At 64.2% G+C, this 46,115-nt stretch carries 42 protein-coding genes (2 of these 42 only partly in view); 14 read left to right on the top strand and 28 right to left on the bottom strand.

The features are described from left to right. Together B015_RS0125970 and B015_RS0125965 are read right to left on the bottom strand one after the other, a co-directional pair. On the bottom strand, nt 1-2,287 hold the 5' portion of the coding sequence (locus B015_RS0125970) for a hydantoinase B/oxoprolinase family protein (protein ID WP_018430689.1). 1,502 nt of this gene lie to the left of the window's left edge; the window shows 2,287 of its 3,789 coding nt (coding positions 1-2,287); it begins with the start codon at nt 2,285-2,287; the stop codon falls past the left edge of the window. 104 nt (nt 2,288-2,391) lie between these two features. After that, nucleotides 2,392-2,973, bottom strand: a complete 582-nt coding sequence (locus B015_RS0125965; protein WP_018430688.1) for an XRE family transcriptional regulator — start codon at nt 2,971-2,973, stop codon at nt 2,392-2,394. Between the two features lie 150 nt (nt 2,974-3,123). On the opposite strand from B015_RS0125965, the gene B015_RS0125960 reads away from it, so the two are divergent. Both B015_RS0125960 and tdh read left to right on the top strand, forming a co-directional pair. Beyond that, a complete protein-coding gene (locus B015_RS0125960) occupies nt 3,124-4,326 on the top strand; it encodes a glycine C-acetyltransferase (protein WP_018430687.1) in 1,203 nt (400 codons plus the stop codon). Nucleotides 4,327-4,343: 17 nt separating this feature from the next. Next, a complete protein-coding gene (gene tdh, locus B015_RS0125955; RefSeq protein ID WP_018430686.1) occupies nt 4,344-5,366 on the top strand; it encodes an L-threonine 3-dehydrogenase in 1,023 nt (340 codons plus the stop codon). A 201-nt stretch (nt 5,367-5,567) separates the two neighbouring features. On the opposite strand, the gene B015_RS0125950 is transcribed toward tdh, so the two are convergent. From B015_RS0125950 to B015_RS31605, 6 genes are read right to left on the bottom strand one after another with little or no spacing between them, the layout of a single operon-like run. After that, nucleotides 5,568-6,656 (bottom strand): sugar phosphate isomerase/epimerase family protein, encoded by a 1,089-nt coding sequence (locus B015_RS0125950; protein ID WP_018430685.1) that lies wholly within the window; start codon nt 6,654-6,656, stop codon nt 5,568-5,570. Nucleotides 6,657-6,676: 20 nt separating this feature from the next. Beyond that, nucleotides 6,677-7,495 (bottom strand): ATP-binding cassette domain-containing protein, encoded by an 819-nt coding sequence (locus B015_RS0125945; protein ID WP_018430684.1) that lies wholly within the window; start codon nt 7,493-7,495, stop codon nt 6,677-6,679. Nucleotides 7,496-7,497: 2 nt separating this feature from the next. Next, complete coding sequence (locus B015_RS0125940) at nt 7,498-8,526, bottom strand: ABC transporter ATP-binding protein (protein ID WP_018430683.1); 1,029 nt, start codon at nt 8,524-8,526, stop codon at nt 7,498-7,500. Nucleotides 8,527-8,545: 19 nt separating this feature from the next. Next, entirely contained in the window at nt 8,546-9,409 is an 864-nt protein-coding gene (locus B015_RS0125935; protein ID WP_018430682.1) for an ABC transporter permease, read from the bottom strand. Further along, the gene (locus B015_RS0125930; RefSeq protein WP_018430681.1) at nt 9,406-10,449 is read right to left on the bottom strand and encodes an ABC transporter permease; all 1,044 of its coding nucleotides are present in this window, start codon (nt 10,447-10,449) and stop codon (nt 9,406-9,408) included. Before B015_RS0125930 ends, B015_RS0125935 begins: the two co-directional genes overlap by 4 nt. A 12-nt stretch (nt 10,450-10,461) precedes the next feature. After that, the gene (locus B015_RS31605) at nt 10,462-12,039 is read right to left on the bottom strand and encodes an ABC transporter substrate-binding protein (protein ID WP_157632830.1); all 1,578 of its coding nucleotides are present in this window, start codon (nt 12,037-12,039) and stop codon (nt 10,462-10,464) included. A gap of 446 nt (nt 12,040-12,485) precedes the next feature. Between B015_RS31605 and B015_RS31600 the strand changes: the two genes are divergently transcribed. Both B015_RS31600 and B015_RS0125915 read left to right on the top strand, forming a co-directional pair. Then, complete coding sequence (locus B015_RS31600; RefSeq protein WP_018430679.1) at nt 12,486-13,226, top strand: aspartate/glutamate racemase family protein; 741 nt, start codon at nt 12,486-12,488, stop codon at nt 13,224-13,226. Between the two features lie 345 nt (nt 13,227-13,571). Further along, the gene (locus B015_RS0125915; RefSeq protein ID WP_018430678.1) at nt 13,572-14,282 is read left to right on the top strand and encodes a GntR family transcriptional regulator; all 711 of its coding nucleotides are present in this window, start codon (nt 13,572-13,574) and stop codon (nt 14,280-14,282) included. A gap of 51 nt (nt 14,283-14,333) precedes the next feature. Here the strand turns inward: B015_RS0125915 and puuE are convergent, their stop codons facing one another. Next, on the bottom strand, nt 14,334-15,740 hold the full coding sequence (gene puuE / locus B015_RS0125910) for an allantoinase PuuE (RefSeq protein ID WP_018430677.1): 1,407 nt from the start codon (nt 15,738-15,740) through the stop codon (nt 14,334-14,336). Nucleotides 15,741-15,879: 139 nt separating this feature from the next. Further along, the gene (locus B015_RS31595; RefSeq protein WP_018430676.1) at nt 15,880-16,812 is read right to left on the bottom strand and encodes a TIM barrel protein; all 933 of its coding nucleotides are present in this window, start codon (nt 16,810-16,812) and stop codon (nt 15,880-15,882) included. A 183-nt stretch (nt 16,813-16,995) separates the two neighbouring features. On the opposite strand from B015_RS31595, the gene B015_RS0125900 reads away from it, so the two are divergent. Both B015_RS0125900 and B015_RS0125895 read left to right on the top strand, forming a co-directional pair. Next, a complete protein-coding gene (locus tag B015_RS0125900; RefSeq protein WP_026227739.1) occupies nt 16,996-19,179 on the top strand; it encodes a malate synthase G in 2,184 nt (727 codons plus the stop codon). 130 nt (nt 19,180-19,309) lie between these two features. Then, entirely contained in the window at nt 19,310-20,866 is a 1,557-nt protein-coding gene (locus B015_RS0125895) for a VOC family protein (RefSeq protein ID WP_018430674.1), read from the top strand. A gap of 18 nt (nt 20,867-20,884) precedes the next feature. Here B015_RS0125895 and B015_RS0125890 read toward each other — a convergent pair whose 3' ends face one another. From B015_RS0125890 to B015_RS0125880, 3 genes are read right to left on the bottom strand one after another with little or no spacing between them, the layout of a single operon-like run. After that, a complete protein-coding gene (locus B015_RS0125890) occupies nt 20,885-21,838 on the bottom strand; it encodes a ring-cleaving dioxygenase (protein ID WP_018430673.1) in 954 nt (317 codons plus the stop codon). Between the two features lie 60 nt (nt 21,839-21,898). Continuing rightward, a complete protein-coding gene (locus B015_RS0125885; protein ID WP_018430672.1) occupies nt 21,899-22,219 on the bottom strand; it encodes a 2Fe-2S iron-sulfur cluster-binding protein in 321 nt (106 codons plus the stop codon). 15 nt (nt 22,220-22,234) lie between these two features. Beyond that, entirely contained in the window at nt 22,235-23,491 is a 1,257-nt protein-coding gene (locus tag B015_RS0125880) for a cytochrome P450 (RefSeq protein ID WP_018430671.1), read from the bottom strand. 174 nt (nt 23,492-23,665) lie between these two features. Between B015_RS0125880 and B015_RS0125875 the strand changes: the two genes are divergently transcribed. The 3 genes from B015_RS0125875 to msrA all read left to right on the top strand — a co-directional run bounded on the left by B015_RS0125875 (nt 23,666) and on the right by msrA (nt 26,313). Continuing rightward, on the top strand, nt 23,666-24,496 hold the full coding sequence (locus tag B015_RS0125875; RefSeq protein WP_018430670.1) for an AraC family transcriptional regulator: 831 nt from the start codon (nt 23,666-23,668) through the stop codon (nt 24,494-24,496). Between the two features lie 113 nt (nt 24,497-24,609). Then, nucleotides 24,610-25,413, top strand: a complete 804-nt coding sequence (locus B015_RS0125870) for an arginine deiminase family protein (protein ID WP_018430669.1) — start codon at nt 24,610-24,612, stop codon at nt 25,411-25,413. A gap of 234 nt (nt 25,414-25,647) precedes the next feature. Continuing rightward, entirely contained in the window at nt 25,648-26,313 is a 666-nt protein-coding gene (msrA, locus tag B015_RS0125865) for a peptide-methionine (S)-S-oxide reductase MsrA (RefSeq protein ID WP_245262364.1), read from the top strand. A gap of 64 nt (nt 26,314-26,377) precedes the next feature. Here msrA and B015_RS0125860 read toward each other — a convergent pair whose 3' ends face one another. The 6 genes from B015_RS0125860 to B015_RS0125835 form a co-directional block, all read right to left on the bottom strand. Continuing rightward, a complete protein-coding gene (locus B015_RS0125860; RefSeq protein WP_245262277.1) occupies nt 26,378-27,307 on the bottom strand; it encodes a nucleoside hydrolase in 930 nt (309 codons plus the stop codon). Between the two features lie 11 nt (nt 27,308-27,318). Next, nucleotides 27,319-28,335: a nucleoside hydrolase gene (locus tag B015_RS0125855; protein ID WP_018430666.1), complete on the bottom strand. Its 1,017-nt coding sequence runs from the start codon at nt 28,333-28,335 to the stop codon at nt 27,319-27,321. Between the two features lie 23 nt (nt 28,336-28,358). After that, a complete protein-coding gene (locus B015_RS0125850; RefSeq protein WP_018430665.1) occupies nt 28,359-29,339 on the bottom strand; it encodes an ABC transporter permease in 981 nt (326 codons plus the stop codon). Then, nucleotides 29,327-30,367, bottom strand: coding sequence for an ABC transporter permease (locus B015_RS0125845; protein ID WP_018430664.1), 1,041 nt, complete (start codon nt 30,365-30,367; stop codon nt 29,327-29,329). The genes B015_RS0125850 and B015_RS0125845 overlap by 13 nt, the downstream gene beginning before the upstream one ends. Next, nucleotides 30,364-31,944 (bottom strand): ABC transporter ATP-binding protein, encoded by a 1,581-nt coding sequence (locus B015_RS0125840; RefSeq protein ID WP_018430663.1) that lies wholly within the window; start codon nt 31,942-31,944, stop codon nt 30,364-30,366. Before B015_RS0125840 ends, B015_RS0125845 begins: the two co-directional genes overlap by 4 nt. Nucleotides 31,945-32,069: 125 nt before the next feature. Then, on the bottom strand, nt 32,070-33,071 hold the full coding sequence (locus tag B015_RS0125835) for a BMP family ABC transporter substrate-binding protein (protein ID WP_018430662.1): 1,002 nt from the start codon (nt 33,069-33,071) through the stop codon (nt 32,070-32,072). Nucleotides 33,072-33,311: 240 nt separating this feature from the next. Between B015_RS0125835 and B015_RS0125830 the strand changes: the two genes are divergently transcribed. After that, nucleotides 33,312-33,896 carry an amino acid synthesis family protein gene (locus B015_RS0125830; RefSeq protein ID WP_026227736.1) on the top strand — a complete coding sequence of 195 codons (585 nt, stop codon included), beginning with the start codon at nt 33,312-33,314 and terminating at the stop codon, nt 33,894-33,896. Next, nucleotides 33,893-34,477: an amino acid synthesis family protein gene (locus B015_RS0125825; RefSeq protein ID WP_018430660.1), complete on the top strand. Its 585-nt coding sequence runs from the start codon at nt 33,893-33,895 to the stop codon at nt 34,475-34,477. Before B015_RS0125830 ends, B015_RS0125825 begins: the two co-directional genes overlap by 4 nt. Before the next feature lie 79 nt (nt 34,478-34,556). Here the strand turns inward: B015_RS0125825 and B015_RS0125820 are convergent, their stop codons facing one another. The 4 genes from B015_RS0125820 to B015_RS0125805 form a co-directional block, all read right to left on the bottom strand. Next, nucleotides 34,557-34,934 carry a glyoxalase superfamily protein gene (locus B015_RS0125820; protein WP_018430659.1) on the bottom strand — a complete coding sequence of 126 codons (378 nt, stop codon included), beginning with the start codon at nt 34,932-34,934 and terminating at the stop codon, nt 34,557-34,559. 206 nt (nt 34,935-35,140) lie between these two features. Further along, a complete protein-coding gene (locus tag B015_RS0125815; RefSeq protein ID WP_018430658.1) occupies nt 35,141-36,340 on the bottom strand; it encodes an amidohydrolase family protein in 1,200 nt (399 codons plus the stop codon). Nucleotides 36,341-36,441: 101 nt separating this feature from the next. After that, nucleotides 36,442-36,975, bottom strand: coding sequence for a MarR family transcriptional regulator (locus tag B015_RS0125810; protein WP_018430657.1), 534 nt, complete (start codon nt 36,973-36,975; stop codon nt 36,442-36,444). A 52-nt stretch (nt 36,976-37,027) separates the two neighbouring features. Next, complete coding sequence (locus B015_RS0125805; RefSeq protein WP_018430656.1) at nt 37,028-37,672, bottom strand: isochorismatase family cysteine hydrolase; 645 nt, start codon at nt 37,670-37,672, stop codon at nt 37,028-37,030. Between the two features lie 385 nt (nt 37,673-38,057). Between B015_RS0125805 and B015_RS0125795 the strand changes: the two genes are divergently transcribed. The 3 genes from B015_RS0125795 (at nt 38,058) to B015_RS0125785 (ending at nt 40,992) form a co-directional block, all read left to right on the top strand. After that, complete coding sequence (locus B015_RS0125795) at nt 38,058-38,897, top strand: NAD(P)-dependent oxidoreductase (protein ID WP_018430655.1); 840 nt, start codon at nt 38,058-38,060, stop codon at nt 38,895-38,897. A 12-nt stretch (nt 38,898-38,909) separates the two neighbouring features. After that, a complete protein-coding gene (locus tag B015_RS0125790) occupies nt 38,910-39,725 on the top strand; it encodes an SDR family NAD(P)-dependent oxidoreductase (protein WP_018430654.1) in 816 nt (271 codons plus the stop codon). 358 nt (nt 39,726-40,083) lie between these two features. Continuing rightward, nucleotides 40,084-40,992, top strand: a complete 909-nt coding sequence (locus B015_RS0125785) for a hypothetical protein (RefSeq protein WP_198292880.1) — start codon at nt 40,084-40,086, stop codon at nt 40,990-40,992. A gap of 78 nt (nt 40,993-41,070) precedes the next feature. Here B015_RS0125785 and B015_RS0125780 read toward each other — a convergent pair whose 3' ends face one another. The 5 genes from B015_RS0125780 to B015_RS0125760 form a co-directional block, all read right to left on the bottom strand. Then, nucleotides 41,071-42,147, bottom strand: a complete 1,077-nt coding sequence (locus B015_RS0125780) for a tartrate dehydrogenase (RefSeq protein WP_018430652.1) — start codon at nt 42,145-42,147, stop codon at nt 41,071-41,073. Between the two features lie 12 nt (nt 42,148-42,159). Beyond that, nucleotides 42,160-42,963, bottom strand: coding sequence for an amino acid ABC transporter ATP-binding protein (locus B015_RS0125775; protein WP_018430651.1), 804 nt, complete (start codon nt 42,961-42,963; stop codon nt 42,160-42,162). 88 nt (nt 42,964-43,051) lie between these two features. After that, nucleotides 43,052-44,434 (bottom strand): aspartate aminotransferase family protein, encoded by a 1,383-nt coding sequence (locus B015_RS0125770; RefSeq protein ID WP_018430650.1) that lies wholly within the window; start codon nt 44,432-44,434, stop codon nt 43,052-43,054. A 140-nt stretch (nt 44,435-44,574) separates the two neighbouring features. Continuing rightward, nucleotides 44,575-45,249 (bottom strand): GntR family transcriptional regulator, encoded by a 675-nt coding sequence (locus B015_RS31590; RefSeq protein ID WP_018430649.1) that lies wholly within the window; start codon nt 45,247-45,249, stop codon nt 44,575-44,577. Between the two features lie 29 nt (nt 45,250-45,278). Beyond that, nucleotides 45,279-46,115, bottom strand: partial view of an amino acid ABC transporter permease gene (locus B015_RS0125760; protein ID WP_018430648.1) — the 3' portion only. It continues 243 nt past the right edge of the window; only the last 837 of its 1,080 coding nucleotides appear in the window; the start codon falls outside the window, past its right edge; its stop codon occupies nt 45,279-45,281.

Genomic DNA, 46,115 nt, shown 5'->3' with positions numbered 1-46,115 from the left:
GCTCCTTGATGTTGACCGAATAGGCGGTGTTCTGCAGCGTCACGCCCATCTGCTCGGCGATCGACATGAACAGGTTGTTGAACACCTCGAGCATGACCGGATCAGCGGCGGTGCCGATGGCGGCGCGGCGCATCTTTTTTTCCGTGCGTCGCATCAGCACGTGGTTGCGGGCAGTGATCTCGGCGGCCCAGCCCGGCTCGACCACTGTCGTCTGGTGGCTCTCTATAATAAGAGCAGGACCCGAGACCTTGTGGCCCGGCTTCATTTGGGTGCGGCGGAAAACGCCGGCCTCGTGCCAGGCGCCCTCGGTAAAGACTTTTCTCACCTCGGACGCGTTGGCCGGTTTTTCCTCAAGCGAGGCTTCCTGTTCAGAGAGCCCACGGGCGCTGCCGTCACGACCTTCGAGCACCACCGCTTCGACCACCGTCGGCTTGTCTTTATATATGAAACCGAACTGCGCCTTGTGGGCGGCCTCGAAGGCGGCCTTCGCCCCAGCAATCGATCCGTGCTCGAAACCGACCGGCAGGGCGGTGTCGGTGCCGTCGTAGCGGACGTGCAGGATCGGCCGCATGGCGACATCATCTTCGGCTATGGCCTGACCGGCAAGCTCGGCCAACACCTCGGCACCCAGGCTGGCGATCAGAGCCTCTATCTGATCGAGCGAGTCCTCGGCCAGCGGCTTGAGCAGTGCCTGCTGTCGCGAGGCGAAGACCGAGGACAGGCCGATGCCATAGGCCGACAGCAGGCCGGAAAAGGGATGGATCAGCACCGCCTCCATGCCGAGCGCGTCAGCCACCAGGCATGCATGCTGGCCGCCGGCGCCGCCGAAACAGTTGAGCAAATATTCGGTCACGTCGTAGCCGCGCTGGACCGAAATCTTCTTGATGGCGTTGGCCATGTTCTCGACGGCGATGGTGACGAAGCCTTCGGCGACGGCTTCGGGGCTGCGGCCGTCGCCGATCTCGCTGGCCATCGCAGCAAACGTCTCGCGCACGACGCCGTCATCGAGCGGCTGATCCTGGCCGGGGCCGAAGATGACAGGGAAGAAATCGGGCTGCAGCTTGCCCAACATGACGTTGGCGTCGGTAACCGTGAGCGGGCCGCCGCGGCGGTAGCAGGCAGGGCCAGGATTGGCGCCGGCGGAATCGGGCCCGGCGCGGAAGCGGCCGGCCTCGAAATGCAGCACCGAACCGCCGCCGGCAGCAACAGTGTGGATGCGCATCATCGGCGCGCGCACCCGCACGCCGGCAACCTCGGTGTCGAAGCTGCGCTCGTATTCGCCGTCATAATGGGCGACGTCGGTCGAAGTGCCGCCCATGTCGAAGCCGATGACCTTGTCGAAGCCGGCGAGTTTTGCCGTCTCGACCATGCCGACCACGCCGCCTGCTGGACCGGACAACAGCGCGTCCTTGCCCTGGAACAGGTCGGCCGCCGTGAGGCCGCCGGACGACATCATGAACATGAGGCGGGGGTTTTCACCCTTGTGGGGAGGGTCGGTACGCAGTGCCGGGGTGGGGATAGACCCTGTCGGACCGTCACCCCCACCCCGTCCGGCCTCGCCGTCCGACCCTCCCCACAAGGGGGAGGGTAAAGCCCCCAGTTCCCCCGCCACCTGCCGGACATATCGCGACAGAATCGGCGAGAGATAGGCATCGACCACAGTCGTATCCCCCCGCCCGACGAGCTTGATCAGTGGCGAGACTTCGTGGCTGACAGAGACCTGCGAAAACCCGCAGTTCCGGCAGACCGCGGCGACGGCGCGTTCGTGCTCGGGGAATTTCCAGGCGTGCATGAAGACAATGGCGACCGCATCGATGCCGTCGGCCTTTGCCTGCATCAGGGTCGGCTTGATGTCGGATATGTCGAGCAGGCGTTCGACGCAGCCGTCCACCCGCACCCGCTCGTCGACCTCGACGACGCGCTCATAGAGCTGCTCAGGCAGGATGATTTCCTTGGCGAAGATGTCGGGGCGGGCCTGGTAGGCGATGCGCAAAGCATCGCGGAAACCCTTGGTGATGAGCAGGAGGACGCGGTCGCCCTTGCGCTCGAGCAGCGCGTTGGTGGCAACCGTCGTGCCCATCCTGACATCGCCGATGCGACCGGCCGGAATGGCGGCATCCGGCGCGAGGCCAAGCAGGTGACGGATGCCCTGGATGGCGGCATCGCGATATGCCTCGGGATTTTCCGACAAAAGCTTGTGCGGATGGAGACCACCGTCAGGATCGCGACCGATGACGTCGGTGAAGGTGCCGCCACGGTCGATCCAGAAATCCCACTTGCCCGACATGACGCTCTCCCGATCTGCTGCGGCGCACCCGTTCGACCACGATACGCCCGGTGGCGAGGAAGCGGGAGAGATGCAACCGCGTCAAGCCGGAATGGCGCCCGGCTTCAGCTGTCCTGGTCGTAGAGCACGACCATCAGCGCCCGCGCCGTCTCGGTCGAGGTGTTGGCGATCTCGTGGGCGATGTCGGCGCGATAGCGGGCGGTCTCGCCGGTCGCGAGGCCCTGCCGGCCAAGCTCGGTCTCGACCAGCAGGCCATCTGTATAGGCAGTGAGATGCTCGAAGGTGCCGGGCGTGTGCGGGGCGCTCTGCAGCTTGCAGCCGGGCGCGATCTCGACCTCGTACCATTCGACGCGGCCGGCCAGTGCCGGCGAGCTGAGGATGCGCAGCCGCCAGGCACCGTCGGGGCTCTTGATTTCAGGCGTCAGCGCCAGCGTCACCAACTCGATGGCGTCGATCTTGCGCTGGTGGGTGATGCCACCCGCGATAAGCTGCGAAAAATCGATGCCGAGCGCCTGGGTCAATGACCACAATACGGCGAAGGTCGGATTGGCTTCGCCGCGCTCGATCTGCGACAGCATTGAACGCGATACGCCCGACACCGCCGCTAAGCGGTCGAGCGTCAGATGGCGTTCCTTGCGCTCCTTCTGGATCACCGGGCCGATCTTCGGCGCGTCATTCAATTCCATGTCGCCTCCCCCAAAGCAGGCTCACTGATAGCACCGTGCCTGCCGTACTGCGAGGCATTTGCGGCTGAGCACGCTGGCACAGCGGATTCCACTAGACTTAACATAGCATCCATTATATCGGAATTTCCATCTTAACGGATGACGAGATCGATGAGCCAAGATTTCCTTTCCCACATCTCGAATGTTCTCCAGGGCATCGAGGCCGACGGCCTCTACAAGCGCGAGCGGCAGATTTCCGGCATGCAGTCCGGCCGCATCAAGGTGAAGGGTCAGGCCGGCGAACGCCAGATGGTCAATCTCTGCGCCAACAATTATCTCGGCCTCGCCGACAATGCCGACATCCGCAAGGCTGCGGCGAGCGCTCTCGACGAGTTCGGCTTCGGTATGGCCTCGGTGCGCTTCATCTGCGGCACCCAGACGCTGCACCGCGAGTTGGAGCACGCCATCGCCGACTATCTCGGCAAGGATGACGCGATCCTGTTTGCCGCCTGCTTCGATGCCAATGGCGCGCTGTTCGAGCCGCTGCTCGGGGCCGAAGACGCGATCATATCCGACAGCCTGAACCACGCCTCGATCATCGACGGCGTGCGCCTCTCCAAGGCCAAGCGTTTCCGCTACGCCCAGGGCGACATGGACGATCTGGAGACCCAGCTCAAGCAGGCCGACGCCGACGGCGCCCGCTTCAAGCTTGTCGTCACCGACGGCGTGTTCTCGATGGACGGCCACATCGCCAAGCTGAAGCAGATCTGCGACCTCGCCGAGCGCTACGGCGCCATCGTCGCCGTCGACGATTGCCATGCCACCGGCCATATCGGCGAAGAGGGCCGCGGCACGCCGGCACTTGCTGGCGTCGGCAACCGTGTCGACATCGTCACCGGCACGCTGGGCAAGACGCTCGGTGGCGCCATGGGCGGCTTTATCGCGGCTTCGCAACCGATCATCGATCTTTTGCGCCAGCGTGCCCGCCCTTATCTCTTCTCCAACAGCCTGGCACCGGCAGTCGCCGCAGGCTCACTGAAGGCGATCGAGATTGCGCGGGGCGCCGACGATCTCCGTGCAAAACTCGGCCGCCACACGACGCGTTTCCGTGACGGCCTGACCCAGGCCGGCTTCACGCTGCTTCCGGGCGAAACGCCGATCATCCCAGTCATGCTGGGCGACGCTGTGCTGGCGCAGCGAATGGCCAAGGCGCTCGACGAACGCGGCGTCTATGTCGCCGGCTTCTTCTATCCCGTGGTGCCGCAAGGCAAGGCGCGCATTCGCACCCAGATGTCGGCCGCGCTCGACGACGCCGACATTACCTTTGCCATCGACGCCTTTGCCGACGCCGGCAAGTCGCTCGGCATCATCTAAATTTCAGGAGTTTTCCCATGCGCGCACTGGTCAAGGCCAAGGCTGAACCCGGCATCTGGATGGAAGACCGGCCCGTTCCGGAGGTCGGCCCCGACGACGTGCTGATCAAGGTCAACAAGACCGGCATCTGTGGCACCGACATCCACATCTACAAGTGGGACGAATGGGCGGCCAGGACCGTGCCGGTGTCGATGATCACGGGCCACGAATATGCCGGCGAGATCGTCGAGCTCGGCGCTCATGTGCGCGGCTTCAAGGTCGGCCAGCGCGTGTCGGGCGAAGGTCATGTCATCGGCATGCGCAGCCGCGCCAGCCGTGCCGGCCGCTACCACCTCGATCCTGAAACGCAGGGCATCGGCGTCAACCTGCCGGGCGCCTTCGCTGAATATGTGCGCATCCCGGCCTTCAACGTGGTGCCGCTGCCCGACACCATCGACGACGAGCTCGGCGCCATCCTCGACCCGCTCGGCAACGCCGTACACACGGCGCTGTCCTTCGACGTCGCCGGCGAGGACGTGCTGATCACCGGCGCCGGCCCCATCGGCATCATGGGTGCGGCGGTCGCCCGCCACTGCGGCGCGCGCCATGTCGTCATCACCGACGTCAACCCGAAGCGCCTCGAACTCGCGACCCAGGTGGCCGACGTCACCCCGGTCAACGTCGCCGAGGAAGATCTGCGCGACGCCATGGCGCGGCTGCGCATGCGCGAGGGCTTCGACGTCGGCTTCGAGATGAGCGGCTCGCCCGCCGCCTTCGACCAGCTGATCGAGCACACGCTGATGGGCGGCCGCATCGCTCTGCTCGGCGTGCCGGCCAAGCCCTTCCCCATCGATCTGTCCAAGATCGTGTTCAAGATGATCACGCTCAAGGGCATCTACGGCCGCGAGATGTTCGAGACCTGGCACAAGATGCTGGCGATGCTCGAAAGCGGGCTCGACATCCGCAAGGTCATCACCAGCCGCATGAAGGCCGACGACTACCAGGCCGCCTTCCACAATGCCGCCAATGGCGAAGCGGGGAAGATCGTGCTGGAATGGTAGGTTCTTAACCGCCGCAATTGAACAAGAGGCCGCGCCAAAAGCGCGGCCTTTTTGTTGGTGAAAAACCCGAGTGGCCAAGCGAGCCCCCTCACCGTCTCGGGCGAAGCCGTGACGCCGAGGGGGATCTGATGGTTGGCAGAAACAAAAAGCCCGCGGAAGCTGCCTTCCGCGGGACTGTTGTTCACACTCTGCGAAGCTGGCCTATGCCGCCTTCTGCAGCGGCAGGCCAAGCTCTTCGCAGATGCCGCGGACGTGGGCAGCGCTTGTCTTGATGTAGTCGACCGTCTCGGCATAGTGGTAATTCTTCACCGCCCAGGCAGCGAAGCTCTCGCGGTCCAAAACCTCGCCGCTGGCGATGCGGACAGCATAGTCCTGCACCATCTTCATGTAGTCGGCATATTCCTCGACGCCGAGATCGGGATGGCCAGCCAGCCATTTCGGATCAGCGATCTCGATGATCATCTTCGGCGGGTTGCGCGGCCGGTCTGAGAAGGATTCGTAGTTCTCGATCGACAGGTTGAGATCGGGATTTGCGGCAGCCAGGATCGGCATGATGGCGCGGAAATCGACGACGCCGCCACCGCAGGGACGCATCTGGAAGTCGAGCACCTCGCCGTCGTAGGCAATCAGCGCATCCTTGATGTGGGACTGGCGCACGTAAGGCGCCACGCGCTTTGCCGCCCAGACCGGGTGTTCGGCGCGTTGCAGGACGTTGGCCGTGTCGAAGACGATGCCAGTCGTGTCGGGGCCGACTTCCTCGACCAGCCGCACCAGTTCGAAGGAGGTGATCTCCTCATGGGTCTCAAGGTTGAGGTGGATACCGAGATCGCGCGCGATCGGCGCAAGCTTCTTGAGGAAACGCGCGGTGGCTTCGAGCTGCTCGGACCAGGTCACGTCGGTGCGGAAACGGTCATAGGCGAAACGGCCGGTATAGGCCGGCTTGTAGTTGGCGGTCGCGACCCACAGCTCACGGCAGTCGATGGCCGCACAAGCCTCCATCATGCGGCGGAAGCCGAGCACGATGTCGCCGTCGCCGATCAGGCGCAGTTCGGGCGCCTCCGGCGTGGCATAAGGATTGACCTTGCCGAGTCCGGTTTCGAGATACATGCCGAGTTCGTCGGCGCGCTGCTTGATCTCGCCAAGGTAGCCGGCGTCGAGCGTCGGGCTCATGTCGAGCACAGTGCGGAAGAACAGTCCCTCCATGCCCAGTTCCTTGGCATGATCGAAGCTGGCCACGGGGCCGCGCTTGACGGCTTCGGGAATCTTGCGGCCATCGACACCGATACGCATCGGCAGTCTCCTTGGTAATGTCAGTTTGCGGTTTCGAGGCGGCGCGCAGCACGACGGGCGCGGCCGGCAACGGGATCGGGCACCGGCACTGCCGCCAGCAGCGACTGGGTGTAGGGCATCTCAGGGCTGCCGAAGATCTGCTCGCGCGACCCCTGCTCGACCACCTTGCCCTTGTGCAGCACGACGATCTTTTCGCAGAGATGGCGAACGACGGCGAGGTCGTGCGCCACGAAGACGATGGCGAGGTTGAGCTTCTTCTGCATGTCCTGCAGCAGGTTGATGACCTGCGCCTGCACCGACACGTCAAGTGCCGCCACCGGCTCGTCGCAGACGAGGATGCGGGGGCGAATGACAAGCGCACGGGCAATCGCGATGCGCTGGCGCTGGCCGCCGGAGAAGGAGCGCGTGTAGCGATCCATGTCGTTGGGGTTGAGACCAACCATCTCCATCATCTCGGCTACGCGGGCGCGCCGCGCGGCGGCTGTCGGCTCAAGCTTGTGGATCAAGAGCCCCTCGCCGATCAGCTCCTCGACCGTCATGCGCGGGTTGAGGCTGCCATAGGGGTCCTGGAACACCATCTGCACTTCGCGGCGGAAGCGCCTGAGATCGTCGCCCTTGGCGTGGATGACGTCGATGCCGTCATAGGTGATCGCGCCTTGTTCAGGCTTGATCAGCGCCAGCATGCACTTTGCGATCGTCGATTTGCCAGAGCCGGATTCGCCAACCAGGCCGATGGCCTCGCCGGTGTCGACATTGAGCGAGACGTCGTGCAGCACCTTGGCCGGCGGATTGGGAAAGGCGTTGTACGATTTGCTGATGCTGTCGATGGACATGAGCATGGTCAGGCACCCTTTCCGTCATGCTGGTGGCCGTCATGCTGGTGGCCGTCGAGCAGATGGCAGGCAACGCGCGACAGGCCGACCGGCAGCAGCGCAGGCAGGTCTCGGCCGCAGCGGTCGAAGCGCTGGTCGCAACGCGGGTGGAACGGGCAGCCGCTCGGCCGCGCCAGCGGCGGCGGCGGCGCGCCCGGGATGGCGTAAAGCGTGTTGAGATCCTGGTCGATGCGCGGCACCGCCTTGATCAGCCCTTGCGTGTAGGGATGGCTCGGTTTGGCGAAGACGCTGGCAACCTCGCCGTCCTCGACGATGCGGCCCGAATACATGACCATGACACGCTCGGCGAAGCCGGCGACGACGCCGAGGTCGTGGGTGATGAACAGCACAGCCAAGCCACGCCGCGTCGAGACGTCGTCGAGCAGGTCAAGCACCTGGTCCTGCACACGCACGTCGAGCGCGGTCGTCGGCTCGTCGGCGATCAAAAGGCGCGGCTCGCCCACCAGCGCCATGGCCAGCACCACACGCTGGCGCATGCCGCCGGAGAATTCATGCGGGTAGGAATCGAGGCGTTCAGCGGCGCGGTCGACGCCGAGTTCATCGAGCACGGCAAGCGCCCGCTTGCGCGCCTCGACCTTGCCGACACCACGGATGCGCAGCGTCTCGGCAACCTGGTCGCCGATGGTCATCAGCGGATCGAGGAAGCTCATCGGGTCCTGGAAGACCATGGCGATGGAGCTGCCGCGCAGCTTGCCCATCTCGCGGTCGGAGAGCTTGAGCAGATCGGTGCCGTCGAAGTCGACGCGGCCGGACAGTTTGGCCAGCCGGTCGAGCCGCATCAGCGCGCGGGCAGTCAGCGACTTGCCCGAGCCGGACTCACCAACCAGCGCCACGCGCTCGCCGACACCGATGCTGAAATCGACACCGTCGACGATGCGGACACTCGACCCGCTGCGGCCGAGCGGCATGTCGACGGTCAGCTTGTCTACGGTGACGAGAGGAGGACGAACAGGGGTGACTGTGGATTGGTCGGGCATGGGGTGCACGGTCCTCATCTCAGTTGCCCCTCAAGGACGGGTCGCGGCGGACCTGGATGATGTCGCCGAGCAGGCCGAAGGCGATCGAGGTGATGGCGACCGCAGCACCGGGCGCGACGACGGTCCACCAGGCGGTCGAGACGTAGCCGCGGGCAGCGGCGATGGTCGCACCCCACTCGGCGCTCGGCGGCTGGGCACCGACGCCGATGAAGGACAGGCTCGCCAGCACGAGCACCGTGGTGCCGATGTCGCCGGCCCATTTGACGATCAGCACATCGAGCGAATTGGGCAGCACGTGTTTGGTCATCAGCCGCCATTTCGACACGCCGAGCACCTGGGCGCCGGCGACGAAGGGCTGCTCCATTGTCTGGCGCATGATGCCGCGCAGCATGCGGGCGGTGATTGGCCAGCCGGTGATGGCCATGGCGATGATCGCCGAACGCAGGCTGGCGCCCATCGCGGCAGCAAAGCCGAGTGCCACGATCATGCCGGGTAGGGCAAGGCCGATGTCGGTGATGCGCATCAGCCCCTCGTCGAGCCAGCGCGGGCCGGCGGCGGCCACGGTGGCAAGGGTGACGCCGATCAGCGAATAGAGTGTCACCACCAGGAAGGCGGAAAGCAGCGTCGTCTGGGCCCCGACGATGAGACGCCAGAACACGTCGCGACCCTGATCGTCGGTGCCGAACCAGTTGGCAGCGCTCGGCGGCATCAGCGAGTTGGCGATGTCGGAATTGTAGATGCTGTCGGGCGCAAGGAACGGCCCAAAGACGGCGACAACCAACAGCGCGATGACAAGCGTGAAGACGAAAATCTCGAAGGCGCTGAAGCCTTCCTTGCGGCGGGCCGTTGCCGGCTGGACATGGGCGATGGCAGGGGCGGTCATTGGCCTTGGCTCCCCAGTTGTGCGGCGCGGATGCGCGGGTCGACAAGAAGTTGGAGGATGTCGACGATCAGGTTGACGAGGCAGACGACGGTGCCGATGAACATCACCGAGCCCAGCACGGCAAAGGCGTCTTTCTGGGCAACAGCGTTGAACATGTAGGCGCCGATGCCCTGGCGGGCGAAGACGGTCTCGACCAAGACGGCCGAGCCGATCATCGCGCCGGCCTGGGTGCCCGACAGCGTCAGCACCGGGTTCAGGCTGTTGGGCAGGGCATGACGCACAAGCATATGGCGAGCAGTGGCGCCCTTGGCGCGCACGGCCATGATGAAGTCCGAGCGCAACACGCCGAGAAGAGATGCCCGCAGCGTGCGGAAGATCTGGGTAGCAAACAATGCCGCCAGCACCGCCGCCGGCAGGATGATGTGGTGCAGGGCGTCGAAGAAGCCGGCAAAGTTGCCGGCGATCAGCGCATCGAGCGTCGGCGCGCCCGAGATAACAGGCGAGTTCATGCCGTAGCCCTGCTGGCCCGAGATCGGAACCACGCGCCAGACGCTGCCCAGTACATATTGCAGCACCAGCGCCAGCCAGAAGGCAGGCATGCCGCCAAGCATGACCGCTGTGACGCGGCTGGTCGTGTCGAAGATGCCGCCCTGGCGGTAGGCGGCGACGATGCCGGCCGGGATGGCAACCGCCAGGTTCAGCAGCATGGCGATGAAGACAAGTTCCAGCGTGCTGGGCAGGACCTTTTCGAGGTCGGCCAGCACTGGCTGGAGAGTGACGATGGAAGTACCCAGGTCGCCACGCAGGAGGCGACCCAGGAAGCCGAGATATTGCATGATGACGGGAGCATCGAGCCCCAGCCGTTCACGCACCGCCTCGATCTGGGCGGCGGAGGCGTCCGCGCCGGCGGCCATCTGTGCTTCGTCGCCGGGCATGAGCTTGATCATCAGGAAGACCAGCGAGGCCAGTCCCCAAAGGGTCAACAGGGTCAGGCCCAGGCGTCGGCCCAGGAACCAGGAGTAGGCGCGGAACGCGAGCATGTTCGGCCTCGCTTACGGCTTGGCGAGACGGAAGTCCGCCGGCTCGGCGGGCGTGGCGAGCATGCTGGCCTTGAGGTCGGCGAGCGTGCCGACACGATAGGCGGCCGGCTTGTAGACACCATACATGTCGACCATGACCGAGTCATTGTCGAGGATGGTCTGGACCTGCTTGTAGAGTTCGCAGCGCTTGGCATCGTCGGCGGTGGCGAGAGCCTCGTCGAGCAGCTTGTCGACTTCCGGATTGGCGTAGCCGGTGCGGTTGGTGCCGATGGCGTCCGACTTGTAGCCCTTGACCAGCATGATGCCGGCATCCGGGAACTGAGCGAAATCCTCGAGCAACATCATCTGCGGGATCGAGTTCGGATCCTTGAGGCTGGCGAGGTAGTTCGGATAGGCGATGGGCTCGAGTTCGAGCTCGACGCCGATCTCGCGCAGGTTGGACTGGAACAGCGTCGCCTCCTGCTTCTGCAACTCGAATACCGGCTGGAAGTTCATCTTGAGCTTGAGATTGGCAGCACCGGCCTCGGCCAGCATCGCCCTGGCGGCATCGAGGTCGCGTTTCACTTCAGGCAGGTCTGGACGACAGTCGAGGCGCGCCGGCAGCGGGCCATTGGCGATCTTGCCGTTGCCGCCGCGAATGCCGCGCAGGCCACCGGCATAGTCGTAGACCATGCGCAGTGCCTTGCGCACCTTGGGATCGGCCGTCGGGCCAACCTTGGTGTTGAATACCACTTCGGTCTGATAGCTGGTGTTGATCGGCACGACCTTAAGCGCCGGATCGGTGGCCATAGCGGCGGCATCGCGGTCGGCGAAGCCGAAGGCTACGTCGATGTTTCCGGCTCGCAGTTCGTCGCGGCGCGTCGAGCTTTCGTCGATGCGGCGGAAGACGATGGATTCGGGACGGCCAGCCTCGGCGGCCCAGTAGCCCGGGAACAGGTCGATCACCACTGCCTGCGACTGGTCGCCCAGCACATAAGCGCCCGAGCCGGCATCATGCGCCTGCAGCCAGCCCTGGCCGTCATCGGCGCCCTTGTTGGCTTCGACCAGCGCCGAATTCAGGATGTAGACCTTGCTCAGCGACGGCAGGAACAGCGTGTTCGGCCTGGACAGGTTGATGGTCAGGTGGGTGTCGTCGGTGACGACAGTCGATTCATAACCGCCGATCAGCGAGGCGACGCCGGTGCCGAGGCGCTTCAGGCGGTCGAGCGTGTAGGCGACGTCCTTGGCGGTGAGCGTCGTGCCGTCATGGAACTTGACGTCGGGACGCAGCGTAAACGTGATCGACTTGGCGTCGTCCGAATAGGCGTATTCGGTGGCGAGCGACCCGACCAGCTTGGTCTCATCATAAGTCACCAGCGTGTCGTAGACGGCGCTGATGATGGTGTTGGTCTGGTTGTAGTCGGCACGCAGCGGGTCGAGCGTGTTGATCTGACCACCGAGGCCGACAATGATCGTGTGCTCGCGATCGGCCGCCAAGGCTGCCGTTGCGCCGAGGCCGACTGCTGCGGCAAGCGCTACGCCGCCGACAGCTGCCAGGAATTGCCGCCGGCTGTGCGACAGCGTGGAAATGGCGGACAGGAAAATTTGCATGATCGTCTCTCCCATATGCAAAACCGACTCTGCCATCAGGCAGAACACTCCCTGGTCTTTTTGTATCCGATCTTTGCGTCAGTGGATACATAAATGTTACGCTGCGGATGCATAATTGCGAAAGTCGCCACGCAGCGCCTAAAATACCTTTAAAATCATCATATTATTATCACACTCACGCAGACCATGAATTGCTTGCCGGTCCTTTTTCCTGTCTTTGAACGCAACTTCGACGCTCCTTCAGTGCACTCCTAGGGCACGATCCGGACTGTTTGGCGGGCGGCCTGTCAGATTTTCTGGCGCGACGCCAGCCAATGTCTTGATCCAAGTTTGGATACAAACTTTACAGACAATATGATACGATGTAGGCATTGACGGCAGGCAGGTCGTGCGCCGGGACGCGCATCGGACCGAACGCCCGGCCGTCGCACTTATTGAGGACATCGATGCATCGTCTGCTCGTCATCAACCCGAACACGTCGACCCGCGTCAGCCAGGTGATAGAAGCACTGGTGCGCGAGGAGACGGAGGGCGCAGCCGACATCTGCATGACGACCGCAAGCTTCGGCTTCAGCTACATCTCGACCCGGGTCGCCGTGTCGATCGCAGCCCACGCCGTGCTCGATGCTGCCGCCAAGGCAATGGCCGAGGGTGCTACTCCAAACGCCATCGTGCTCGCCTGCTTCGGCGATCCCGGCCGCGAAGCACTGGAGGAACTGACCGGCCTGCCGGTCATCGGTTTTGCCGAAGCCGGCCTGCTCGCCGCGGCTGCCATGCCAGGCAAATCGCTGGTCTCGACCAACGGCGCCGTCTGGTGCGAAATGCTGGCGGAGCTGGTGCTCAAGCTCGGTATAGGCGACAAGATGTCAGGCGTGCGCTCGATCGAGGGCACCGCCGATGATCCCGCCGCAATCGCCGCCTTCCTGTCCGATGAGGCGAAGGCGACTGGGGCGGAACGCATCGTTCTCGGCGGCGCCGGCCTGATCCCGAGCCTGCCGAGCATCATCGCCGCTTCGCCGGTGCCGATCCTAGATCCCCATCGCGTGGCCATCCGCAAGGCACTGAAGCTTGCCGAAACCCCGCGCCCGACCGCCGTCGGGCCGGTCGACGTTACCGACATCAATGGGCTTTCGCCGTTTCTATCGGCCGCTCTCGGCGCCCTTCCGGACAGCGCCCGCCGCAACTGACAAGCAAATCGGGACGCCAGCGGCCTGTTTCGGCGGGCCGCCACATCGCTTCGTTCGGCGCACTTTCAAATCGTACTCAAAACTGATTACGATTGCGCCCAATAGTTTTCTCTATTGTATTAGAAAACTTGTGCTAGAGTGCGACAAAATCGGCGGGCGATTACGCTGCCCGATCGAGGAGCAAAATGCGGTGGGCAGTTGCATGCCGGCTGCGTCGCAAAAGACCGGCTAATACATAATCAACTTAGAGGCAAGGGCGCTCATTCTTCTTGCCCTCCATCCGGCGCGACGCATTCGAGACGTAGCATACTTGCCCGCTGTCGACGCAACACTGCTGGTGAGAGAATGGCCAAAGCTGCGAATACTGACCTGGACGACAAGGCCGGGTCGAAAATCGACTCGATCTACCAGGCATTGTTCCGCGCAATTCTGGCCCGCGAACTGATGCCCGGCACGAAGCTCAGCGAAGAGTCGATCGGCGCGCTGTTTTCGGTCAGCCGCACCATCGTGCGCGCCGCGCTGAACCGCCTGCACACTGAATCCCTGGTCGAGTTCCGCCAGAACCGTGGCGCCTTCGTCGCCAGCACGACGCCCGACGAGGCGCGGCAGGTGTTCGAGGCGCGCAACGCCATCGAGCGCGAGATCTTCTCCAAGCTCGCCACTGTGGTGACCGACAAGCAGATCGCGGCACTCGAGCAGCATCTCGAAAAGGAACACGAGGTGCGCCATTCGGGCGACCACACGCTGGCGATCCTGCTGTCGGGCGAGTTCCACCTGCTTGCCGCCCATATGGCCGGCAACGAGGTGCTGGCCGGGTTTCTCAAATCGCTGATTTCGCGGACGTCGCTGATCCTCGCCCAGCACAGCACCCATCAGGAGACCGACTGCAGCGTCGACGAGCATCAGGCGATCCTGCAGGCGCTGCGGGCACGCGACCCGCAGGCAAGTGCCGCGGCCATCGTCGAACACCTGCAGCAGGTGTTCGAGCAGGCCAATATCGGCCAGACCAAGCGCACCAAGCGCAATCTCAGCGAGATCCTGGCGCGCTACGCCTGATGTGCCGCACCGGCGCATCCCGCTAGGGACGCACCGGTCGGCCACTCCGCGCTAAGCTGCGAAGCGCGCCTCGACCTGGATCTCGGCCAGGCGCTCGACCTCGCCATAGGTGACAGCCAGCTCGGTTTCGCGGTCTGTGAGAAGGCGGGTTTCTAGCGAGGCCAGAAGCTCCGCGGTGGTGTAGTTGCGCACCACGAAGATGGCGTCGAAGCCGAATTTTTCGACATAGGCGCCCAGCAGTTCCAGCAACCTGGCCTGTTGGCCGGCCGTCATGGCGTCGAGGCTGACCGACTTTCTTTCATCAGAAATGATGCTGGCTGCCTCGATGCGCGGATCGAGCGGCGTGTAGGCCTTCAGCACCTCGAATTTTTCGGCTTCGCTGGCAGCGCGAAATTGCGTGCGCAGGGCAAAAAACAGGCCGTAGGGGCTGTCGTTGACCGGCGCCAGCTCGCCGTCGAAGACGCGTTCGGCCAGAAGCGTGCCATTGCGGAAACAATGGCCGAAGGTTTCCACGAAGCTGGCCTTGTCGAGTTGTGACGGCACCAGCTTCGGCTTCACAAAGGGATGTTCCTTCGCCCAATGACGGGCAATGTCGATGCGTTTGGCGATCCAGACCTTGTCGTGGCTCTGCACGTATTCGATGAAGCGCTTCAGCGCCGCAATCCGGCCGGCGCGGCCGACCAGACGGCAATGCAGGCCGATGGAAAACATCTTCGGCCGGCCGGCGACGCCTTCGGCATAGAGATAGTCGAAGGTGTCCTTGAGATAGGCGAAGAACTGGTCGCCCGAATTGAAGCCATTGGGCGTGCCGAAGCGCATGTCGTTGGCTTCGAGCGTGTAGGGGACGATGAGCTGCTCCTGGCCCTGGTGCTCGCGCCAGTAAGGCAGGTCGTCGTCATAGGTGTCGGACACATAGTCGAAACCGCCCTCCTCCGAAACCAGATCGACGGTATTGACCGAGCAGCGCCCGGTGTACCAGCCGGTCGGGCGCTCGCCTGTCGCCAGTGTGTGCAGACGGATCGCCTCCTTGATCTGGGCTCGCTCCTCCTCGACCGGCATGTCCTTGTGCTCGACCCATTTGTAGCCGTGGCTGGCGATTTCCCAGCCGGCCTGCTGCATGGCGCGCAGTTGCTCGGGCGCGCGCATCAAGGCCGTTGCCACGCCATAGACGGTGACCGGCACATCTAGATCGGTGAACAGGCGATGCAGCCGCCAGAAACCGGCGCGGGCGCCGTATTCGTAGACCGACTCCATGTTCCAATGGCGTTGGCCCGGCCATTGCGCCGCCCCCGGGATTTCCGACAGGAAGGCCTCGCTGGCGGCATCGCCGTGCAGGATGTTGTTTTCGCCCCCCTCCTCGTAATTGAGCACGAACTGCACGGCGACATTGGCGCCGCCAGGCCAGTTGGCGTGCGGCGGGTTCTCGCCGTAGCCGCGCATGTCGCGGGGGTAACGCATGGCATTTCTCCAGAAGTGGGTGCGCGGTCGCGTCCCGCGCAAAAGAGTGGCTGTCAAAGTCTGACACAGCAGGCTGGCCGCAGCGTCTAAAAACCGGCCTCAGGTAAAAATCGTATCCAATAATTCGGCGGGAAAAATGCTATGGGCCGCATTTACCCAACGCCTGTGTCAGCCGCGCGACAGGCGTTGCCTGGTCCCACGGCACCGCACGCGTCCCGAACTTCGCCGCCATGGCCAGGACGCCGGCAAACTCCTCGATCGCCACGGGCGGCTGGCGCTTCAGCCAGTCCTGGTCGAAGACCGGCATGGCGAACTGGCCGGCATGCATCTCAATCCAGACCTTGCATTCGGGCAGGATCGACCTGATCGCCTCCCAGTCGACGAACCCTTCGCCGAGCGGTGCCAGAAAACGGCGGATGCCATGGTCCTGGAACCGCATCACCGCATCGTCGACATAGATCTGGGCGGCATAGGGCGCGACGCGCCGGGCCGCGGCAACAGGGTCCTCGAGGCGGCACAACACATTCACCGGATCGAAGGCGATGCCGAGCACGTCGGGGCCGACCTGTTCGACAAGGGCCACGATCTCCGATGTCGCGATCTCCTCATGGGTCTTGAGCAACAGCTTCGCGCCGTTGCCGCGCAAGGCCGGCCCACAGCGTGACAAAAGCTCGGCAACGCCTTCGAGCTGGGCCTGCCAGCTCACATCCGCGTCGAAGCGATCCTCGATCATGCCGATGATGAAAAACATGTCGTAGATGCCGACGCCGGCGGCAAGCCCGACCAGCCGCTCGATGCCGGCCTGCATGTCGCCGTGACCGGCATCGACAATCGGCTTGCTGCGGGCGGGCAGCGCCGGATTGACGATGCCGAGCATCGCCGAAATCTCCAGCCCCAACCGATCGGCCTCCTGCCTGATGGCGCGCAGTTCATTGGGATCGAGCGTCGGGCTGATATCGAACAGCGAGTTGAACAACAGGCCCTTGAGCCCCAGCCCAGCTGCGGCGTGCAGCGCCTCGACAGCCGTCAGGCTGCGGCCGTTCGGCAGGGAACTCTTGATGATGCCGGTCATACAGCCACCTCGCGGAAGAAACTGGGTCCGCAACCGCCGCCGCCCGAGCGCGTTGAACGCATGGCGATCCTGGCAAGTCGGATCCATCAACACTATCTTGTATCATAAAATTGTTGTCAATGGATACAATCTCTGCCATCAGCACGATGACTGCGCGCGCCTGCGCCAATGAAGGAGCCTCCCATGACCAAGCCGTCAAATTATGAAAGCGTCGCCGGCCTCTCGGTGCATCCGGCCCTGCGCGCCTTTGTCGAAGGCGAGGTGCTGCCCGGCGCCCGTCTCGAGCCGTCGGCCTTCTGGACCGGGCTGTCCGCCATCATCGCGGAACTGGCGCCGCGCCACCGCGAGCTGCTGGCCGTGCGCGACGACCTCCAGGCGAAGATCGATGCCTGGCATATCGAGCGGAAAGGCAAGCCGCACGACGCGGCCGCCTATGAACAATTCCTGCGCGACATCGGCTATCTGGTGCCGGCGCCGGCCGCCGACGCCTATCAGGTGGCGACCAAGAACGTAGATGCCGAGATCGGCACGCTCGCCGGCCCGCAGCTGGTCGTGCCGCTGTCCAACGCACGATATGCGCTGAATGCCGCGAACGCGCGTTGGGGTTCGCTTTACGACGCGCTCTACGGCACCGACGCCATCCCTGAGATCGACGGCGCCGAGAAGGGCAAGGCGTTCAATCCGACCCGCGCCGGCCGCGTCATTGCCCGTGTCCGCGCCTTCCTCGACCAGGCCGTGCCGCTCACCAAGGGCAGCCATGCCGACGCCACGAGCTATGTCGTCGAGCGCGGCAAGCTTGAAGTGACGCTTGCAGACGGCTCGAAGACCGGCCTGCAGTCGGCCGCACAATTTGCCGGATTCACCGGCCCTCGCCACGAGCCTAAGAGCGTGCTTCTGATCAACAACGGCCTGCACATGGAGCTGGTCATCGACCGCGAGCACGCGGTCGGCCAGCTCGACTCGGCAGGTATCGCGGATGTCGTCATCGAGGCGGCGATCTCGATCATCATGGACCTCGAGGACGCGGTTTCGGCGGTCGACGCCGAGGACAAGGTCACCGTCTACCGCAACTGGCAGCGCCTGATGGATGGCAGCCTGAGCTCGGAATTCAGCAAGGGCGGCAAGACTGTCACCCGCAAGCTGGTCGGAGACCGCGTCTTCACCGCGCCCGGCGGCGGCGAACTTGTGCTGCACGGCCGCTCGACCATGCTGGTGCGCAATGTCGGCCACCACATGTTCACCGACGCCGTGCTCGACGAAGCAGGTAACCCGGTGCCCGAGGCGATCCTTGATGCGGCCATCACCGTTGCCAGCGCCGCGCAGGATATCCGCGGCGAAAACGCCGTGCGCAACAGCCGCACCGGCTCGGTTTATGTGGTGAAGCCCAAGATGCATGGCCCCGACGAAGTCGGCCTGTCCGATCTGCTGTTCAAGCGCATCGAGGAGCTCGTCGGCCTGCCCAAATACACCATGAAGATCGGCGTCATGGACGAGGAACGCCGCACCTCAGCCAATCTCGCCGCCTGCATGTCCAAGGTGCGCGACCGCACGGTGTTCATCAACACCGGCTTCCTCGACCGCACCGGTGACGAGATTCACACCTCGATGGAAGCAGGCCCGATGATGCGCAAGGCCGAGATGGCGTCTGCCACCTGGCTCAAGGCCTATGAGGCGAACAATGTCGATGTCGGCATTGCCCGCAACCTGCCCGGCCGCGCCCAGATCGGCAAGGGCATGTGGGCGGCACCCGACCAGATGGCAGCGCTGCTCGACAAGAAGATCGCCCATCCCCGCGCCGGCGCGAGCACCGCCTGGGTGCCGACGCCGACGGCAGCGGTGCTGCATGCCATGCACTATCACCTCGTCGCCGTCGCATCCGTGCAGGACGGACTGCGCGGCAAGGATCAGGCATCGTTGACCAACCTGCTGACCATTCCGCTGGCAACCCGCAGCTACAGCGCCGACGAGATCAAGGCCGAGCTCGAAAACAACCTGCAGGGCCTGCTCGGTTATGTCGTGCGCTGGGTCGGCCAGGGCGTCGGTGTCTCTACCGTGCCCGATCTCGACGACGTCAGGCTGATGGAAGACCGCGCGACACTGCGCATCTCCTCCCAGCATGTCGCCAACTGGCTGCATCACGGCATTGTTGGCGAAGAGCAGGTGCGCGAGACGATGCGGCGCATGGCTGCCGTGGTCGACCGGCAGAATGCCGACACCGAAGGTTACAAGCCGCTGGCCCCTGGCTTCGACAGCCCGGCCTTCAAAGCTGCTGAGGATCTGGTGTTCACCGGCCGCACCCAGCCCAACGGCTACACCGAGCATGCGCTGCATATCAGGCGCCGCGAGGCCAAGGCACTGTCGGCCTGAGCTCGAAGCGGAAATACAAAAGGCCCCGTTTCGACGGGGCCTTTTGCTTTGGTGCGTCGCTGCATCGGGTTGCGTGCTTCGTGCTGCTGATGGAATGTCACGCCAGCAGCAAATCGGCCGGAGGTGCGTCATGGGCGCTGGCATCCATCACATCACGCTCATCACCCGCAAGGTGCAGGCCAATGTCGACTTTTATGTCGGCTTCCTCGGGCTCCGGCTGGTCAAGCAGACCGGCGGCTATGAGGACGCAACCCAGCTGCACCTGTTTTATGGCGACGGTGCCGCCAATCCCGGCACGCTGATCACCTTCCTGGTCTGGGAGGACGGCGCTCAGGGACGCATCGGCCACGGCCAGCCGAGCGAGATTTCGCTCGCCATCGACCCCCAGAGCACCGGCTTCTGGCTGACGCGGGCGCTGTCGCACCACGTCGAGATTTCTGGCCCTACAGAAGAGATGGGCGAGCCGACGCTCAGGCTGAAGGACCCTGACGGGGTGATCGTCAAGCTGGTGGGCGTAACAGGTTTTCCCGTCCCTTCAGGCTGGGACGGCTCGACCGTACCTTCGGAACATGCCATCTGCCGTATCCGTGGTGCCACCATCATGACCGAGGTGCCGGAGCTGACCGAGAGCTTTGTCGCCAGGCATTTTGGCTATCGGCAGGACAAGAGCACCGAGTTCATCCGCCGGCTGATTTCGGATTCCGGCGACATCATCGACATCAGGGACGCCAAGGGCTTTTGGTCAAGCGCACCGGGCACCGGCACCATCGACCACATCGCCTTCCGCGCTCGAGATATCGCAGAGGTAGAGCGGGTGCATGGCGAGCTGGGTTCGTCCAATTCCTCGATCACCAACGTGCACGACCGCAAGTATTTCTACTCGCTCTATGTGCGCGAGCCGGGCGGCACGTTGATCGAGCTGGCAACCGACGCGCCTGGAATGGCTGTGGACGAAGCCCCGGAAGAACTCGGCACGCACCTGTTCGTGCCGCCCGACCGCGCCGACAAGATCGACGAGCTGAAAACGATGCTGCCACAGTTTTCCTGGCCCGGCGAAGAGCGCGTCATCTATCGCGAGCTGCCATTCGTCCACCGCTTCTACACGCCCGAAAACCCCGACGGCACGACCATCGTGCTGCTGCACGGCTCGGGCGGCAACGAAACCAGCCTGTTGCCCTTCGCCGCCAAGGCAGCGCCCAACGCCACCTTGCTGGCACTGCGCGGCCGCGCCACCGACGAGGGCACGCCACGCTGGTTCCGCCGCTTCTCGGCAAACAAATTCGACCAGACCGACATTGCCTCGGAGGCCGAGGCGCTGGCCGCCTTCATCGACGGCGCCATCGAGGCCTACCGGCTCGACCCTGCCAAGCTGGTATTCCTCGGCCATTCCAACGGCGCCAACATGCTGGCCGCCACCATGCTGTTGCACCCACATATCATCCGCCGCGCGGCATTGCTGCGCGCGGCGATGGTGCTGGAACGGCCACCGGCGGCCGACCTGTCGGATGCCAAGGTGCTGCTGATCACGGGCGACGTCGATGTGTTCAGCAATTTTGGCCCCGAACTGGCCGGGTTGCTGCGCCAGGCGGGCGCCCAGATCGACGCTCGCACCATCTCCTCCGGGCATGCCTTCGAGGCTGCCGACATCGAGAGCGTCAGGGCGTGGCTGGCCGCTCGCGGGCTCTAGTGGCGAGACCCTGCCAGACTACGCCAGAGGTTTGAGCCTCGCCTCGATCGCAGCCCGCTTGCCCTCGAGGAACGGCGGCAGCGACAGGCGCTCGCCGAGCGTCTCCATCGGCTCATCGACGGCAAAGCCGGGGCCGTCGGTGGCGATTTCGAACAGCACCCCGGCGGGTTCGCGGAAGTAGAGCGAGCGGAAATAATAGCGCTCGACCTCGCCGCTCGATGGCAGGCGGAACTCCTGCAGCCGCGCCGTCCATTGATGGATCTGCTCGACGTCCGGGGTGCGGAAGGCTACGTGGTGGACGCCGCCAGCACCCTGCATGGCCGGGTTGAGCTTTGGCTGGACGGCGACATGCAGCTCGGCAGCCGGCCCGCCCTCGCCCATCTCGTAGACATGTACCTGACCTTCGCCATCTGGCGAGGCGAAATCCCTGACCTTGCGCAGGTTCATCACTCTGGTCAGCACCAACTCGGTGTTTGCGAGGTCGGGCACGCTGATGGTGATCGGTCCGAGGCCCCTGATCTGGTGCTCTGCTGGAATGGTGCTGGCAGACCATTCATTGGCCGGACCCTTGCCGCCATCGTCGACCAGCCGCAGGCGCTGGCCCTCGGGGTCCTCGAAATCGACTGATTTGTGGCCGCCGATCTCCCTGATATCCGATGTCTCGATGCCCTTGGCCGCAAGATGCTCGCGCCACCACGACAGCGACGCCTCGCCCGAAACGCGCAAGCCGGTGCGGCAGATGCTGTGGGTGCCGCGGCGCTCGCGTCCCACCGGCCAGTCGAAGAAGGTCAGGTCCGAGCCGGGGCTGGCCTTTCCGTCGGCGTAGAACAGGTGATAGGCGCTGGTGTCGTCCTGGTTGACCGTCTTCTTGACCAGCCGCATGCCCAGCATCTGCGTGTAGAAGCGCAAATTGCCGGGTGCGTCGGCGGTGATCGCGGTCAGATGGTGAATGCCCGTCAGTTGCAGCGTCATCGGAGCCTCCTGTTACCGGGAAGGCCTAGAGATAGCGCCTTTATGCCGGGGCGGCCACGCTCAATATTGCTCGCGCGGCAAATGCACGACGAGGCCGTCGAGGGCAGCCGACATCTTGAGCTGGCAGGTGAGCCTGCTGCGCTCGGTCGGGTTCATCAGGCATTCGATCATGCCCTGCTCGGAATCGTCAGGCGCTGCCAATTTTCCGGTCCAGGTTTCGTCAACATAGCAATGGCATGTGCCGCAGGCGCAGGAGCCGCCGCATTCGGCGAGGATCTGGTCGATGCCATTGGCGACAGCCACCGACATGACGCTCTGGCCTTCATTGGCCGTGAGTTCGGTTGCCTGGCCGTCGGCGTCGACGAAGATTACGCGATACATGAAATTTCTCCTTGATCAGGCCGGGGTCAGCGTCAGGTGCAGCGCCTTGGGGCCGCGCACGGACAGGCCGGGCTTGTATTGGGGCTCGGCTTCGGCGAGCGAGATCGACTTCAGCCGCTTGATCAGCGTGGTGAAGATCACCTCCATGTCCAGGCGCGCCAGATGGTTGCCGAGGCAGAAATGGGCACCGCCGCCGAAGGCGAGGTGGCGGTTGGGGTTGCGGCCGACATCGAAGCTGCCGGCGTCGTCGCCAAAAGCAGAGGGGTCGCGATTGGCCGCGCCGTAGAGCAGGCCGAACTTGGTGCCGCGCGGAAACGCCCTGCCGCCGACGACGCAGTCGGTGGTCGAGTAGCGGTGGAAGAAGGGCAGCGGTGACTCAAAGCGGAACATTTCCTGGATCGCGGTGTGGATCAGGCCCGGATCCTGGCGCAGCCGCTCCATCTGGTCGGGAAAGCGCAGCAGCGCGTGCATGCCCGAGCCGAGCACGTCGATGGTCGAACCGTGGCCGGCCATCAGGATCAGCATGCAGGTCGAGACCAGCTCGTCCTCGTTGAGGTGACCCGCGTCCTGAGCCGCGATCAGGCGGGTGATCAGGTCTTCCTGCGGCGCCGCGCGGCGCTCGGCCATCAGCTTCTGGAGGTAGTGGTAGAACTCGGTGGTCGCCTGCTCGGCCAGCGCCTTGCGCTCGTCGGTGCGGTTGATGTCGAAGAACTGCACGACCTTTTCCGACCAACCGCGCAGCTGCGGACAATCCTCATCAGGCACGCCGAGCACGCGGCCAATGATGTGGCCCGGCACCTGGGAGGCGAGATCCTCGACGAAATCGATCTCGCCCTTGTCGATCAGGCTATCGACCAGCTTGTCCACGAAGCTCTGGATCATGCCGCGCTGGCGGGCAATGAAGGCGGGCGTGAACTCGCGGAACACCTGTTTGCGCAGCCGATCGTGTACCTCACCATCGCTGTCGAGCATGGAAAACTGCACGAAGCGCTCATGATGCGGCATGTCGAGCCAGTTCTGCAGCCGCTTCTGCTCATGCACCTCCTCGGCCGACATGAAGAACTCGGGCGAACGCACCATCGAGTTGTCGCGGGCGATGCCGGCAACGTCGTCGAAGTGGGAGACCAGCCACATGTCGAAGTCGGGGAAAAACTGAGGCTCGCCCATGTCGCGCAGCGCCGCATAGGCAGGATAGGGATTCTGGGCGAAGGCGCTGGACAGCGGCTCGAATGCCGCGCCTGATACGCTTGCCTTTGGGGTAGCGGTCGCCATCTGGTCGCTCCAACTTACATGGATAGCCGCCGCAATGCGGCAGCCTGCCTTAGGCTAGCGGCAACGGTGCCGATATGAATGCACCGAAGTCGCGCCTTGATGGATAAAACTCGCATCGTCGTGGGCATGCCGCTACAACGCCAGCAACGGACGAGCTGACCGGCCTGCGCAAAAATGACCGAAGACCATCGTGACGAGATCCTGTTTCACACGCCAGGCCGGCATGCGGAGGCCTATCCTTACAAGATCCTCGTTGCCGGGCGCACGCGCTTCACCGCCGAGGACGGGCTGGTGACGCGCCGCTTCCACCACCACACGCTGATTCTTTCCCTGTCCGGCCGCGGCCTGATCGAGGTTGCCGGACAGCGCTTTGCCGCCCAGGCCGGCAGCGTCGTCTGGCTCGACACGGCGATGCAATATGCCCATGGCTGCAACGCTGACGCCGACCATTGGAACTACCTCTGGATGAGCATCGATGGCCATGGCCTCGACGCGGTGTTCGCCTTCCTGCGTGTCGGACAACAGCCGGTCTTCGCAAGCTCCAGCCCAGCCGAGCCGCTGTTCGAGCAGGCGCTTTCCAAGCTTGCCCATCGCAGCCAAACCACCGACGCGCTGTCGAGCGCCATAGTCAGCCAGTTGGTGGCACTTCTGGTTGCCGAGCGCGGCGAGCAGGAGGAAGACAGCGGCGAGCGCCTCCAGCGGCTGATGCGGGCGCTCCGGGCCGACATCGCCCGCAACTGGCAGATCGAAGACATGGCCGACATCTCCAGTCTCAGCGCCTCGCAGTTGCACAGGCAGTTCCGCCAGAAGACGGGCACCACACCAATGGACTGGATTCGCCACGAGCGCATGAACCTCGCCAAGCGGCTTTTGACCTCCACAGACGCCAAGATATCAGCAGTGGCCTTGAGTTCCGGCTATGCCGATCCCTACCATTTCAGCCGAGACTTCCGGCGCATATCAGGCCAGTCGCCAAGCGAGTTTCGGCGCGCGAGAGGTCAATAGCGCGCGAGGGTGCTGTCGCCATATCTGGACCATGACCTGCCCGTCGACAGGCCCCGCCAATTCGGGCAGGTTGAGGCAAACCTGCCCGCCACTCCGAGTACGAGCCAACCGACATGACATCGAAGCCAGCCGTTTACGAATTCAACGCGGCGATCGTGCGCGAGCCGGCACGCTCGGTGGTCAACGGCCTGCGCGCCGACGACCGCGGCAATCCGACATATGAGGGCGTGAGAGCTGAGCATGCGGCCTATATCGCGGCGATGCGGGCGGCTGGCGTCGAGGTGACTGTGCTGCCGGCGCTGGAAGCGTTTCCAGATTCGATCTTCGTCGAAGACCCGGCGCTCGTTTTCCCGGAGGGTGCTGTCCTGCTCCGGCCCGGCGCCGAGACGCGGGTCAAGGAAACCGCAGAGATCACGCCGACGCTGAAGGCGATGTTCGACACTGTGCTCGACCTGCCCTCACCGGGCTACGCCGACGGCGGCGACGTGCTGACGACGCCCAAAGGCGTGATGATCGGCCTGTCGGCCCGCACCGACCGCGCCGGCGCAGAAGGGCTGATCTCGAGGCTCGAGCGTCTTGGACGCAAGGGCGAGATCGTGCAGACGCCCGAAGGCGTGCTGCATTTCAAGACCGATTGCTCGCTGCTCGACGACGAGACGATGCTGACCACCGAAAGGCTGGGCCGCTCGGGCGTATTCAATGGTTTCCGGCAGGTGACCATCCCGGCAGGCGAAGAACCGGCAGCGAATGCGCTGCGCGTCAACGGCGTGGTGATGGTCGGCTCGGACTATCCGCGCACCATCGAGATGCTCGACCGGCTCGGCTACACCGTCATGCCGCTGAAGACGACCGAGATCGGCAAGATCGACGCCGGCCTGTCCTGTATGTCGCTGCGCTGGCATCGCGGCGCGGCCTGAGAGCGCTGGCGACGCCAATGGGCTGACACGGCGCGTTCACTTGCCCGTGAGGCGCAGCATGCCGGCGCAACAATTGCCGGCCACGTTGCGTATTCTCTGCTGTACCCACCGAAGCCAGGGGTTCGCCAGCGTGCCGATCCGACCCGGCATCGGCTGAAGATCAGGGAGTGTCCAATGCTCAAGCTGCTTTCAACCGCATGGAGTAACAACGCCAGCCGCATTGTCCTGCTGGGTATGGCGGGAGGCCTCGCGCTCCTGCTTGCCCCCGCCAAGGCGGAGGAGGGCATCGCCATTCCGGCGCCTGCCTTGGACGAGCCGGCAAATGGCAGTTCGGAAACGGCAGTACTGGCCGGCGGCTGCTTCTGGGGGGTGCAGGGCGTGTTCCAGCACGTGACTGGCGTCCGCAATGCGGTTTCAGGCTATGCCGGCGGCGACAAGCAGACGGCGCAATATGAGACTGTCGGCACCGGATCGACCGGTCATGCCGAATCGGTCAAGATCACCTTCGACCCGCGCAAGATCAGCTACGGGCAGATCCTGCAGATCTATTTCTCGGTTGCGCACGATCCGACCCAGCTCAACCGCCAGGGACCTGACAGCGGCACGCAGTACCGCTCGGCGATTTTCCCCGTGACTGCCGAGCAGGCGATGGTCGCGAAAGCCTATATTGCCCAGTTGGATGGGGCCAAGACCTTCGACCGGGCCATTGCCACGAAGGTGGAGCCGGGACATGCATTCTATCCCGCGGAGGGATACCATCAGGACTTCCTCGCCCTGAACCCGACCTATCCTTACATCGTCTACAACGACCTGCCGAAGATCGAGAATCTCAAGCGGCTTTTCCCCGGCAGCTACCGCAGTGACCCGGTCCTGGTTTCGGAAGCCAAGGCTTCGAATTGACGAAACGGGCGGCGGCTGGCGCCAAGTAAGCGCCGCCGCCCTCCTTCAACGTTCGACGCTGCGTTCAATCCCTCAGAAGATCGAACATGAGCTTGAAGAAACGGTCGGCATCGACTTCGTAGGCAATGCGGGCGTTGTCCTTCTCGCCACGTTCGCCCCAATAGTCGGCAACCGTCGCGCCGAAGGTATGGGTGCCCGTCAGGTCCACGGCAATATGTGCCGGCCGGGTCTTGACCAGCGTCGGATCAATCGCCAGCGCAAGGGCCAGCGGATCGTGCATGGCGCCGCCGACGCCCATCGAGTTGCGGTGCAGCTTCTCGTAGAACAGTAGCCAGTCGTTGACCAGCTTGCCCAGCGGCGTGTCGATGGTGGCGAGCTCGGCATACTGCTCTTCCTCGACCAGCACCTGCATGGTGACGTCAAGGCCGACCATTAGGATGGGTACGCCGGAATCGAGCACGATCTTCAGTGCCTCCGGGTCGCAGAAGGCGTTGAATTCGGTCGGCGTGATGATCTCGCTCTTGCGGTAGAACACGCCGCCCATCCAGATCAGCTCCTTGATCTTGGGCAGCACCTCGGGGTGCTTGAGAATCAGGAGGCCGATGTTGCAGAGCGGGCCGGTGGCGACGACGAGCAGCGGCTCGGGCGATGCCAGCAGCTTCTCGGCAAGGAAGTCGACCGCATGCTGGTCGACAGGCTTGATGGTCGCCTGCGGCAGATAAGGGGAGCCTTCGAGGCCGCTCGGGCCGTCAGCGGTGCCGAGCACCAGCGGCCGTGCCAGCGGGCGATGGCAGCCGGCCGCGACCGGCACGTCGCCGGCGCCTATGTATTCGAGGATGCGCAGGGCGTTGGTGGTGGTCTTCTCCAGCTCGGCATTGCCGCAGGTGGTGGTGACGCCGAGCAGATCGATGGCAGGCGAACGATGCGCCATGACGAGTGCGATGGCGTCGTCGTGGCCGGGATCGCAGTCGAAGAGAATGGGTGTAGCTGTCATGATGTCACTCTTCACTCCGCCGCCAGGTCGAAGCGCGCGATGGTTTCTTTGAACATGTCGAGGAAGCGGCGACCGTCGAGGTCGATGCCGATGCGCGTGGTCTTGGGGCCGCCGCCGGGCAGGATCTGGAAGCCGCGGTAAGCGACCGTCTGGCCGCGCGAGACGGTGCCATCGATCAGCACGTCGACGAACAGCGGCTCGGTCAGCGTCGCGAGTTCGGGGTCGAAGGCCAGCGCGACAGTGATGACGTCGTCGAGCGGGAAACCGACGAGACCGAAGAATTCGCGCCAGATGTCGATGTAGATCGGGAACACGTCGGCGATCATGTCGAGAACCGGATTGTTCTCGGCCCTTGCCTGCATGTCGGCAATGTCGTCACGCGTCAGCATGGAGGTGGCGACGCGGTTGTCCTCGCAGATGTCGAGCGGCACCAGGATCTTGTCGACCTCGGCGTTGAGCACGATGCGCGACGCCTCGGGATCGGCCCAGACGTTGTATTCGGTCACAGGCGTGATGTTGCCCGGAGTGGTGAAGGTACCGCCGAGCACGATCAGGCGCTTCAGCGCACCGGCGATCTTCGGCTCCTGCAGCAGCGCCATCGCCGCATTGGTCAGCGGGCCGGTGGTGACGAGCGTGATCTCGCCCGGACTGGCCATCACGGTCTTGATGATGAAATCGACGGCGTGGCCGGGGTTCGCCTGGCGCCTTGGCGTCGGAGCCGGCGGGTTGAATTTCTTCAGGCGGTCGCCGAAGCGGGCGGTGAGCGTCTTTTCGAAGTGAACAGGCGCTTCCATCGCCGCCTTGGAATGGCCGACGATCGGCCGCCAAGCGCCGGCATAGACAGGAATGTCGTCGCGATTGGCAAGCGACAGCGTGTTGAGCACGACATTGGTGACCTGCTCGATGGGACCGGCAGCACCGGTGCAGGTGGTCACTGCCTCCAGCTTCACGTTCGGATTGGCCGCGGCAAACAGCACGGCGAGAATGTCGTCGCCAGCCGAATCCACGTCGAGGATAATGCGTTCCATGGTCTTGATGCGATCCTTCAGCGTCAGTTGGTGCCGGTCCCAGCCGGCTTGTTCTCGACGGAGAGCAGCTTCTTCATGCTCTCCAGTGTTTCGCGGATGATCTTCGGCCGGCTGCGGTAGGACAACGCAAACAGCGCCACCAGCGCCACCAGATAGGGCACCGCCAGGATCAGGTAGGAGGGGAAACCGAAGGTCTGGAGGCGCAGCGAGAAGGCGTCGGCAAAACCGAACAGCAGGCAACCCGCCAGCACCTTGAGCGGATCGCCGGCCGAGAAGATCAGGATGGCAACGGCCATGAAGCCGCGTCCCGACGACATGTTCTCGGTGAACATGGTGATGTAGCCGAGCGACAGATGCGCACCGGCAAGGCCGGCCAGCAGGCCGCACAGCAGCGAGGCGGTGTAGCGCACCCGGGTGATGGAGATGCCCAACGCTTCGGCTGCCTCGGGCTTTTCGCCGACGACGCGGATATAGAGGCCGAGACGGGTGCGCTTATAGAGCACCACCAGCAGCGGCACCGCGATGAAGGCGAGATAGACCATCGGCGTGAAGCCGTTGATCAGCGGTGCCCAGGAGCCGAGCAGGTCGCGGGCGCCGGGGATCTGTACCTTGGGCAGCCCGACGATACCCTGACCGACGATCGAGCCGCGCGTGCCGAAGATCGCCTTCATCAGCGAAATGGTCATGCCCCCGGCGAGGATGTTAAGCGCCAGTCCGACGACCACCTCATTGGCGCGGAAGCTGACTACCAGCACAGCAAATGCGAGGGCAAAGACGAGCGCCGCCGCCACGCCGCAGGCGACGCCGACCAGCGCCGAGCCCGACCAGATCGAGCCGAGCACGGCAAAGAAAGCGCCGACCAGCATCTGGCCCTCGAGTCCGATGTTGAAGATGCCGGCCTTTGTGGTGAACGATCCACCGAGCGCGACGAGCAGGATGGGTGCCGTCATCCGCAGCGTCGCGACCAACAGCGCGACGTTGAACAGGCTGCCTAGAACTTCCATCGACGCTCTCCTGCGGTGCTGTCGCCGCGGCGCTTCATCAAGACCTGCGCCGAGACACTGAGGATAATCAGGGCCTGGATGACGGTGATGATTTCACGCGATGCGTTGGTGTCGGTCTCAAGCAGCAGCGAACCGCTGCGCAAGGCGCCGAAGAACAGCGCGGTCACGATGGTGCCGATGGGTGAGCCGTTGGCGAGCAGCGCCGCAATGAGGCCATCGAAGCCGAAGCCTGGCGCGAAACCCTCCATGAAGCGGTGGTGGACGCCGAGCGTCTCAATGCCGCCGGCAAGGCCGCCGACAGCGCCCGAGGCCAGCAGCACGAGGAAGCCCTGGCGCTTGACGTCGATGCCGCCATATTCGGCGAATTTCGGCGCCGAGCCGACCATCGAGATCGAGTAACCCTTGGCGGTGTAGCGGAAGAACCAGGCGACGAAGAGCGCCAGCGCCAGGCCGATGACAAGGCCCCAGTTGAGGCGCGAGAAGGAAAACAGCTCGGGCAGGTAGGCCGTGGGCAGGATCGGCGGGGTCTCCGACCAGCCGCCGGGACGTTTGAACAGGAAGATGGTGAAATAGGAGGTCAGCAGCACAGCGACGTAGTTCGACAGGATGGTCGAGACCACCTCGTTGGTGTTATAGCGGGCGCGAAAATAGGCCGGGATCGCGACCCAGGCGGCACCTGCGAGCACAGCCACGGCCATGCCGACCACGACATGCAGGCCGGCCGGCAGCGGCAGGGCGAAGCCGACCCAGGCAGCGGCGAAACCGCCGAGGAAAAGCTGGCCCTCGATGCCGACATTGAACATGCCGCCGCGCAGGCCGATGCAGGCGGCAATGCCGCAGATCAGGATCGGCGTCGTCTGCAACAGCGTGCCGGCGATCTTGGACTGGTCGCCGAACGCACCCTTGAGCAACGTCATGAGCACCTTGACCGGGCTTTCGTCGATCAGCACGATGATCACCGCGCCGAGCGCAAGCGCAATCGCCACGGCAATGATCTGGCCATAGAATGCGCGCAGTCTGTCGCTCATGCCGCCACCTCGCCGGTCGCGGCGTCAACTTCCAGGCCTGCCATCATCATGCCGATCCTTTCGCTGTCGGCGCTGTCGCCGTCGACCTCGCCCATGATGCGACCGTTGAACATCACCAGGATGCGGTCGGCCAGAGTGAGCAGTTCGTCGAGCTGCACCGAAATGACGAGCACGGCGCGGCCGGCGGCACGCTGGCGCATGATCTCGTCGTGAATGGATTCCTGCGCGCCGATGTCGACGCCGCGCGTCGGCTGGTCGATGAGCAGGAAGTCCGCCTCATTGGTGAATTCGCGCGCCAGCACCACCTTCTGGATGTTGCCGCCCGACAGCCGCTTGACCGTGTCCTCGGGACCGCGGGCACGGATGTCGAAGCGCTTGATCATCTCGACCGCCCGGCTGGCGGCGGCGCGCCAGTCGAGCACGCCGTTGCGGCTCCACGGCGCCTTGGACTGGCGGCCCATCAGAAGATTGGACGAAATCGAGGCGCTGCCGTCGACGCCGCGCACCAACCGGTCGCCGGGCACATGAGCGAAGCCCGCATCGCGGATTTCGGCCGGCGACAAATCGGTGAGCTCGCTGCCTTTGAGCCTGGCCGAGCCATGGCTTGCCGGGCGCAGGCCGGACAGCACTTCCGCCAGCTCGGTCTGGCCGTTGCCGGCGACACCGGCGATGCCGACAATCTCGCCGGCGCGAACCGTGAAGCTCGCATCGCGCAGCGCCGGCAGGCGGCGGTCATCGCGAGCCCAGAGGTTGTTGACGTCGAGAACGATCTCGCCTGAAACCTTCTCGCGCGGACGGCGATCGAAGCTGACGTCGCGGCCCACCATCATGCGGACCATGTCGCCCTTGGTCAGCTCTGTCGTCGGGCGGGTTGCGACATGCTTGCCATGGCGCAGCACGGTCACCGTGTCAGACACTTCCATCACCTCCTCGAGGTGATGCGAGATGAAGATGACCGTCATGCCGCCGGCGACGAAGCCGCGCAGCGTCTGGAACAGCTCGCGGCTCTCCTGCGGGGTCAGCACCGCTGTCGGCTCGTCGAGGATAATGGTGCGGGCACCCCGCGCCAGCACCTTCAGGATTTCGATGCGCTGCTCGATGCCGACCGACAGCAGCGACACGCGCTCTTCCGGGTCGACCTTGAGGCCGAAGCGCTCGGACAGCTCGCGCGTCTTCTCGATCTGGGCGGTGTGGTCGATCAGGCCGTTGCGGCGGATTTCCATGCCAAGGAACACGTTCTCGGCGACCGATAGAGACGGCACCAGCTTGAAGTGCTGGTGCACCATGCCGAGCCCGGCATCGATCGCGGTGGCCGGGTCGGCAACGACCGTTTCCTTGCCGTTGAGAACGATCTTGCCTTCGTCGGGCTGCAACAGGCCGAAGAGGATGTTCATCAGCGTCGTCTTGCCGGCGCCGTTCTCGCCGATGATGGCGTGGATCTCGCCGCGCCTGACGGAAAGATTGACGTCTTCATTGGCGACGAAGGCGCCGAAACGCTTGGTGATGCCGATCAATTCGACGGCAGTTTCGGCAGTTGCTGCCTTATCTTCCGTCCTGGCTGGCGACGTGTCCGACACGATTGCCTCGCAGCTTGAGTCCGATCCGCCCCGCACTGGCGGGAGCCGACCCATCTCTACCTGATTTTTGGGAAAAGATTAGCTCCGGAAGCCGGGGGGCCGGCTTCCGGAATCAAGGCTGCGCCTTACTTGTGGCGCTCGACCTTGATCGAGCCGTCGGTGATGCCCTTCTTGATCTCGTCAAGCTTGGCGGTCACCTCGTCCGGGATGGCGATGTCGTCGCAGACCTTCACCTCGACGCCGCCAGAGGCGAGGTCGAAGGTGTGGGTGCTGCCTGCCTCGACCTTCTTGCCTTCGACTTCGCTCTTGATCAGGCTGTAGACGGCGACGTCGCCGCGCTTCAGCATCGAGGCGAGCACGTTGCCAGGGGCAGAGCTGCACATGTCGATGTCGACGCCGATCGAGTACTTGTCGGCGGCGGCGCTCGCCTGCATCACGCCTTCGCCCGTCGGGCCGGCGACGTTGTAGACGATATCTGTGCCCTGGCCATAGAGCGCCAACGCCAGCTCGCTGCCCTTCGCCGGATCGTCGAAGGTACCGGCGAAGACCGAGTTCACCTTGACTTCAGGCGCGGCATATTTCGAGCCCTGCTCGTAGCCGCCGAGGAAGTTGCGGATGACGGGGATGTCGCGGCCGCCGACGAAGCCGATGGCCTTGCCGTCGCCGATCTTGTCGAAGGCGCTGCCCTGGTTCTCGACCATGCCGGCGAGCGCGCCGGCAACGAAGGAACCCTGCTCCTCAGCGAAGTTGGCGTAGACGATCTTCTTCGAATCGAGCACGCCATCGATGAAGACGAAGCGCTGGTTCGGATAGGCTTCGCTGGCCTTGGTCAGCGCATCGACCAGTTCCCAGCCCATGACGAAGATCAGGTCGTACTGGCCGCCCTTGGCGAGGTTGGCGAACTGCTCTTCATAATCGAGCGCGCGGTTGCCGGTGTCGACGAGCTTGAGATCGATGCCGAACTCGTCCTTGGCCTTGTTGAGGCCGTTGACGATCGAAATGCCGAAGCCCTGCGCGAAGTAGCCGGAGATCGCCGCCACGGACACCTTGTCCTGGGCTGCGGCCGAGCCGAGCGAAGCAGCAAGGGCCGCGCCGGCGATAATGCATTTACGGAATACGCTCTTCATCTCAACTCCCCGATGTGAAGCATCACCAGCAAAGGGCCTCTCTCCTCGACGCCCAAAACTTGTTGGTGGTCATATGACTTTATGGGCGGTCCAACGAACTGTCAATCGGCCAGCGAACGTCCGAAATCGCTGTGAACAATCGCCGCGGCGGCGGTTTCACGCATCCTGCTTGACAAAAACGGCGGATGGATAATTGTTGATACTCTAACAAGTTTTCAGCCCACCGGAATGGAGCAGTCGATGCCGGACGTTGTCGTCAGGAAGTTGGTCGTACAGGTCGAGGAAATTTTTCATGAGGGCGGGCCGGTGCGGGCCGAACCGGTGAAGCGCGGCACGGTGATGGCGGTGGTCGCCAACCCCTATGCCGGCCGCTATGTCGAGGACATCCAGCCCTTCATGGAAGATCTGAAGCCGCTCGGCGTCGAGATGGCCACCAAGCTGCTTGCCGCGCTCGGCGGCGATGCCTCTGCCATCGAAGGCTATGGCAAGGGCTCGATCGTCGGCGGCGGCGGCGAGCTCGAACACGGCGCGCTGTGGCACAATCCCGGCGGCTACGCTATGCGCGAAGCCCTCGGCGGCGCCAAGGCCATCGTACCGTCGAGCAAGAAGGTCGGCGGTCCCGGCGCCCGCATCGACATCCCGGTCACCCACGTCAACGCCTCCTATGTCCGCAGCCATTTCGACGCCATCGAAGTCGGCATCAACGACGCGCCGCGCGCCAACGAGCTGGTGCTGGTGCTGGCCATGACGACAGGCGCGCGCGTGCATGCCCGCGCCGGCGGCCTCGACGCCAAGGACATCAAAGGCGAGGACGGACTGCGATGAGCGCCCTGATCCGCCGAATCATCACCGTCGTTGAGGAGGTCCGCGACGAAGGCGGCAAGCCGGTCGATCCGCCGACCAGGCGGGCCGCAGCCGTTGCCGTCATCACCAACCCCTATGCCGGCAAATATGCCGACGATCTCGCGGAACTCATGGCGATCGGCGAGGAGCTGGGCGACATCCTGCCGCGCCGCGCCGTCGCAGCACTCGGCATTCCGGGCGACCAGGTCGAGAGCTTCGGCAAGGCGGCGGCCGTCGGCGCCGAGGGCGAGCTGGAGCATGCGGCAGCGATCTTACATCCGAAGCTCGGCGCGCCGTTCCGCACCATCCTCGGCAAGGGTGCGGCGCTTATTCCGTCATCCAAGAAGCGCGGCGGCATGGGCATAGCGCTCGACATTCCATTGGGCCACAAGGACGCCGCCAAGGTCCGCAGCCACTTCGACGGTATGGAAGTGCGCATCCCCGACGCTCCGCGCGACAACGAGATCGTGGTGGCGATCGCCGTCACCGATTCGGGTCGCCCCCATCCACGCGTCGGCGGCCTGACCAAGGACAAGGTCGTCGGCATCGACGGCGTGAACTGAGGCCCCCTGTTCCAATAGGCAGAGTTCCAATGGGCAAAAAGCCGGACGGACACAGTCCGCCCGGCTTCCGAGGCAGGCTCTAGATCGCCTGGCCTACGTCGATACGGTTTCCATCCGGGTCCTCGAATACGAACGCTCGCAGGCCATAGTCCTTGTCCTGAAGGCCCTTGATGATCCTCAGCCCATGTTCCTTGCAAACCGCATGCAGGGCATCGACATCGTCCACCATCAGGTGGGCAACATTGAAATGCGCGGCCTTGTGGCCGGGCTGCAGCGTCAGATGCAACTCACCCTGGTCGCGCTTCAGGATCATGAAGCCGACGGGACTTCCGTTTTCGAAGATTTTCGTGAAGCCGAGAACCTTGGTGTAAAAGTCATGGGCCTTGCCCATGTCCTTTACGGGCAGCATGGCGGCAATTCGTCCGAACCGGACACCGTGATCGGCGATATCGTTCATCGCAGAGCCTCTGATTGCAAAGTCGCGATCACTCTCCGGACGGTGCCGGCAGATTTGATGCGCTTTGTTGTTTGAATCAGCAGGACGGTGCCCACGCGGCAAAGTCTATCCTGTGCCGGTCTCCAGCGAAACAGGCAGTATGTACGCCGTCGCGAATATCGCGATCGGCGCTTGCAGCCGGGTTTTGCGGCGTCGCCGCGGCCAAATCAGGACGCGACGATCTCGGGCACGCGAATCGCCGGCGGAGTGTTGCGGCTGCGGGCGGTGCGGACGATGCCGTCGACCATGATCATGCCGATGCCGGGCAGGTTGCCGAGCGCAAGGCTCTCGAGGAAATCCTTGCCGATGCCGCCGGCCGCCTGGTCCATGAACACCAGGTCGGCTGCACGGCCGGCCTCGATGAGGCCGCGATCGTCGAGATTGCGCACACGTGCCGTGTTGCCGGTGGCGAAGCAGAAGGCGACTTCGGTCGGCACGTCGCCGAGCGAAGCGAGATGACAGATGGTCCTGAGGATGCCGAGCGGCTGCACGCCCGAGCCGGCCGGGCCGTCGGTACCGAGGATGACGCGGTCGAGGATGTCGCGCTGCTTGGCGATGCCGAGCACGAATAGGCCGGTGCGCAGGTTGCCGTTGTGAACGATTTCGAGGCCGCGCGGACTTTCCTCGCAGATGCGGCGAATCTCATCGTCGGGCAACGCCGTCGGGCCGCCATTGATGTGCGCCACCACGTCGGCATCTACCTCGAGCACGACGTCGGCGCCGATGCGGCCTGAACCCGGGATCGACGGGCCGCCGGTATGGGTCATCGAGGTCATTCCATATTTGCGCGCCCAGGCGATCATCCGGCGACCGGTGGGGCCGTCCTTGACCCCACCGAGCCCGACTTCGCCGATCAGCGTAACGCCGGCCTCGGCGAGTTCGCGGAAATCGTCCTCGGTCATTTCAGGCTCGAGCACCGGCGCGCCGGCGATGATCTTCATGCCGCTGGGGCGGAAATTGGCGAAGCTGCGCTGGGCCGCGATGGCGAGCGCCTTGATGCCCACAATATCCTTGGGACGGCCGGGGTAATGCGCCTCGCCGGCGGAGATGATGGTGGTGACGCCGCCATGCAGCGTCGAATCGATCCAGCCGATCTGGTTCTGGCGCGGCGTCCAGTCGCCGGCGACCGTGTGGACATGGTTGTCGATGAGACCAGGTGTGACGACACAGCCCTGCGCGTCGATGACACTGTCGGCATTGGCGAGGTCGAGATCTACAGCCTTGCCGACGGCTGCGATGCGGCCATCCAGAACCACGATCGCATCGGCATCGAGGATCGGCCGGGCGATATCGCCACTCAGCAGCAGGCCGATATTGCGGATGACCAGTTTTCCCTTGGCATCCTTGGTTTGCGGGTCATGCGCCATCGCGTGCGTTCCTTGCGTAGTCTCGGGCATGAAGCAGGCGCTCCGGCCGCCGGCCGGCAAAAACGCGCGCTTCGGAGGGGGTGTTTCGGTGTGCTAGCCGGTCATTTGCCTTCGGCGCCGGGTTCGTCGCCGCTGATGCGCTGGAGCAGCCTGAGCAGGGTCACCTGTTCGGCCGCCGACAGCGGCGACAGAAGGCGCTGGCCGACCTCGACGCTGCGCTCGAGTCGCTCCAGCGTGTAGCGCACGCCCTCGTCGGTCAGGGCGATGATCGCCAGCCGCTGGTCAGTCTGCGAGGGGCTGCGCTTGATCAGCCCCTGCTTCAGCAGCTTGCGCACCACCAGGCTGATGGTCGAGGGATCCATCGCCGTCATGCGGCCGAGATGGTTCTGCGACACCTCGCCATGGCGCAGCACGGTGGCCAGTGCGGCGAACTGCGTCGGCGACAGGTCCTCGCCGGCCATCACCTGCTGGAAGCACAAGGTGGCGCGCTGGTGGGCGCGGCGCACGACGTGAGCGGGGTGGACGTCAAGGTCGTAGCCGGTATCGGCATAGAGCGCCATCGCTTCCTCGCGGCTCAGCGGCTCGTCGCCGCTCGACTTGATCTTGGACTTCTGGGCTTCGTCGAGGGTTGTCACGGCGTGCTTTCAACTCCAGGCTTGAAACCCCGGACCCTGGCTTGCGGCCCGGTCACGCGGCGATGCTTGTGTTCTCGACATAGGCGCCTTCGCGGAACGCCTTCACCACAGCGGCAGCATCGCTGACCACGCCGAAATGGGTCGAGATGTCGTAAAGCGTGCTTTCCTGCTCGCGCGGGCCGGTGGCGGCACAGCAGTCAGCCGGCACCACGACCTCGTAGCCGTTGAAGAAGGCGTCATGCACGGTGGAGCGCACGCAGATGTTGGTGACCACGCCGAAGACGATCAACTGGTCGACCATCATGTCCTTCAGCGTCATGTCGAGGTCGGTCTGGAAGAAGGACGAGTAGCGCCGCTTGATGACGTGAATCTCGTCGTCGCGGGCGCCGAGGTCATCAATGATCTCGACACCCCAGGTGCCTTCGACGCAATGCGGCGTGCGCTTCACCCATTCGCGGTCGCGGCGCATGTTGCGGCGGTGCGCATCGTGCACCCAGATGACCGGTGCGCCAGCAGCGCGGGCAGCCTCGATGACGGCGAGCTGCGGTGCGACCAGCGTCTCGTATCCGGGCAGCACCATTGCCCCGCCGGGCTTGCAAAAGTCGTTGACCATGTCGACGACGATGACGGCCGCCCGCTTGGGGTCGAGCGCGATGCCGCCGTCCTGCCTGTGCGACGAGAAGCTGTCCAATGTCATGATCCTACCTCCCCGGCAGATTGCCGATTGTTGGTGGTCATACAAAAAACCGTGGCGACGTCCAAGTCAATCCTCTGGCAGCAACTTGTCACAGTAGAGCACGATTCTCGGGCGCTGGAACCGCTATTTTCGGAGAAGATCATTCGCGAACAAGACGTTAGAGCCTGATAGCGGATCGGACCAGCGACTATCGCGCCAAACGACAGGCTCGGCAGATGGCGCGACGTCCGATGATCCCACCCAGCGGCGGTTGCGGCGGCAGGCCAAAGCGCATCAAGCTGACGGGCCTCGACGGCGCCAACAACACCTTGACAAGCGGGCCGGATTGCGGTGTCCGATTGTTTGACTACAAACAATATTCACGGCCAGACGAGAGGAGCCCCTGATGAAAATCGTCGTCACCGGATCGAGCGGACTGCTCGGCAGCCATGTCGCCGGGGCCATGGTGGACGCCGGCCACGAGGTGCTCGGAATCGACGCCATACCGCCGGCATCGGGCAGTTGGGCACATGTCAGCGCCGACCTCACCGATCTCGGGCTGACCCTGCAGTTGATCCGCGACTGCGATGCGGTGGTCCATATCGCCGCCATTCCGCGTCCGCTGGGCAAGGCGCCGGCCGAGGTGTTCCGCACCAACATGGCGATTGCCTACAACGTCATCGAGGCAGCGGCGCTGTCGCGCGCCACCCGCCTTGTCTACGCCTCGTCCTTCAGCGTGCTCGGCTATCCCTTCGCCGAGAATTTCGTCGCTCCCACCTACTTGCCAGTCGACCAGGATCATCCCATCGGCGCGCAGGACGCCTACGGCCTGTCGAAATGGCTGGGTGAGGAGATCGTGGAAGCTGCCGTGCGGCGCGGCGCGTTTTCGGCCATCAGCCTGCGCATGCCGTGGATCCAGACACCGCAAAGCTTCTTTGGCAGCATCGGACCCCGCCGCGAGCTTGCCGATTCGGCTCGCGACCTCTGGGCCTATCTCGACGCCCGCGACGCCGCCGAGGCCTTCATCAAAGCACTCACCTGGACCGGCGAAGGCCATTTGCGCACCTTCCTCAGCGCAGCCGACACCTATTCGGAAGAGCCGACCGCCGATCTGGTCCTCCACGCCTTCCCGAACACGCCGCTCAAGCGGCCGCTCACCGGCCATGACGCGGTTATCGACAATGTCCACGCCCGCGAAACGCTCGGTTTCAAGCCGCGCCACAGCTGGCGCTCATACGGCAAATAGCAGGAGACGACGATGAAGCGCTTCGACAACAAGGTTGTTCTGGTCACCGGCGGCGGCGGCGCCATCGGCAGTGCAGCGGTGCGCCGTTTTGCGGAGGAAGGCGCAAAGGTTGCGGTCGTCGATCTCGACGCTGCCCGGGCCATGGAGGTCGCTTCCGCCCTTGACGACCGCGCGCTTGCCATCACCGCCGACGTCGCCGACGAAACACAGGCCAATGACGCAGTGGCAAAGACCGTCGCCGCCTTCGGCAGCCTTGATGCGGTGTTCAACAACGCCGGCATCTCCGGCAAGGTCGCACCCGTCCACGAACTGCCTGTCGAGGACTGGGACCGGATCGTGCGCATCAACCTGCGCAGCATGTTCCTGGTGCTCAAGGCCTCCGTGAAGGCAATGATCGACCAGGGCATCGAAGGCTCGATCGTCAACATGGGCTCGTCGATGGCCGGCTGGGACGTGCTTGCGGGTGGGGCCGGCTATGCCTCGACCAAGCACGGCGTTGTCGGCCTCACCCGGGTCGCCGCCCTCGACGCCGCGCCTTGGGGCATCCGCGTCAACGCCATCTGCCCCGGCGTCATCGAAACGACGCTGGGCGTGCCTGCCGCCGATCGTGCCGGCTACCTCCAGGGCATCCAGCGCTTTGCCGACCGCATCCCGCTGCGCCGCATCGGCCAGCCCGAGGACGTGGCCGCAGCAGTCGCCTTCCTCGCCTCGAACGAAGCGCGCCACATCACCGGCGTAGACTGGCTGATCGACGGCGGCCAGACGCTGCAAAGCTGGGCCAACGCCCCCGAAGCCCAGGCTTTCCCGCGCCATGTGAAGCCGGAGTAACATAGGGTTGCGGACTATCGGCCGGTTGCCCGCCAATCCGCAGCCTTTTCCGTCCTATGAATGGCATGCAGGTTACTCTAAAATAGCAGGCGACCTCATCGAAGAAAATCGTGCTGTTCGAGCTTCGCCATATGAAACCTGCAAGTCTGCCGCCGCTGAGCTTCAGCCGATCTGAAAGGCCTGATGTCGATTTGTTTCCGGTCATGCTGTGTAAGACAGGCTTGAAGACAACTCGAAGGCTGCAAGTTCAATCGAAATTGTCGGTCTGGCGATGAAGAAGCCCATATTCAATGCGGGAAAGCGCGGCATCCTGCTTGCCGCCGGGGCCTTGGTCGCTGCCGTGGCCCTTGGAGTTCGCGTGGCTCTTCCATCCCTGAAACAGGGCACGAGCGCACCCGACCCCGATCTCCTGGCGCTCTACGCCAAGCCGGTCCAGCCTCCCTCCGGAGGGGAGCGGGTTTTCCATCTCGGACACAGTCTCGTCGGCCGCGACATGCCAGCCATGCTGGCGCAGCTTGCCGGCCCGGGCCATCGTTATGAACTGCAGCTCGGATGGGGTACCTCCCTGCGCGACCACTGGGAGCTGCAAACAAGAATCGCCGGCTTTGCCAAGGAGAACGCAACCCCGCGCTACCGGGATGCGCGGGCCGCATTGGCCAGCGGCGAATACGACGCGTTCGTCATGACCGAGATGGTCGATCTGCGCGATGCCATCCGCTACCACGACAGCGTTCGCTATGCACCGAAATGGGCCGAGGCGGCTTTTGCCGGCAATCCCGACATCAAGGTCTATCTCTACGAGACCTGGCATGCGCTCGATGCACCCAAGGACTGGCTGAAGCGTTTTCCGACTGACTTGAAAGACCTGTGGGAAGCCGCACTGCTCTGGCCTTCGGTGCGCGCCACCGGACGCCCCATCTATCTCATCCCGGCAGGCCAGGTGATGGCCCGGCTCGTCGCGGAAGTGGAAGCGAGCCCGGAGGGCATTGGCGGCCTGCGGAATCGGCAAGGGCTCTTCGCGATCGCCGCCGATGGCACGCAGGACCAGATCCATGCCAGCGACCTCGGTCTCTATCTGGTCGCGCTTACCCATTATGCGGTGCTCTATGCTAGGAGCCCTGTGGGCCTGCCGCACGAACTTCTGCGCGCCGACGGCACGCCGGCACAGGCGCCGTCGGCCGAACTTGCAAGGCGTATGCAGGAAATCGTCTGGGACGTGGTGACCAGCCTGGAGCTGACCGGCGTCAAGGCTTCCGCCCAAAACTGATATCTTCAATCTGGCCAAGTGATCCCTCTCCGCGAAGCGACAGCGCTCCGCGGAGAGTTTATCGGCTGGTCTGGTGGCTCAACCCGACACGGCGTCGGCAATTGCCTTGCCGCAGGTTGTGGTGTCTGCCTTGCCGCCGAGGTCACGGGTGCGCAGTGCCTCGTTGGCGAGAACCTCCTCGATGGCCCTGACGATGGCATCGGCCGCATCGCGGTGGCCGAGATGCTCGAGCATCATCGCGCCCGTCCAGATCTGGCCGACAGGATTGGCGATGCCTTTGCCGGCTATATCGGGCGCCGAGCCATGCACCGGCTCGAACAGCGACGGGAATTTGCGCTCCGGGTTGATGTTGCCGGAAGGCGCTATGCCGATCGTGCCAGTGCAGGCCGGGCCCAGGTCGGAGAGAATGTCGCCGAACAGGTTCGATGCCACCACCACGTCGAAGCGGTCGGGATTGAGCACGAACTGGGCGGCGAGGATGTCGATGTGATACTTGTCCCAGCGCACGTCGGGATAGTGCCTTGCCATCTCTTCCACGCGCTCGTCCCAGTAGGGCATGGTGATCGAGATGCCGTTCGACTTGGTCGCCGAGGTCAGGTGCCTGGCGTCGCGGCGCTTGGCCAGGTCGAAGGCATAGCGCAGGATGCGGTCGACACCGATGCGGCTCATCACCGTTTCCTGGATGACGACCTCACGCTCGGTGCCGGGATACATGCGGCCACCGATCGACGAATATTCGCCCTCCGTGTTTTCGCGCACGATGTAGAAGTCGATGTCGCCGGGCTTGCGGCCAGCCAGCGGCGAGCTGACGCCAGGCATCAGCCGCACCGGCCGCAAATTGACATACTGGTCGAACTCGCGCCGGAACTGCAGCAGCGAGCCCCACAGCGAAACATGGTCCGGCACCGTGTTGGGCCAGCCGACGGCGCCGAAGAAGATGGCGTCATGGCCGCCGATCCGGGCCTTCCAGTCCTCGGGCAGCATAGTGCCGTGCTTGAGGTAGTAGTCGCAGGAGGCGAAGTCGAAGACATCGAAGCCGATGTCGATCTTGAATTTCGACGCCGCTGCCTCGAGCACCCGCAGGCCTTCTGGCACGACTTCCTTGCCGATGCCGTCGCCAGCGATGACGGCGATTCTCAGGGTCTTGTCGCTCATGGTTGGTGTCGCCTAATGCAGGATCTGGCTGAGGAAGAGTTTTGTGCGCTCGTGGCGCGGATGGTCGAAGAACTCGGCCGGGGTGTTCTCCTCGACGATCTGGCCCTGATCCATGAAGATCACCCGGTTGGCGACCTTGCGGGCAAAGCCCATCTCGTGGGTGACGCACAGCATGGTCATGCCCTCTTCGGCGAGGCCCACCATGGTCTCCAGCACTTCCTTGATCATCTCCGGGTCGAGCGCCGAGGTCGGCTCGTCGAACAGCATGATGCGCGGGTTCATGCACAGCGAGCGTGCGATCGCCACGCGCTGCTGCTGGCCGCCCGACAGCTGGCCGGGATATTTGTTGGCCTGCTCGGGGATCTTGACCCGGCGCAGGAAGTGCATCGCCTGCTCCTCGGCCTGCTTCTTCGGCGTCTTGCGCACCCAGATCGGCGCCAGCGTGCAGTTCTCCAGGATCGTCAGATGCGGGAACAGGTTGAAGTGCTGGAACACCATGCCGACTTCACGGCGGACCTCGTCGATCTTCTTGAGATCGTTGGTCAGTTCCTTGCCGTCGACGATGATCTTGCCCTTCTGGTGCTCTTCCAGCCGGTTGATGCAGCGGATCATGGTCGACTTGCCCGAGCCCGACGGGCCGCAGACGACGATGCGCTCGCCGCGCATGACCTTGAGGTTGATGTCCTTCAGAACGTTGAACTCGCCATACCACTTGTGCATGCCGACGATGTCGATGGCGACATCCGTCGTCGAGATATGCATCTTGGCGCGATCGACCTCGAGATCGTCGGCCCTCACCGTATTCTCAGCCGCCATCAGAACCTCCTCACTCTGTTCATGTACCGGGCGCGGGGCCGATGCCGGCTTGGTGCCGGCATCGGCGAAGTCATGCGGGCATGCCGCCTCAGTAGGCCGGCTGGCCGGCGGCGATCCACTCGGCGGTATCGTCCAGGGTCCGCTCGAACGCCTGCACCATTGTCTCGATCTGCTCTTCGGTGATGATCAGCGGCGGGCAGAAGGCGAGCGTGTCCAGGATGTTGCGGACGATCAGGCCGTGATGGTGGGCCCTGGCGAAGACATAGGCGCCTACCTTGCCCGGCACCTCGAAGCGCGCCTTGGTGGCCTTGTCGGCCACCAGCTCGACGCCGGCGATCAGGCCGGCGCCACGCACCTCGCCCACCAGCGGGTGCGCGGCAAGCGCGCCAAGCCGCTTCTGCAGGATTTCTCCCATGGCGGCGGCGTTCTCGACCAGCTTGCGCTCTTCGATGATCGCCAGATTTTCCAGGGCAACGGCGGTGGCGACGGGGTGGCCGGTTGCAGTGTAGCCGTGGCCGAAGGTGCCGATCTTGCCGCTGTTGTCGGCTACCGCCTTGAAGATGTTGTCCGAGATCATCACGGCGGCCAGCGGCTGGTAGGACGAGGTGATCTGCTTCGACAGCGTCATCAGGTCCGGCTTGATGCCGTAGTAGTCGGAGCCGAAGGTCGTGCCGAGGCGGCCGAAGCCGGTGATGACCTCGTCGGCGACGACGAGGATATCGTTGCGGCGGCAAATGTCCTGTACCTTCTGCCAATAGCCTTCAGGTGCTGGGATGACGCCGCCTGCCGACATCAGCGGCTCGCCGATGAAGGCGGCGATGGTGTCGGCGCCCTCTTCGGCAATCACCGCTTCCAGCTCGGCAGCCAGTCGCTCGACGAACTGCGCCTCTGTCTCGCCCGGCTTGCCGAAGCGGTAGAAATGGGGGCAGGTCAGGTGGCGGACCGGGATCGCCGGCAGGTCGAAGTCGCGATGGTTGTTGGGCAGGCCGGTCAGGCTGGCGGCGGCAACGGTGACGCCATGATAGCCCTGGGTGCGCGCCAGGAACTTCTTCTTCGCCGGGCGGCCGAGCGCGTTGTTGTAGTACCAGACCAGCTTGACGATGGTGTCATTGGCTTCCGAGCCTGAATTGGTGAAGAAGACATGCGACAGGCCTTCGGGCGCCATCTCGGCGAGCTTCTCGGCGAGCTCGATCGAGGGCATGTGCGACTTGTGGGCGAATGTGTGGTAGTAGGGCAGCTTGTCGAGCTGTTTCGTCGCCGCCGCCACCAGGCGCTTCTCGCCGAAGCCGACAGCCACGCTCCACAGGCCTGCCAAGCCCTCGATGTAGCGATTGCCCTGATCGTCGAAGACATAGATGCCCTCGCCGCGATCCATCACGATCGGGCCGATCTCGGCATGGCGGACGGCGTTGGTGTAAGGGTGGAGTTGGTGGGCGATGTCGCGGGTGGCGGTGGAATTCGGTCTGGACATGAAGTTACCTCCGGTTGTTTTCGGCCCGTTGGCGGCTTGCCGCAGGGCGCACGTCAGGATCGCCGCCCTCTGTGCTGAAGGCGGTCGGGTCGATGAACTTTTGTGGATCGCCCGGGTTGGCGGTTAGTCGGGCGGCGTTCTCATGGCTGGTCGTCGCCAGTGTTGGCCAGGATGCCGAAGCACCCGACTATGTCCTGAAGCACTGCCGCCCTGGCGGTTGCACCGTCATGCGCGGCAATGGCGTGCAGCGCCTCCTCATGGGGCGGGATGGCCTCCTTGAGGCGGCCGGGCTGCGCCTTGGCCATGCGCACCGACGGCCCCATGCGCAGCCACAGCGGCTCGATCATGTCGAACAGGATCGGCGAGTTCGCCATGCGCGCGATCTCGAGATGGAAGCGAGCGTTGGCGCGCAGGAACAGGCTTGCGTCATTATTGCTCGCCGCCTTGGCTAGGGCGTTGAAGTGGCTTGTCAGCGGCACCATCGTCTCGGGAGACGAATGCTCGGCGGCGCGCTCGGCGGAAAGGCCTTCGAGCGCCACGCGGATGTCGCGGATCTCGGCCAGTTCGCCCGGCGTCAGATTGGGCACGTAGAAGGTCCGCTCCAACCTCAGCGCGCCGATGCTCTCCAGCTTCTGCAGCGCATCGCGCACCGGTACCGGGCTGGTTCCCAGTGTCGCCGACAGCTTGCGTAGCACCAGCCTGTCGCCGGGACGGAACTCGCCGGTGATCAGCTTTTCCTTGATCTGCCTGTAGATCTGCTCGTTCAGGGTGTCCTGAACCAGAGATTTATAGACCTGCCTGCGTTCATCGAGCATTGGGCGTTCCTGCTGAAGACATGAGCCGGTTACCTGCGTTCATTGGCAAATTCCTGCTCGAGCCGCCGCGAGTGGAGCGACAGGATATAGCAGAACACGAAGAAGGCGAGACCGACGGCCAGATATGCTTCACGGTAAAAGCCCATCCAGGTGCCATCTGCAATAGCCCCGCGTGCGCCACCCAGCACGTCGATCAGGCCGATGACGCTGATCAGCGTGGTGTCCTTGATCGACTCGATGAAGGTGTTGATGATCGCCGGCAGGGCGATTCGGAACGCCTGCGGCAAAACCACCAGCCGCGACACCAGCCCATCCGGCAGGCCGAGGCTCTGCGCAGCTTCCGTCTGCCCCCTCGGAACCGCCTCAAGACCGGAGCGGATCGCCTCGGCCAGATAGGCCGCCTGGAACAGGATCAGGGCGATCTGGGCGCGCAGGATCGTGTCAATCATGCTGCCGCCAGGCAACAGCAGCGGCAGCATCGTCGAGGCGACGAACAGGACAGCCAGCAGCGGCAAGCCGCGCACGACCTCGACATAGGCGTCGCAGAAGCGCTTCACCACCTTGCTCTTGGAGCGGCGCCCGAGCGCCAGCAGCACCGACAGCGGCAGCGCCAGTACGATGCCGAAGGCAGACAGGCCGACCGTCAGCGGCAGGCCGCCCCAGCGGCTGGTCGAAACGGGGGCAAGGCCAAACACCCCGCCAGCCATCAGCACAAGGCTCGCCACCATCACCGCGATCCAGGCGAACAGGAGCGCCGGCTTCCACAGCTGCCTGAAGCCGCTGGCAATCAGCACGGAAAGGACGAGAGCCACGGCGAGCGCCGGACGCCAGTACTCGCCGGCCGGATAGCTGCCGAACAAAATGAT

It is taken from the genome of Hoeflea sp. 108 (genome assembly GCF_000372965.1).
Lineage (GTDB): Bacteria > Pseudomonadota > Alphaproteobacteria > Rhizobiales > Rhizobiaceae > Aminobacter.
The sequence above is the reverse complement of the archived record's forward strand: the minus strand, read 5'-3'. Positions and strand labels throughout refer to the sequence as shown.

What these genes read in the sequence shown, in the direction of transcription:
- B015_RS0125830 (WP_026227736.1), top strand. Translation starts at nt 33,312, where the DNA reads ATGCCGGACGTTGTCGTCAGGAAGTTGGTCGTACAGGTCGAGGAAATT.
- B015_RS0125880 (WP_018430671.1), bottom strand. Translation starts at nt 23,491, where the DNA reads ATGGCGACCGCTACCCCAAAGGCAAGCGTATCAGGCGCGGCATTCGAG.
- B015_RS0125965 (WP_018430688.1), bottom strand. Translation starts at nt 2,973, where the DNA reads ATGGAATTGAATGACGCGCCGAAGATCGGCCCGGTGATCCAGAAGGAG.
- B015_RS0125820 (WP_018430659.1), bottom strand. Translation starts at nt 34,934, where the DNA reads ATGAACGATATCGCCGATCACGGTGTCCGGTTCGGACGAATTGCCGCC.
- B015_RS0125860 (WP_245262277.1), bottom strand. Translation starts at nt 27,307, where the DNA reads ATGACAGCTACACCCATTCTCTTCGACTGCGATCCCGGCCACGACGAC.
- B015_RS0125835 (WP_018430662.1), bottom strand. Translation starts at nt 33,071, where the DNA reads ATGAAGAGCGTATTCCGTAAATGCATTATCGCCGGCGCGGCCCTTGCT.
- B015_RS0125825 (WP_018430660.1), top strand. Translation starts at nt 33,893, where the DNA reads ATGAGCGCCCTGATCCGCCGAATCATCACCGTCGTTGAGGAGGTCCGC.
- B015_RS31595 (WP_018430676.1), bottom strand. Translation starts at nt 16,812, where the DNA reads ATGACCGGCATCATCAAGAGTTCCCTGCCGAACGGCCGCAGCCTGACG.
- B015_RS0125875 (WP_018430670.1), top strand. Translation starts at nt 23,666, where the DNA reads ATGACCGAAGACCATCGTGACGAGATCCTGTTTCACACGCCAGGCCGG.
- B015_RS0125850 (WP_018430665.1), bottom strand. Translation starts at nt 29,339, where the DNA reads ATGGAAGTTCTAGGCAGCCTGTTCAACGTCGCGCTGTTGGTCGCGACG.
- B015_RS0125930 (WP_018430681.1), bottom strand. Translation starts at nt 10,449, where the DNA reads ATGCTCGCGTTCCGCGCCTACTCCTGGTTCCTGGGCCGACGCCTGGGC.
- B015_RS0125855 (WP_018430666.1), bottom strand. Translation starts at nt 28,335, where the DNA reads ATGGAACGCATTATCCTCGACGTGGATTCGGCTGGCGACGACATTCTC.
- B015_RS0125895 (WP_018430674.1), top strand. Translation starts at nt 19,310, where the DNA reads ATGGGCGCTGGCATCCATCACATCACGCTCATCACCCGCAAGGTGCAG.
- B015_RS0125845 (WP_018430664.1), bottom strand. Translation starts at nt 30,367, where the DNA reads ATGAGCGACAGACTGCGCGCATTCTATGGCCAGATCATTGCCGTGGCG.
- B015_RS0125795 (WP_018430655.1), top strand. Translation starts at nt 38,058, where the DNA reads ATGAAAATCGTCGTCACCGGATCGAGCGGACTGCTCGGCAGCCATGTC.
- B015_RS0125915 (WP_018430678.1), top strand. Translation starts at nt 13,572, where the DNA reads ATGGCCAAAGCTGCGAATACTGACCTGGACGACAAGGCCGGGTCGAAA.
- B015_RS0125940 (WP_018430683.1), bottom strand. Translation starts at nt 8,526, where the DNA reads ATGCCCGACCAATCCACAGTCACCCCTGTTCGTCCTCCTCTCGTCACC.
- B015_RS0125870 (WP_018430669.1), top strand. Translation starts at nt 24,610, where the DNA reads ATGACATCGAAGCCAGCCGTTTACGAATTCAACGCGGCGATCGTGCGC.
- B015_RS0125890 (WP_018430673.1), bottom strand. Translation starts at nt 21,838, where the DNA reads ATGACGCTGCAACTGACGGGCATTCACCATCTGACCGCGATCACCGCC.
- B015_RS31590 (WP_018430649.1), bottom strand. Translation starts at nt 45,249, where the DNA reads ATGCTCGATGAACGCAGGCAGGTCTATAAATCTCTGGTTCAGGACACC.
- puuE (WP_018430677.1), bottom strand. Translation starts at nt 15,740, where the DNA reads ATGCGTTACCCCCGCGACATGCGCGGCTACGGCGAGAACCCGCCGCAC.
- B015_RS31600 (WP_018430679.1), top strand. Translation starts at nt 12,486, where the DNA reads ATGCATCGTCTGCTCGTCATCAACCCGAACACGTCGACCCGCGTCAGC.
- tdh (WP_018430686.1), top strand. Translation starts at nt 4,344, where the DNA reads ATGCGCGCACTGGTCAAGGCCAAGGCTGAACCCGGCATCTGGATGGAA.
- B015_RS0125885 (WP_018430672.1), bottom strand. Translation starts at nt 22,219, where the DNA reads ATGTATCGCGTAATCTTCGTCGACGCCGACGGCCAGGCAACCGAACTC.
- B015_RS0125960 (WP_018430687.1), top strand. Translation starts at nt 3,124, where the DNA reads ATGAGCCAAGATTTCCTTTCCCACATCTCGAATGTTCTCCAGGGCATC.
- msrA (WP_245262364.1), top strand. Translation starts at nt 25,648, where the DNA reads ATGGCGGGAGGCCTCGCGCTCCTGCTTGCCCCCGCCAAGGCGGAGGAG.
- B015_RS0125775 (WP_018430651.1), bottom strand. Translation starts at nt 42,963, where the DNA reads ATGGCGGCTGAGAATACGGTGAGGGCCGACGATCTCGAGGTCGATCGC.
- B015_RS0125780 (WP_018430652.1), bottom strand. Translation starts at nt 42,147, where the DNA reads ATGAGCGACAAGACCCTGAGAATCGCCGTCATCGCTGGCGACGGCATC.
- B015_RS0125945 (WP_018430684.1), bottom strand. Translation starts at nt 7,495, where the DNA reads ATGCTCATGTCCATCGACAGCATCAGCAAATCGTACAACGCCTTTCCC.
- B015_RS0125935 (WP_018430682.1), bottom strand. Translation starts at nt 9,409, where the DNA reads ATGACCGCCCCTGCCATCGCCCATGTCCAGCCGGCAACGGCCCGCCGC.
- B015_RS0125900 (WP_026227739.1), top strand. Translation starts at nt 16,996, where the DNA reads ATGACCAAGCCGTCAAATTATGAAAGCGTCGCCGGCCTCTCGGTGCAT.
- B015_RS31605 (WP_157632830.1), bottom strand. Translation starts at nt 12,039, where the DNA reads ATGCAAATTTTCCTGTCCGCCATTTCCACGCTGTCGCACAGCCGGCGG.
- B015_RS0125770 (WP_018430650.1), bottom strand. Translation starts at nt 44,434, where the DNA reads ATGTCCAGACCGAATTCCACCGCCACCCGCGACATCGCCCACCAACTC.
- B015_RS0125790 (WP_018430654.1), top strand. Translation starts at nt 38,910, where the DNA reads ATGAAGCGCTTCGACAACAAGGTTGTTCTGGTCACCGGCGGCGGCGGC.
- B015_RS0125815 (WP_018430658.1), bottom strand. Translation starts at nt 36,340, where the DNA reads ATGGCGCATGACCCGCAAACCAAGGATGCCAAGGGAAAACTGGTCATC.
- B015_RS0125805 (WP_018430656.1), bottom strand. Translation starts at nt 37,672, where the DNA reads ATGACATTGGACAGCTTCTCGTCGCACAGGCAGGACGGCGGCATCGCG.
- B015_RS0125950 (WP_018430685.1), bottom strand. Translation starts at nt 6,656, where the DNA reads ATGCGTATCGGTGTCGATGGCCGCAAGATTCCCGAAGCCGTCAAGCGC.